General features: G+C 60.0%; 50 protein-coding genes and 1 pseudogene (1 of these 51 running past the window's edge). 35 read left to right on the top strand and 16 right to left on the bottom strand.

Annotation, left to right across the window (positions count from 1 at the left end):
- Positions 1-874, top strand: the final stretch of a protein-coding gene (locus tag WH299_RS20265) for an efflux RND transporter permease subunit (protein ID WP_126569950.1). It extends 2192 nt beyond the left edge of the window; 874 of the gene's 3066 nt are visible here — the last part of the coding sequence; the start codon falls outside the window, past its left edge; its stop codon occupies positions 872-874.
- A gap of 566 nt (positions 875-1440) precedes the next feature.
- Here the strand turns inward: WH299_RS20265 and WH299_RS20260 are convergent.
- The 3 genes from WH299_RS20260 to plsB are packed head-to-tail and all read right to left on the bottom strand — an operon-like array spanning position 1441 to position 5143.
- Entirely contained in the window at positions 1441-2130 is a 690-nt protein-coding gene (locus WH299_RS20260; protein WP_028619137.1) for a DUF4197 domain-containing protein, read from the bottom strand.
- A gap of 40 nt (positions 2131-2170) precedes the next feature.
- Positions 2171-2572: a YbaY family lipoprotein gene (locus WH299_RS20255; RefSeq protein ID WP_339551130.1), complete on the bottom strand. Its 402-nt coding sequence runs from the start codon at positions 2570-2572 to the stop codon at positions 2171-2173.
- 51 nt (positions 2573-2623) lie between these two features.
- Positions 2624-5143 carry a glycerol-3-phosphate 1-O-acyltransferase PlsB gene (plsB, locus tag WH299_RS20250; RefSeq protein ID WP_323623849.1) on the bottom strand — a complete coding sequence of 840 codons (2520 nt, stop codon included), beginning with the start codon at positions 5141-5143 and terminating at the stop codon, positions 2624-2626.
- Positions 5144-5325: 182 nt separating this feature from the next.
- Here plsB and WH299_RS20245 point away from each other — a divergent pair, with 182 nt between their 5' ends.
- Positions 5326-5535 carry a cold-shock protein gene (locus tag WH299_RS20245; RefSeq protein ID WP_003219353.1) on the top strand — a complete coding sequence of 70 codons (210 nt, stop codon included), beginning with the start codon at positions 5326-5328 and terminating at the stop codon, positions 5533-5535.
- A 137-nt stretch (positions 5536-5672) separates the two neighbouring features.
- Here WH299_RS20245 and WH299_RS20240 read toward each other — a convergent pair whose 3' ends face one another.
- From WH299_RS20240 to WH299_RS20225, 4 genes are all read right to left on the bottom strand, one after another.
- Positions 5673-6050: a hypothetical protein gene (locus WH299_RS20240; RefSeq protein ID WP_016975830.1), complete on the bottom strand. Its 378-nt coding sequence runs from the start codon at positions 6048-6050 to the stop codon at positions 5673-5675.
- A 54-nt stretch (positions 6051-6104) separates the two neighbouring features.
- Positions 6105-6914, bottom strand: a complete 810-nt coding sequence (locus tag WH299_RS20235; protein ID WP_339551129.1) for a putative RNA methyltransferase — start codon at positions 6912-6914, stop codon at positions 6105-6107.
- A complete protein-coding gene (dapE, locus tag WH299_RS20230; protein ID WP_028619141.1) occupies positions 6914-8065 on the bottom strand; it encodes a succinyl-diaminopimelate desuccinylase in 1152 nt (383 codons plus the stop codon). The genes WH299_RS20235 and dapE overlap by 1 nt, the downstream gene beginning before the upstream one ends.
- 246 nt (positions 8066-8311) lie before the next feature.
- Entirely contained in the window at positions 8312-10903 is a 2592-nt protein-coding gene (locus tag WH299_RS20225; protein ID WP_126569951.1) for a glycosyltransferase, read from the bottom strand.
- A 217-nt stretch (positions 10904-11120) separates the two neighbouring features.
- Between WH299_RS20225 and tcdA the strand changes: the two genes are divergently transcribed.
- Entirely contained in the window at positions 11121-11930 is an 810-nt protein-coding gene (tcdA, locus tag WH299_RS20220) for a tRNA cyclic N6-threonylcarbamoyladenosine(37) synthase TcdA (protein WP_164393649.1), read from the top strand.
- Between the two features lie 116 nt (positions 11931-12046).
- On the opposite strand, the gene WH299_RS20215 is transcribed toward tcdA, so the two are convergent.
- The 4 genes from WH299_RS20215 to WH299_RS20200 form a co-directional block, all read right to left on the bottom strand.
- A complete protein-coding gene (locus WH299_RS20215; protein ID WP_339551128.1) occupies positions 12047-12460 on the bottom strand; it encodes a SufE family protein in 414 nt (137 codons plus the stop codon).
- A complete protein-coding gene (locus WH299_RS20210) occupies positions 12457-13662 on the bottom strand; it encodes an aminotransferase class V-fold PLP-dependent enzyme (protein ID WP_028619145.1) in 1206 nt (401 codons plus the stop codon). Before WH299_RS20210 ends, WH299_RS20215 begins: the two co-directional genes overlap by 4 nt.
- A 64-nt stretch (positions 13663-13726) precedes the next feature.
- The gene (dapD, locus tag WH299_RS20205) at positions 13727-14761 is read right to left on the bottom strand and encodes a 2,3,4,5-tetrahydropyridine-2,6-dicarboxylate N-succinyltransferase (RefSeq protein ID WP_028619146.1); all 1035 of its coding nucleotides are present in this window, start codon (positions 14759-14761) and stop codon (positions 13727-13729) included.
- Positions 14762-14794: 33 nt separating this feature from the next.
- The gene (locus tag WH299_RS20200) at positions 14795-15103 is read right to left on the bottom strand and encodes an arsenate reductase (protein ID WP_236318523.1); all 309 of its coding nucleotides are present in this window, start codon (positions 15101-15103) and stop codon (positions 14795-14797) included.
- Between the two features lie 255 nt (positions 15104-15358).
- On the opposite strand from WH299_RS20200, the gene WH299_RS20195 reads away from it, so the two are divergent.
- The gene (locus WH299_RS20195; protein WP_339551127.1) at positions 15359-17002 is read left to right on the top strand and encodes a Na+/H+ antiporter; all 1644 of its coding nucleotides are present in this window, start codon (positions 15359-15361) and stop codon (positions 17000-17002) included.
- A gap of 121 nt (positions 17003-17123) precedes the next feature.
- Here the strand turns inward: WH299_RS20195 and WH299_RS29720 are convergent.
- The 4 genes and pseudogenes from WH299_RS29720 to map form a co-directional block, all read right to left on the bottom strand.
- Positions 17124-17546: pseudogene (locus tag WH299_RS29720) on the bottom strand (M12 family metallopeptidase); the annotation flags it as partial.
- A gap of 302 nt (positions 17547-17848) precedes the next feature.
- Positions 17849-19045 carry a succinyldiaminopimelate transaminase gene (dapC, locus tag WH299_RS20190; RefSeq protein WP_339551126.1) on the bottom strand — a complete coding sequence of 399 codons (1197 nt, stop codon included), beginning with the start codon at positions 19043-19045 and terminating at the stop codon, positions 17849-17851.
- Positions 19046-19188: 143 nt separating this feature from the next.
- Positions 19189-21891 (bottom strand): [protein-PII] uridylyltransferase, encoded by a 2703-nt coding sequence (locus WH299_RS20185; protein ID WP_122724639.1) that lies wholly within the window; start codon positions 21889-21891, stop codon positions 19189-19191.
- A 64-nt stretch (positions 21892-21955) separates the two neighbouring features.
- Positions 21956-22738: a type I methionyl aminopeptidase gene (gene map, locus WH299_RS20180; protein ID WP_016975842.1), complete on the bottom strand. Its 783-nt coding sequence runs from the start codon at positions 22736-22738 to the stop codon at positions 21956-21958.
- A gap of 387 nt (positions 22739-23125) precedes the next feature.
- Between map and rpsB the strand changes: the two genes are divergently transcribed.
- From rpsB to ispD, 23 genes are all read left to right on the top strand, one after another.
- Positions 23126-23863, top strand: coding sequence for a 30S ribosomal protein S2 (gene rpsB / locus WH299_RS20175; RefSeq protein WP_003189158.1), 738 nt, complete (start codon positions 23126-23128; stop codon positions 23861-23863).
- 192 nt (positions 23864-24055) lie between these two features.
- Positions 24056-24919, top strand: coding sequence for a translation elongation factor Ts (gene tsf / locus WH299_RS20170; RefSeq protein ID WP_028619201.1), 864 nt, complete (start codon positions 24056-24058; stop codon positions 24917-24919).
- A gap of 212 nt (positions 24920-25131) precedes the next feature.
- On the top strand, positions 25132-25875 hold the full coding sequence (pyrH, locus tag WH299_RS20165; RefSeq protein WP_003172271.1) for a UMP kinase: 744 nt from the start codon (positions 25132-25134) through the stop codon (positions 25873-25875).
- A complete protein-coding gene (gene frr / locus WH299_RS20160) occupies positions 25872-26429 on the top strand; it encodes a ribosome recycling factor (RefSeq protein WP_012722596.1) in 558 nt (185 codons plus the stop codon). The genes pyrH and frr overlap by 4 nt, the downstream gene beginning before the upstream one ends.
- 17 nt (positions 26430-26446) lie before the next feature.
- Entirely contained in the window at positions 26447-27202 is a 756-nt protein-coding gene (gene uppS / locus WH299_RS20155) for a polyprenyl diphosphate synthase (protein WP_016974405.1), read from the top strand.
- Positions 27203-28009, top strand: coding sequence for a phosphatidate cytidylyltransferase (locus tag WH299_RS20150; protein WP_028619203.1), 807 nt, complete (start codon positions 27203-27205; stop codon positions 28007-28009). It begins immediately after the preceding gene.
- Positions 28006-29196, top strand: a complete 1191-nt coding sequence (gene ispC / locus WH299_RS20145) for a 1-deoxy-D-xylulose-5-phosphate reductoisomerase (RefSeq protein WP_126569955.1) — start codon at positions 28006-28008, stop codon at positions 29194-29196. Before WH299_RS20150 ends, ispC begins: the two co-directional genes overlap by 4 nt.
- Positions 29197-29236: 40 nt before the next feature.
- Positions 29237-30589 (top strand): sigma E protease regulator RseP, encoded by a 1353-nt coding sequence (gene rseP, locus WH299_RS20140; RefSeq protein WP_339551125.1) that lies wholly within the window; start codon positions 29237-29239, stop codon positions 30587-30589.
- A 74-nt stretch (positions 30590-30663) separates the two neighbouring features.
- The gene (bamA, locus tag WH299_RS20135) at positions 30664-33051 is read left to right on the top strand and encodes an outer membrane protein assembly factor BamA (RefSeq protein ID WP_028619206.1); all 2388 of its coding nucleotides are present in this window, start codon (positions 30664-30666) and stop codon (positions 33049-33051) included.
- 45 nt (positions 33052-33096) lie between these two features.
- Positions 33097-33600, top strand: coding sequence for an OmpH family outer membrane protein (locus WH299_RS20130; protein ID WP_003219314.1), 504 nt, complete (start codon positions 33097-33099; stop codon positions 33598-33600).
- A gap of 3 nt (positions 33601-33603) precedes the next feature.
- Positions 33604-34659 (top strand): UDP-3-O-(3-hydroxymyristoyl)glucosamine N-acyltransferase, encoded by a 1056-nt coding sequence (lpxD, locus tag WH299_RS20125; RefSeq protein ID WP_122724646.1) that lies wholly within the window; start codon positions 33604-33606, stop codon positions 34657-34659.
- Between the two features lie 111 nt (positions 34660-34770).
- Entirely contained in the window at positions 34771-35211 is a 441-nt protein-coding gene (gene fabZ / locus WH299_RS20120; protein WP_016976866.1) for a 3-hydroxyacyl-ACP dehydratase FabZ, read from the top strand.
- Positions 35208-35984, top strand: a complete 777-nt coding sequence (gene lpxA, locus WH299_RS20115) for an acyl-ACP--UDP-N-acetylglucosamine O-acyltransferase (RefSeq protein ID WP_016976867.1) — start codon at positions 35208-35210, stop codon at positions 35982-35984. Before fabZ ends, lpxA begins: the two co-directional genes overlap by 4 nt.
- Before the next feature lie 2 nt (positions 35985-35986).
- Positions 35987-37126 (top strand): lipid-A-disaccharide synthase, encoded by a 1140-nt coding sequence (gene lpxB, locus WH299_RS20110; protein WP_339551124.1) that lies wholly within the window; start codon positions 35987-35989, stop codon positions 37124-37126.
- Positions 37123-37755, top strand: a complete 633-nt coding sequence (gene rnhB, locus WH299_RS20105) for a ribonuclease HII (protein WP_339551123.1) — start codon at positions 37123-37125, stop codon at positions 37753-37755. The genes lpxB and rnhB overlap by 4 nt, the downstream gene beginning before the upstream one ends.
- Positions 37756-37828: 73 nt before the next feature.
- Positions 37829-41350, top strand: coding sequence for a DNA polymerase III subunit alpha (gene dnaE / locus WH299_RS20100; protein WP_122724655.1), 3522 nt, complete (start codon positions 37829-37831; stop codon positions 41348-41350).
- Positions 41351-41478: 128 nt separating this feature from the next.
- Positions 41479-42426, top strand: a complete 948-nt coding sequence (locus tag WH299_RS20095; protein WP_016976871.1) for an acetyl-CoA carboxylase carboxyltransferase subunit alpha — start codon at positions 41479-41481, stop codon at positions 42424-42426.
- Between the two features lie 139 nt (positions 42427-42565).
- Positions 42566-43894, top strand: a complete 1329-nt coding sequence (gene tilS / locus WH299_RS20090) for a tRNA lysidine(34) synthetase TilS (RefSeq protein WP_339551121.1) — start codon at positions 42566-42568, stop codon at positions 43892-43894.
- 273 nt (positions 43895-44167) lie between these two features.
- Positions 44168-45799 (top strand): CTP synthase, encoded by a 1632-nt coding sequence (locus tag WH299_RS20085; RefSeq protein WP_010212443.1) that lies wholly within the window; start codon positions 44168-44170, stop codon positions 45797-45799.
- Positions 45800-45804: 5 nt separating this feature from the next.
- Positions 45805-46650: a 3-deoxy-8-phosphooctulonate synthase gene (gene kdsA, locus WH299_RS20080; protein WP_010212442.1), complete on the top strand. Its 846-nt coding sequence runs from the start codon at positions 45805-45807 to the stop codon at positions 46648-46650.
- Between the two features lie 157 nt (positions 46651-46807).
- Positions 46808-48097 (top strand): phosphopyruvate hydratase, encoded by a 1290-nt coding sequence (gene eno / locus WH299_RS20075; RefSeq protein ID WP_122724661.1) that lies wholly within the window; start codon positions 46808-46810, stop codon positions 48095-48097.
- A gap of 171 nt (positions 48098-48268) precedes the next feature.
- On the top strand, positions 48269-48547 hold the full coding sequence (gene ftsB / locus WH299_RS20070) for a cell division protein FtsB (protein WP_003231201.1): 279 nt from the start codon (positions 48269-48271) through the stop codon (positions 48545-48547).
- Positions 48544-49251 (top strand): 2-C-methyl-D-erythritol 4-phosphate cytidylyltransferase, encoded by a 708-nt coding sequence (gene ispD, locus WH299_RS20065; RefSeq protein ID WP_122724663.1) that lies wholly within the window; start codon positions 48544-48546, stop codon positions 49249-49251. Before ftsB ends, ispD begins: the two co-directional genes overlap by 4 nt.
- A gap of 129 nt (positions 49252-49380) precedes the next feature.
- On the opposite strand, the gene WH299_RS20060 is transcribed toward ispD, so the two are convergent.
- A complete protein-coding gene (locus WH299_RS20060) occupies positions 49381-50277 on the bottom strand; it encodes a LysR substrate-binding domain-containing protein (protein ID WP_122724666.1) in 897 nt (298 codons plus the stop codon).
- A gap of 108 nt (positions 50278-50385) precedes the next feature.
- Between WH299_RS20060 and WH299_RS20055 the strand changes: the two genes are divergently transcribed.
- The 8 genes from WH299_RS20055 to rpoS all read left to right on the top strand — a co-directional run bounded on the left by WH299_RS20055 (position 50386) and on the right by rpoS (position 57506).
- Positions 50386-51498: an S-(hydroxymethyl)glutathione dehydrogenase/class III alcohol dehydrogenase gene (locus tag WH299_RS20055; protein ID WP_010212435.1), complete on the top strand. Its 1113-nt coding sequence runs from the start codon at positions 50386-50388 to the stop codon at positions 51496-51498.
- Between the two features lie 8 nt (positions 51499-51506).
- Complete coding sequence (gene fghA, locus WH299_RS20050; RefSeq protein WP_122724668.1) at positions 51507-52352, top strand: S-formylglutathione hydrolase; 846 nt, start codon at positions 51507-51509, stop codon at positions 52350-52352.
- Between the two features lie 54 nt (positions 52353-52406).
- Positions 52407-52880, top strand: a complete 474-nt coding sequence (ispF, locus tag WH299_RS20045) for a 2-C-methyl-D-erythritol 2,4-cyclodiphosphate synthase (RefSeq protein ID WP_122724671.1) — start codon at positions 52407-52409, stop codon at positions 52878-52880.
- Positions 52877-53935 carry a tRNA pseudouridine(13) synthase TruD gene (gene truD / locus WH299_RS20040; RefSeq protein ID WP_028619216.1) on the top strand — a complete coding sequence of 353 codons (1059 nt, stop codon included), beginning with the start codon at positions 52877-52879 and terminating at the stop codon, positions 53933-53935. Before ispF ends, truD begins: the two co-directional genes overlap by 4 nt.
- Entirely contained in the window at positions 53923-54672 is a 750-nt protein-coding gene (gene surE / locus WH299_RS20035) for a 5'/3'-nucleotidase SurE (protein ID WP_123476525.1), read from the top strand. Before truD ends, surE begins: the two co-directional genes overlap by 13 nt.
- 41 nt (positions 54673-54713) lie before the next feature.
- A complete protein-coding gene (locus tag WH299_RS20030) occupies positions 54714-55349 on the top strand; it encodes a protein-L-isoaspartate(D-aspartate) O-methyltransferase (RefSeq protein WP_010212427.1) in 636 nt (211 codons plus the stop codon).
- Between the two features lie 209 nt (positions 55350-55558).
- Entirely contained in the window at positions 55559-56395 is an 837-nt protein-coding gene (locus tag WH299_RS20025) for a peptidoglycan DD-metalloendopeptidase family protein (protein ID WP_126569960.1), read from the top strand.
- Between the two features lie 106 nt (positions 56396-56501).
- Complete coding sequence (gene rpoS, locus WH299_RS20020) at positions 56502-57506, top strand: RNA polymerase sigma factor RpoS (RefSeq protein WP_016976882.1); 1005 nt, start codon at positions 56502-56504, stop codon at positions 57504-57506.
- The last annotated feature ends 165 nt before the right edge of the window (positions 57507-57671 follow it).

Below are 57671 nucleotides of genomic sequence, written 5' to 3'. Positions count from 1 at the left end.
TCTGTCGAAATTCCTGCAGAGCTCGTTGACCGGTTCCAGCGTCAGCCAGTACCGCGAGGACAACGAGTTGATCGAAATCCTCCTGCGCGGCACCGTGCATGAACGCACCGAGCTGTCGTTGCTGCCAAGCCTGGCGGTGCCTACCGACAACGGCAAAAGCGTGGCGCTGTCGCAGATCGCCACCCTGGAGTACGGCTTCGAAGAAGGCATCATCTGGCACCGCAACCGCCTGCCAACGGTGACCGTGCGCGCCGATATCTACGGCAAGGAACAACCGGCGACCCTGGTCCAGCAAATCCTGCCGACCCTGGAAGGCGTACGCGCCGAGCTGCCGGATGGTTACTTGCTGGACGTCGGCGGCACGGTCGAAGACTCCGCCCGTGGGCAGAACTCGGTAAAAGCCGGCGTGCCGTTGTTCATCGTGGTGGTGCTGACGTTGCTGATGCTGCAACTGCGCAGCTTCTCACGCACGGCGATGGTGTTTCTGACGGCGCCGCTGGGCCTGATCGGCGTGACGCTGTTCCTGCTGGTATTCCGCCAGCCCTTCGGGTTTGTGGCCATGCTCGGCACCATCGCCTTGTCGGGGATGATCATGCGCAACTCGGTAATCCTGGTGGACCAGATCGAACAGGACATCAAGGCGGGTCTTGCGCCATGGCAGGCGATTATCGAAGCCACCGTCCGACGCTTCCGCCCGATTGTGCTGACAGCCCTCGCGGCGGTGCTGGCGATGATCCCGCTGTCGCGCAGTGTGTTCTTCGGGCCGATGGCGGTGGCGATCATGGGCGGGTTGATTGTGGCGACGGCGTTGACGTTGTTGTTCCTGCCGGCACTTTATGCTGCGTGGTTCCGGGTGAAGAAGGACGTTGTCTGATCACGCTGGCTGCCCGGCCAGGCAGCGCCCCGCGTTGAACTGGCCGGCTATGTCGGTCATGTACTGGTTCCGCCGGCGTCGGATTTACATACCGATGCAATCTCCATCGATGCCGGCGGAACGCTCCTGACTTTCACCCCACTCAGAAATGCCTGATGGACAGGCACACACGTTCGTACTCTGCCCGTGGGCAAACGAGCGTTTTCTATGAGTTAAGGGAGTGTCCTATGTCGATTCTTACTGCTTTGGTTAATTTCAAATTGTCGCTATTGGAAGCGTTGGTGGGTACCCAGTCATCTCGACCAGGTATTGAGTCCGCGAAGCCGCAAAAGCCGGCTTGTGGCAACTGGGGTCAGCACCACCGTCCCCATACAAACCGCTACCCGGGATACAACCATTCTCAACCCGCCAAATCGGTTCGCAGAAAGCCACACCCGCACGACGTCGCTGAGCATCAACTGCCCAGCAGGCCTGTGTTTTCGTTGTTTTCCTTGAATCGTTGAGAACGTAAGACCGCTGCGCCCAGGCCAATGATTGGCGACCTGGGCGCAGTGCAATGGGAGGCGTTACAGCGCGCCAAATACCTTTTTCGCCAAACTGGTGGCTGCCGCCGCCGGGTTCTCACGAATGGTTTCTTCCTGCTTCGCAATCATCTTGAACAACCCGTCCAGCGCCTGCTCGGTCACGTAGTTCTCGACGTTGGCGCTCTTGGCGTCCACAGCGCCAAAGGCCGCGGCCTTGCCGGCCAGGGCGTTGTATTGCTGGGCGACGCCGACCTTGTCGGTCGCCGCTTTGACGATCGGCAGGAACTTGGCGCGGATTTGCTCGCGGCTGCTTTTGTTCAGGTACTGGGTGGCCGAGTCCTGGCCACCACTGAGGATGCCCTTGGCGTCAGTCACGCTCATGTTCTTCACGGCGTTGACCAGGATCGGCTGGGCCTGGGTCACGGCGGTTTCGGCGGCCTTGTTCATGCTGGTTTCCAACTGAGTCACCTGGTCACCCATGCCGAACATTTTCAGTTTGTCGGCGACTTTGCCCAACTTGCCAGGCAGACCGATCTTCACTTCCGGGTTGTTGCTGAAACCACCCGGTACGCCCAGTTGCTTCACGGCGATCTGCGCGCCTTGGGTCAGGGCGTCCTTGAGGCCGCCACTGGCGTCGCCCTGCGACAGGCTGCTCAAGTCCAGGGCCATGGCGTTGGCACCGAACAGCAGGCCGGCACACAGGGCAGTAAAACGAAGGGAGTTACGGAGCATGGGCGCTTCCTTTTTAATCTGGCTTAAGTTCTGGAGACTATCAGTGGGTAACAGCATCAACCCGCAGGCGCAGGGGTTGCGTGTCTTGGCCATTGAGCTGCACAGCGTGCCGTTCGGTGGTGATAAACAGTAGCTTGCCATCCACTTCGATGCGAGCGCTCACCGAATAAGTGTGGCCAGGTTTGATTTGCGCCGGGTCATAGCTCAGGTGAAACGGCAGCGGCACCTGGCCTTTGACCGGACCTTTCTGCTCAGCCAGGGTCACGGCCGGAGCATCCATCAGCGACACGTCTTGCAGGCTGACGCTCAAGGTCGCGGTGGGCGGCAGGGCGATGCGTTGCAGGTAGAACACTTCGCCGTCGAGGCTGGCTTTGGGGGCAGGGCTCATGGATTGGCAAGCTCCGAGCAGAGCGCTCAGGCCCAGGAGGATGATCTTTTTCATGGTGTTGCTCCTTTTCAACGGCGCCGGAATCCATCCGGCGCCTCTTTAAATCTAGCGGGTTTGTTCAGGTGCAGTGGCGTCGGGTTCGACAGGTGCTTCGGCGGCGTCATCCACGCGATGCAACGCCACTTGGCGGATCGACAGGCGAATCTCCGCCGGCAGCACGCGTTTCGCCGCGCCTTCGGCCAGTTCCCCGAGCAGGTCGTGATAACTCAGTTTGCCGGCCTCGTCGCGACGCAGCACATCTTGCTCCAGCAAGGTCTGGATGAAATGTCGGAAAAGGCTCTTGTCGAAGAATTCCGGGGCGTTGAGGCCATGCAGGATCGACAGGCGCTGGGCCATGATCGTGCACAGGTCTTCCAGTTCTTCGGCACTGATGCTGTTCTGGCCGCTGTTGAGCAGCAGCGAAATCGCCATGTAGAAGCGTTGCAGGGTCTGGGCAATGCTCTTGGACAGCAAGGTCAACAGCACAAAGTGCCGCGAACTCGGCGCCGGACGCAGGTAGACATTGTTTTCGAAACGCAGTAGGCCCTGTTCGACAAAGGCCTCCAGCCATTGGTCGATTACCGTGTCCAGCTCTTCCAGCGACCAACGAATGAACAGTTCCGATTGCAGGTACGGGTACAGCGCGTGGGTGTAACGCAGGATCTGGTCGCGGCTCATCCGTGAACTGCTCTGGAAGAAGCTCGCCAGCAGCGCCGGCAGGGCAAAGATATGCAAAACGTTGTTGCGGTAATAGGTCATCAGGACGGCGTTCTGCTCGTCCAGGTACAGAATCTTGCCCAGGGCATCACTCTGCTCCGACAGCAGGTCCATGTCCTTCACATGCTTGATCAGCGCCAGGCCATCGCCTTCGGGCAAGGTGGTGTGAGGCGAGTAGGGCACGCGGCGCAGCAACGCCAGGTACAGGTCCAACTGGCGCGCCATGGCTTGTTCGTCCAAGGCCAGGCGGGTGGTGGACAGCAATGCCAGGGCCACGAGGTTTACCGGGTTGACCGCAGCGGCTTCGTTCAAGTGGCGTGCCACCTGTTCGCCGAGGCGGTTGGTGGTTTCGTTGAGCCAGGCCGGCTTGTAGTTCGGACCCAGTTCCTGGGCACGCCAGTCCGGTTGCTCGCTGTCGAGGAATTCGGCCAGTTTGATCGGCTCACCGAAGTTGACCGCGACCTGGCCAAAGCGCTGCTTGAGCGCGCCGACCACTTTGAAAATATCGAAGATCGACTCTTTCTTCTTGCTCGCGCCGCGCAACTCGCCTAGGTAGGTGCGGCCTTCGAGTACGCGCTCATAGCCGATATACACCGGCACAAACACGATCGGCATGCGTGAGGAGCGCAAGAAGCTGCGTAGGGTGATCGCCAGCATCCCGGTCTTCGGCTGCAACATGCGTCCGGTACGCGAACGTCCGCCTTCGACGAAGTACTCCACCGGAAAGCCCTTGGTGAACAAGGTGTGCAGGTATTCGTTGAACACTGAGGTGTACAGCGGGTTGCCCTTGAAGGTGCGGCGCATGAAAAACGCACCGCCACGGCGCAGCAGGCTGCCAATCACCGGCATGTTCAGGTTGATTCCGGCGGCGATGTGCGGCGGGGTCAGGCCATTCTTGAACAACAGGTAGGACAGCAACAGGTAGTCGATGTGGCTGCGGTGACAAGGCACGTAGATCACCTCGTAACCCTGGGCAACCTTTTGCACACCTTCGATGTTATTGACCTTGATGCCGTCGTAGATCTTGTTCCAGAACCAGCTCAGTACCACTTCGAGGAAGCGGATCGCCGTGTAGGTGTAGTCCGAGGCGATCTCGTTGCCGTAGCGCAGGGCCTGGGCCTTGGCTTTCTCCGGGCTGATCTTCTCCCGTTCGGCCTCATCGGCAATGGCCTGGCGCACCAGCGGCATGTTGACCAGGCCCTTCACCAGGTTGCGGCGGTGGGACAAATCGGGACCGATCACCGCCGTCTTCAGGTTACGAAAGTGCACGCGCAGGATGCGTTGAGCCATGCGCACGGTACGTTCGTGGCCTTTATTGTGCTCGATCAATTCACGCAGGTTGATAGGCGCAGAGAATTGCACCCGGGTCTTGCGACCGAGGATCAGAATGCTCAACAGCCGGCGCAGACGCCCGGTGACGGCCCAACTGTCGGCAAACAATAGCTTCCACGGGCTGGATTCGCTCTCGGGGGACTGGCCCCAGAACACGCTGACCGGAATGATTTGTGCATTCTCTTCGGCGTGTTCGGTGAGGGTGTTGACCAGACGGGTCAGTGTGGGCGGCGCGCCGCGCTTGTCCTGGCGGCCGAGCCAGTCCGGTTCCGGTGTGAGGTAGAAGAACGCCGCCGGTTCCATCAAGGGGCCTACCGATACCGGCAGCACCGGGCGCGGCAGGCCAGCTTTGGTGCACTCGGCGTCGACCACGGCCAATTCGGTGAGGGAGGGCGATTGCAGGACGTAGAACACCGGCCGGCTGCGGTCCAGGTTAAGGGTCAGGGACGACTGGTTGATCGTCTCCGAGCGGACCCAGAGGTACAACAGTCGGCGCAAGGTGCCGAACACTAGACGGCGGAACGGGGAACGGGTCATAGGCGTGCTGCTTCAAGTGGAAAAAACCGAGCAGGCGCTCGGGCGGGTAGTGTGCCGTATTCGCCGAAAATCGGCAAAAAAGCAGCGATGTAAACTTGAGTTGATCGTTTTTGAGCCTGTCTTATACTCGGCAGTTCAATGCGAGCGACTCAACAATAAAAATGCATGTGGGAGTAAGACAGATGGCAACGCGTGAAACCGGCAATGTGAAGTGGTTCAACGATGCAAAGGGTTATGGCTTTATCCAGCGCGAAGACGGCAAGGATGTGTTTGTGCACTACCGTGCCATTCGCGGTGAGGGCCACCGCTCTCTGGCTGAGGGCCAGCAAGTGGAATACGCCGTGGTGACCGGCGAGAAGGGGTTGCAGGCGGAGGATGTGGTGGGTCTATAAAGACCCAGGCTTGGCAACCCAATCAACTGTGGGAGCTGGCTTGCCTGCGATAGCATCACTGTGGTCTTACTGATAGACCGAGGTGTCTGCATCGCGGGCAAGCCAGCGCCCACATTGATTGGGTTTGCAGGTTTAGCTCAGGCGGTTTTCCAGGTGATCTGCTCTTCACCGTCTTCGCTGATCCGAATCCAGGTGTCAGCGCTTTCCTCACCTTCTTCCTCAACCCAAGTCCCCGGCGCGCAACGCACTTCCACGTTCAGCGCAGCAAACGCAGCGCGGGCGCAGGCGATGTCGTCGTCCCATGGGGTCTGGTCGCTTTCCAGGTACAGGCTGTTCCATTTGCCGACGGCTTTGGGCAGCCAAGTGATGGGCACATTGCCGGCTTTGCATTTGTAGGTCTGGCCTTTCTGGACCCAGTCGGAGCACGGGCCCAGGGCGGCGCCCAGCCAGGCGGCGATGGCCTTGTGGTCGACGTCGGCGTCCTTCAGGTAAATCTCGATATCGGGTTGGCGCATGGATGTTCCTCGTTGCGGGATTCGAAAATCCATTCGCGGATACTGGAAAGTCAGTTATTGAAGCACGAAATAGTCGTAGCGCATCGACACAGTGACCACCAGCGGCTCAGCCGCCTCAATCACCTGTGCGCGACGCTCGGCGCTGGCACGCCAGCCATGTGGGGTCATGGCCAGCAGGTTGGCGCGGTCCTGGGGCTCGGCGAGGCTCAGGGTGAATTCCAGCGTCTCGCTGTGCGCCAGGCTCATGCCATCTGGCACCAGGGCCAGGTGCTTGTCGTCGGTGTACTCACGCACTTCGTCGTACAGGCGTTCGCGCAGTTCCATCAGGTGACCGCTGGTCGGGCCGACCTTCATTAACCCACCGCCGGGGCTGAGCAGGCGCTTGGCCTCTTCCCAGTCCAATGGGCTGAACACGCTGGCGAGAAACTGGCAACTGCCTGACGACAACGGCACACGGGCCATGCTCGCGATCAGCCAGGTCAGCGCCGGGGTGCGCTTGCAGGCACGCTTGACTGCTTCCTTGGAGATATCCAGCGCGTAGCCATCGGCGTGGGGCAGGGCGTCGGCGATCTGCGCGGTGTAGTAACCCTCGCCACAGCCGATGTCGACCCAGTGCGCCGGGGCACGTTCTGCGGCCAATTCGGCCAGGCGCTTGGCCACTGGGGCGTAGTGCCCGGCGTTGAGGAAGTCGCGGCGCGCTTGCACCATCGCCAGGTTATCGCCCGGGTCGCGGCTGTTCTTGTGCTGCACTGGCAACAGGTTCAAGTAACCCTGGCGTGCGCGGTCGAAACGGTGTCCGGCCGGGCACTCCACGCCATTGTCCACCGCGTTGAGCGGGGCGCTGCAAAGAGGGCACGCGAGCATCAGGCGAGCAACTTGATCAGGGTCTGGTAGTAGATTTCGGTCAGCACATCGAGGTCACTGGCGAGGATGCGCTCGTTGACCTGGTGGATTGTCGCGTTGACCGGGCCCAACTCGACCACTTGCGTACCCAATGTGGCGATGAAACGCCCATCAGAAGTACCGCCGCTGGTGGACGCCTGAGTTTCGCGACCGGTGATCGCCTTGATGCTGGCTGAGACCGCATCCAGCAACGCGCCCGGTTCGGTGAGGAACGGCAGGCCCGACAGCGCCCACTCCACGTGCCAGTCCAGACCGTGTTTGTCGAGGATCGCCGCAACGCGCTGCTGCAGGCCTTCGACGGTGGACTCGGTGGAGAAGCGGAAGTTGAACACTGCCGTCAGGTCACCCGGAATCACGTTGGTCGCGCCGGTACCGGAGTTGAGGTTGGAGATTTGGAAACTGGTGGGCGGGAAGAAGGTGTTGCCGTCGTCCCAGTGCTCAGCGGCTAATTCGGCCAGGGCCGGCGCAGCCAAGTGGATCGGATTCTTCGCCAGGTGCGGGTAGGCCACGTGGCCTTGTACGCCGCGCACGGTCAGGGTGGCGCCGAGGGAACCGCGACGGCCGTTCTTGACCACATCGCCCACCAGCGTAGTGCTCGATGGTTCGCCGACGATGCACCAGTCCAGGCGCTCCTTGCGTGCGGCCAGGCGTTCGATCACGGCTTTGGTGCCATGGTGCGCCGGGCCTTCTTCATCGCTGGTGATCAGGAAGGCCACCGAGCCCTTGTGGTCCGGGTAGTCGGCGACAAAACGCTCCGACGCCACCAGCATCGCGGCCAGGCTGCCTTTCATGTCTGCTGCGCCACGCCCGCAAAGCATGCCGTTTTCATCGATCAACGCGTCGAACGGGTCGTTTTGCCAGGCCTGCACCGGGCCGGTCGGCACCACGTCGGTATGACCGGCGAAGCACAGCACCGGGCCTTCGTGCTTGCCATGGGTGGCCCAGAAGTTGTCCACGTCTTCGATGCGCATCGGCTCAAGCGCAAAACCGGCGTCGCCCAGACGCTGCATCATCAGCTTCTGGCAGTCGGCATCGATTGGCGTGACCGACGGGCGACGGATCAGGTCGATGGCGAGTTGAAGGGTCGGCGAAAGGTCGGCGTGGGCCGTCATGGGGGAACTCCGGAAAGCATGTAATGGGCGCAGGGCGAATGTGGACTTGAAACGGCGCAGATTCAGTGTGGGAGCTGGCTTGCCCGCGATAGCATCGCCGCGGTGTACCAGCCAGACCGCGGCGCCTGTATCGCAGGCAAGCCAGCTCCCACATTAGAGCAGGGCTGGGCCAATACTCACAAAACGGCCGTTATCTTATAGCAAAACGGCGGCCAGAGGCCGCCGTTTAGTGCATTGCGCAAGTTTTTACGCCGCTGGCACGGGTTCCGGCGCCGCCGCAGGTTTCGGCAGCGAAGACAGGAACGCCATGATCAGTGCCGCCACATACGGCAGCGACTGCACCAACAACATCACCACCCAGAAGCGGATGTCATTGCTCGGCAGGCCCTGCACCAGGTAAATCCCCAGCGCCGCGCCCCACAACAGCAGCATGATGAACATTTCTTCGCGGGCTTCGGAAATCGCCACCCAGAAGCCGTGGTTATCCGCGTTTTTCGGTGTGCGGAAGAACGGAATGCTGGTGGTGAAGAAGCCATACAACACCGCCTTGGCGATGGTGTGCGACAACGCCAGGCCGGCCAGGGCCGCGCAGAACGCATCCTTCAAGTTCACGCCTACCGCGCGACGGTAGAGGAAGATGATCTTGCCCACCTTGAACACAAACAACGCCAACGGCGGGATGGCGAAAATCAGCAGCGGCGGGTCAACCCGCGTCGGCACGATGATCATCGCCGCCGACCACAACAACGCGCCGACGGTGAAGAAGATGTTCATGCCATCCGCCACCCACGGCAACCAGCCCGCGAGGAAGTGGTAACGCTGGCCACGGGTCAACTCGGTGTCCTTGCCGCGCAAGAGGCTTGCGGTGTGACGCTTGATGATCTGGATCGCGCCGTAAGCCCAGCGGAAACGCTGTTTCTTGAAGTCGATAAACGTATCCGGCATCAAGCCCTTGCCGTAACTGTCGTGGTAATACGCCGCCGACAGGCCTTTCTCGAATACGCGTAGGCCCAGTTCGGCGTCTTCACAGATGCACCAGTCGGCCCAGCCCAGTTCTTCAAGCACCGAGCGTCGGGTCATGGTCATGGTGCCGTGCTGGATAATCGCGTCACGGTCGTTGCGGGTGACCATGCCGATATGGAAGAAGCCCTTGTATTCCGCGTAGCAGAGCTTCTTGAAGGTGCTTTCGTTCTGGTCGCGGTAATCCTGCGGCGACTGCACTACGGCGATTTTCGGGTCGGCGAAGTGCGGGACCATGTGCTTGAGCCAGTTCGGCGATACGCAGTAGTCGGAGTCGATCACCGCGATCACTTCGGCGTCCTTGGCGGTGTGCGGGATCAGGTAGTTCAGCGCACCCCCCTTGAAACCGGCCAGGGGCGCGACATGGAAGAACTTGAAGCGCGGGCCGAGGGTTTCGCAGTAGTCGCGCACCGGCTCCCACACCGCTGGGTCCTTGGTGTTGTTGTCGATGATCAGGACTTCGTAGTCCGGGTAATCGAGGGCGGCCAGGGCGTCGAGGGTCTGTTTGACCATCTCCGGCGGCTCGTTGTAGCACGGCACGTGGATCGACACTTTCGGGCGGTAGTCCGAATCCCCCTCGACCGGCAGGAATTCACGCCGACGCTTGTGGGTCCACACCGCTTCCGCCAGTTCGTGGGCTTCGGTCAGCAACACGATAAACACGCCCAGGGCGCCGAGGGCGAGAAGGATGCCCACGGTGACACTGAACCAAGTGCTGTATTGCTGGCTGTAGTCGTAGCCGATCCACACCAGTACCGAACCGCAGAGGAACGCGATAAAGGTCAGGAAGGTACGACCACGCTGGCGCAGGGCCGAGCCGTCGATCATCAGCAGGGTAAGGGACAGCAGCGCGAGCACCACCGAACCGATGGCCAGCACGCGCCATTGCGGGATCGCGACAACCGGCCCTTCAAAGTTGAATTTCTGCTGGCGTGCGGCGTTGTACACGCCCCAGTAAGCGCCCGCCGAGCCTTCGTCGCTGACTTTCCACGGCTGATCGAAGGCCTCGATCACGAAGTAGTTGAAGCCCTGGCGATTCAGCTTGTTCACCAGCGTCCGAAGGTAGATCGCCTGGTCGGCCGGGGAGGTTTCATTGCCCCCGCGCATGCGGCCGTTGCTCGGCCAGCCCACTTCCGACAGCAACAGCGGTTTTTTCGGGAACAGTTTCTTCAGGTCGCGGGCGCGGTCGAGTACGTACTGGCCGGCCTTGTCCATCGGGATGTATTCCCAGAACGGCAGGATGTGCGCGGCGATCAGGTCGACGTGCTTGGCCAACTGCGGGTTCTTTTCCCAGATATGCCATTGCTCGGACGTGGTCACCGGTACCTTCACGGCGGCGCGCACCCGGTCCAGCAGCACGATCAGCGCTTCAGGGGTGATTTCTTCACGGAACAGCGCTTCGTTACCGACCACAACCCGCACGACACTGCGCGAGCTGTTGGCTATTTCGATGGCGCGCTGGATTTCTCGCTCGTTGCGCTCAAGGTCCGGGCTGATCCAGATCCCCAGGGTCACACGCAGGCCGAACTCTTCCGCCAGCTTGGGGATATCCCCCAGGGTGCCGTCGACCGAGTAGGTACGGATGTTGTCCGTCAGCTTGCTCATGATCTCGAGGTCGCGACGCATCTGGTCGTCGGTCGGGTACTGGTCTTTCTGCGGGTACTGGCCTTGCTGGAACGGCGAGTAGGAAAAACCGGAGATCTGTTCAGGCCAGTTGGGGGTGGTGACGGGGCGGTTGATCAGCGCCCAGAAACCGGTGAACAGCGCGGCGATTGCCAGCACGATCACCAGGTTGAGTCCAAATTTACGCGATGCCATGGCTATTTCGGGTTCCAAAGGGTGTGGAACGAAAAGAGGTGTCGGCCTACGCCGAACGGCGCGCATCCTACACCGGCCCTTCCCTGACCGTACAGCAAGCAGAGAAAAACCGGACATTAGTCCGCGAAAGACCATCTAAGTTCTTTACTTGTAGCTTGTCGCTTCGAACTTGTCGCTGCGTAGTCCATAATGCGCGCCGGTTTTTGGGGTAATGGTCATGAGTACAGAAGATCCGCGGTTTGCAGGCGTCGCCCGCTTGTATGGCATTGAAGGCCTGGAACGCTTGAAAGCGGCCCATGTGGCGATCGTCGGCGTCGGCGGCGTAGGCTCCTGGGCGGCGGAAGCCGTGGCCCGTTGCGGGGTGGGCGAGATTTCGCTGTTTGACCTGGACGATGTCTGCGTCAGCAACAGCAACCGCCAGTTGCACGCGCTGGACAGCACCGTGGGCAAGCCCAAGGTCGAGGTGATGGCTGAGCGCCTGCGCGGCATCAACCCGGATTGCACGGTGCATGCGGTGGCGGACTTCGTGACCCGTGACACCATGGCCGAATACATCACGCCGGACATCGACTGCGTGATTGACTGCATCGACGCGGTGAATGCCAAGGCCGCGCTGATTGCCTGGTGCAAGCGCCGCAAGATCCAGATCATCACCACCGGCGGCGCTGGTGGGCAGATTGACCCGACGTTGATCCAGGTCTGCGACTTGAACCGCACCTTCAATGACCCGTTGGCGTCGAAAGTGCGCTCGACCCTGCGCCGCGACTACAACTTCTCCCGCACCGTGACCCGTCATTACAGCGTGCCGTGTGTGTTTTCCACCGAACAGCTGCGCTATCCCAAGCCGGACGGCAGCATTTGTTTGCAGAAGAGTTTTGTCGGGGATGGCGTGAAGCTGGACTGCGCGGGCGGCTTTGGTGCGGTGATGATGGTGACGGCCACCTTTGGCATGGTCGCGGCGACCAAGGCGGTGGACAAGATTGTGGCCGGGGTGCGCAGGCCTTCCGAGCGGGTCAAACCCGCCTAGATCTCACTGCTGAACATAGATCCAAATGTGGGAGCGGGCTTGCTCGCGAATGCGGTGATTCAGTCAATGATGTATCTACTGACACTGCGCTTTCGCGAGCAAGCCCGCTCCCACATTTAGTTTTGTGTAGGGCTTAATGCCCGCATACGCTGCAGCACAGCGTTCAGGCCATTGCTGCGCGACGGTGACAGTTGGCGGGAAAGCCCCAGTTGCGCGAACCAATCCGACAAGTCCACCGTCTGCAACTCAGCCGTCGACAACCCATTGACCCGCGCCAGCAGTAACGCCACCAACCCTCGAATCATCCGTGCATCGCTGCTCGCAACAAACTGCCAGTGGCCATCCTCCAAACGCCCCACCAGCCACACCAGGCTTTCACAGCCCTGCACCAGGTTGGCGTCGACCTTGTCCTCATCCGCCAATGGCGGCAGACGCTCGCCCCATTGCATCAGCATCCGCGCGCGCTGCTCCCAACTGCCGACGGCCTGGAAGGCGTCAAGCGCGGCAACGGCCTCTACCGGCAAGCTCATCGCAGCATATCCAGGGACTGGTCCAGCGCTTCGAAGAAGCGTTCCAGGTCATCGGAATCGTTATACAGCGCCAGGGACACGCGAATGGCTCCCGACAGGTGCATCGCCTTGAGCAGGGGCATCGCGCAGTGATGGCCGGCGCGCACGGCAATACCTTGCTCGGTGAGCAAGTGCGCAAGGTCGGCGTTATGCACGCCCTCCACGACAAAACTCACCAGAGCGACCTGCGGTGATCCGAGTACGCGCACGCCATTGCGCGCGTTGAGTCCGCGCAACAAGTAGTCATGCAGCGCCGCTTCGTGGGCAACGACGGCCTGCTGGTCCAGCGAACTCAGGTAATCCAGGCTGGCGCCCAGGCCAATCACGCTGGCAATCGGCGGTGTACCGGCCTCAAAACCCAGCGGCGCAGGGCGGAAGCTGGCGCTGTGGTAGTCGGCCTGCTGCACCATCTCGCCGCCAAACTGCCAGTGGCGCAGGTGGTGCAGGGCTTCGTTGCGACCAAACAGCACGCCAACGCCATCCGGGCCATACAGCTTGTGGCTGGAAAACACATAGAAGTCGCAACCCAGGGCCTGCACGTCATGACGACCATGGACGATACCCTGGGCGCCGTCGATCACGGTCAACGCGCCGTGTGGCTGAGCGAGTGCCAGCAAGGCTTCCAGCGGCTGCCAGGCGCCGAGCACGTTGGACAGCTGGCTCACTGCCAATAACCGTGTACGCGGACCGATCAGCTCGGCAGCGGCAGCCAGGTCGATCACGCCGTCATCGCCCAGTGGCAGTACCACCAGGTTCAGCGCGCGGCGCTTGGCCAATTGCTGCCAGGGCAGCAGGTTGGCGTGGTGTTCCAGGGCGCTGATGACAATCTCATCGCCCGCATTGAATAAGTGCTCAAGGCCATAGGCCAGGAGGTTCAGCGCTGAAGTTGCGCCGTGGGTGAACACGATCTGCCCGCTGTCGCCTGCATTCAACCACTGCGCGACCTTGCTGCGGCTGTCTTCAAACGCCTGGGTCGCATGGGCGCCTGGCAAATGCTGGGCCCGGTGCACATTGGCTGCGCCGTTGGCGTAGTAATGGCTGATGGCATCCAACAAAGCCTGGGGTTTTTGCGTGGTGGCGGCGTTGTCCAGGTAGGTCTGGTCTTGCCGTTGCAGGGTGGCGATGGCCGGAAAGTCGGCGCGCCAGGGGGAGGGCACTAGCATGGTGTTCAAGACTCGTATAAGCGAGCCCCAGGGTCGGGGCCCGCTAGTGGCATCGAGTGGCTGCTTAGTTGTGAGCGTGCAGCGCTTCGTTCAGTTCGATGGCCGATTTGTGGGTTTTGCACTCCACGGCACCGGTCTCGGAGTTACGGCGGAACAGCAGGTCCGGCTGGCCGGCCAGCTCACGCGCCTTGACCACCTTGACCAACTGGTTCTGCTCGTCCAGCAACGCAACCTTGGTGCCGGCGGTGACGTACAGTCCCGACTCCACAGTGTTGCGGTCGCCCAACGGGATACCGATACCGGCGTTGGCGCCGATCAGGCAGCCTTCGCCGACCTTGATCACGATGTTGCCGCCGCCCGACAGGGTGCCCATGGTGGAGCAACCGCCGCCCAGGTCCGAGCCCTTGCCGACGAATACGCCCGCCGATACACGGCCTTCGATCATGCCCGGGCCTTCGGTGCCGGCGTTGAAGTTGACGAAGCCTTCGTGCATCACAGTGGTGCCTTCGCCCACGTAGGCGCCCAGGCGGATGCGTGCTGCGTCAGCGATACGCACGCCGCTCGGCACCACGTAGTCGGTCATTTTCGGGAACTTGTCCACCGAGAACACTTCCAGCAGCTCGCCACGCAGGCGGGCTTCCAGTTGGCGCTCGGCCAGTTCGTTGATGTCGATCGCGCCCTGGCTGGTCCAGGCCACGTTTGGCAGCTGCGGGAATACACCGGCCAGGCTCAGGCCGTGGGGCTTGACCAGGCGGTGGGACAGCAGGTGCAGCTTGAGGTACGCCTCAGGCGTGGAGGTCAGTGCGGCGTCTTCGGCCAGCAGGGTGGCGACCAGCGGTGTGTGGCTTTCGGCCAGGCGGTTGAGCAGCGCGGCTTGGGTGGCGTCGACATTCTTGAGCGCATCAGCCAGTTGCAGCGCTTGGCTGATGGTGAAGGTGATCGCCTGGTTGCCTTCGGTGTAGCCGAGGATCGGCGCGATGGCGTTGATGATTTCTGCCGACGGGTTGAGCAGCGGTTGTGCGTAAAACACTTCCAGCCAAGCACCTTGGCGGTTCTGAGTGCCGACGCCGAAGCCCAGGCTGAACAGGGAATTGGACATGCTGTTACCTCTACAAAAATGGAAAGGGCTGGCCTACTTGAGGGCCGCCGAATAACTATCTGGCTTGAAGCCAATCAGGGTTCTGTCACCGAGATCCAGCACCGGGCGCTTGATCATCGAAGGTTGTGCGAGCATCAATTCAATGGCTTTCGACTGATCGAGATCGGCTTTGCGTTCGTCTTCGAGTTTGCGAAAGGTGGTGCCCGCACGGTTCAAAACCACCTGCCAACCGTGCTCGTCGCACCATTGGGTCAAGTGTTCGCGGTCGATACCGGCCGTTTTGTAGTCGTGAAACTCATAGTTGACGCCGTGCTCATCGAGCCAGGTGCGCGCCTTTTTCATGGTGTCGCAGGCTTTGATGCCGAAAAGGTGCAACGTTTTGCTTGAAGCGGTCAAGGAATTGCCCCCCTTTGGACCAAGTAGAAACGAAAGGTCACGGATTATGCCACGACCAGCGCGTTTGGGTGCCGCTCGTCAGCGCTGTGCGACTTTTGTGCAAAAGCCAGCGAATAACATAGCCGGGTAATATGGCACTTCAACGGCCAGTTGTTGCCTGATGTGTGTCGTTGCAAGTCGATTGTCCGGGAAAACCGCGTTATGCAAACCGCCTACACCGTTCTTATCCTGCTGATGCTGGTCAGCGTTTCGCGTCTGGTCGGGCGTGTCATTCCTCTGCCGTTGCCCTTGGTACAGATTGCCGCCGGTGCCTTGCTGGCCTGGCCGACGCTGGGGCTGCATGTGGCGCTGGACCCGGAGTTGTTCCTGTTTCTGTTCTTGCCGCCGTTGCTGTTCTCCGATGGCTGGCGTATGCCCAAGCGAGAGTTGTGGCGCCTGCGCGGGCCGATCCTGACACTGGCCGTGGGCTTGGTGCTGTTTACCGTGGTGGTCGCCGGTTACTTCATCCATTGGATTTTGCCGACGATCCCGCTGCCGGTGGCCTTCGCCCTGGCGGCCGTGTTGTCGCCGACGGATGCCGTGGCGGTGTCGGCCATTTCCCAGAATCGCTTGCCCACGCCGCTGATGCACATGCTCCAGGGCGAGGCCTTGATGAATGATGCCTCGGGCCTGGTGACCTTCAAGTTCGCCCTGGCGGCGGCGTTGACCGGGGTGTTTTCCCTGGCGGATGCCAGCCTCACATTCGTCTTGGTGGCTGTCGGTGGTCTGGCGGTCGGCGTGGCCCTGAGTTGGCTGGTCGGCCGGTTGCGCGCGTGGATGATCGCTCGGGGCTGGGACGACCCGGCAACTCACGTGGTGTTCATGTTGCTGCTGCCGTTTGCGGCCTATGTGCTGGCCGAACGGCTGGGGGCTTCGGGCATTTTGTCGGCGGTGGCGGCGGGCATGATGCAGAGCTGGCTCGACCTGCTGCCGCGCCAGACCAGCACGCGGCTGCTCAATCGCAGCGTGTGGTCGTTGCTGGAGTTCGCTTTCAATGGGTTGATCTTCCTACTGCTGGGCCTGCAACTGCCGGACATCATCAAGGCGGTGGTCAGCCATGAGCCGACTCTGTGGCCGACCCTGTTTTATCGCTGCCTGGATGTGGTCGCGATCTTCCTGGTGCTGGTGGTGCTGCGCTTTATCTGGGTGCAGAGCATCTGGCGGCTGTCGGGATTGTTGCGCAGGCTACGTGGGAAAAGCGAACTGACGCTGGTACCGACCGCCCGGTCCTGCTGGCTGTTGACGGTCGGTGGGGTGCGTGGTGCGGTGACGCTGGCGGGTGTGATGTCGGTGCCGTTGCTGCTGGCGCCAGGGCAGGATTTTCCCGAACGTGACTTGCTGATCTTCATCGCGGCGGGCGTGATTCTGTTGTCGCTGATTGCCGCCTGTATCGCCTTGCCGCTGTTGTTGCGCGGTATCGAAAAGAGTCCCGACGAAAAGCGCCACAACGAGGTGCGCGAAGCCTGGAAGAAAACCGCCGTGGCCGCGATCCATGCCCTGGAAACCGAAGAGCCCGGTGAGGCCGGGACCCAGGATGCCGCCCAGTCGGCATTGGCCGCTGAGCTCAAGGCACGATTGATGTCGGAATATCGCCATCAATTGGAGGTGTTCAACGACTCGACCGAAGCCCAAATGCTGGCGCAGCAGTTGGACCAGTTGGAGCGCAAGCTTCGGCTCAAAGCCCTGCGTGCGCAACGCCTTGAGTTGTACAGTCTGAGTCGGCATCACGAAATCGCGGACGATGTATTGCGGGAGGTATTGGCGGAGCTTGATATGAGTGAGGCGAACCTGGGATTGAAAAAGTAGCGTTTTCGCCCTTATTGGGTCTGGGGTAGGTTTTTTTTGCCCAGGCAATGTCCCCCGCACTGAGTGTCGAGCCTCTTGAGTGAAACTCGTTGCTAGTGGTCAAGGCGGGGTTGATGGAGTAATGCATGATCGAGTCTGGATCGTAGGGCAAAAAATCGTAGGACCCGCTGCGCGGTAGCGGTAGAAAGTTGGTTTGCTGATAGGTTTGTGGGTAGTTCATGTCAAGAACTGACTGATTCCATTGGATATTGGCATCGGGATGTTGATGCGCGTGGTGTGCGCCCAGCATGTGCCCGAACTCATGCAGCACGGTTTGGTTGAATGACGGCAACGTATGATCTATCGGCAGGCTCATCGTTGGGGCTCCATACAAAGCACGTTGAGCGTCGTTACCTATCCGTGAGGAGCCGCCCGTGTCGCCTACTATGTTCTGCGTAATTCTAACGTCGCCCTCGTCGCCCGATACGAACTCGAATGTGAGGTTGATATGGGTTGACCACTCGCTGGCGGCGTTTTTGACTGCCAGCACATAGGGGTCATCCATCGGGTAATCGTACATCGCGATCTTGATGGTGCTGTTTTGCGGCCAGTATTTAGCGGGTTCACCCACATTGCGTCGACGTCTGGAAAGGCGTTCGGGTTGATCGACGCCGTCGTTCGAGCGATCAGTGGGGGGAGGGGAGCAGGGGGTAAAAACGGTGGCTGAGATCATGGCGTTTTCCCGTTGGAGTCAGTGACGAAACTGTCATTTGATTCGTCCTGAACGTAGGGAAAGTTCCAGCATTGAGTGTAGGCGATTGTTACCTTGGCCCGTGATATCTGTCAGATACCACGGGCTTTAGCGTTTTAGCGGCGGCTAATGAACGCCCGGATCCGCTCAGCCGCTTCCACACACTCCGCCAACGGCGCAACCAACGCCATGCGCACACGGCCGGCGCCAGGGTTGAAGCCATCCACCTCCCGCGACAGGTACGAACCCGGCACGACGGTCACATGTTCTTCCACGAACAGGTCGCGGCAGAACGCAGCGTCGTCGCCGTTCACATTCGGCCACAAATAGAAGCCGCCATCTGGGCTCTCTACGTCCAGTACCGGCTTGAGAATCGCCAGTACTGCGTCGAATTTCTCGCGATACAAGTCACGATTGGCCAGCACGTGGGCTTCGTCCTGCCAGGCCGCAATGCTGGCCAGTTGTGTTTGTACCGGCATCGCGCAGCCATGGTAGGTGCGGTACAGCAGGAAGGCCTTGAGGATGTCCGCGTCGCCGGACACAAAACCAGAACGCAGGCCCGGCAGGTTGGAGCGCTTGGACAGGCTGTGGAACACCACGCAGCGCTTGAAGTCCTGGCGGCCCAGGTCGACGCACGCGCTCAACAGGCCAGGCGGCGGGGTGTGTTCGTCGAAGTACAGTTCGCTGTAGCACTCGTCGGCGGCGATGACGAAGTCGTATTCGTCGGCCAGGGCGATGAGTTTTTTCAGGGTGTCGACCGGGATCAGCGCGCCGGTTGGGTTGCCGGGCGAGCACAGGAACAGGATCTGGCAGCGCTTCCAGATGTCCGGCGTCACGGCGTCGAAGTCCGGGTTGAAGCCATTGGCGTCCAGGCATGGCAGATAGTGCGGCTTGGCCCCGGCCAGGAACGCGGCGCCTTCGTAGATCTGGTAGAACGGGTTCGGGCTGACCACCAGTGCGTCGTCGCCACGGTTGACTACGGTCTGGGTGAAGGCGAACAGCGCTTCACGGGTGCCGTTGACCGGCAAGATGTTGCGCGCCGGGTCGAGCCAGCCCTTGGGCACGTTGAAGCGACGCTCGCACCAGGCACCGATGGCTTCGCGCAGGGCCGGAATGCCCAGGGTGGTCGGGTACACGGCCATCTGGTCGAGGTTGTTGCTCAATGCTTCAGCCACGAAGGTAGGCGATTTATGTTTCGGTTCGCCGATGGACAGCGCGATCGGGCGCTTGTCCGGGTTAGGCGTGACGCTGCCCAGCAGGGCGCGCAGTTTCTCGAACGGGTAGGGCTGGAGCTGGTTCAGGGCGTTGTTCATGTAAGCCTCAGTCACGGTGTACACAGACCCTGTGGGAGCTGGCTTGCCTGCGATGGCATCGCCGCGGTGTACCTGCCGGGCCGTGGTGCCCGCATCGCAGGCAAGCCAGCTCCCACAGGGGTTGTGTTTACACAGTTAAATAATCAAATGGTCAGGCGCGTGAGTTCGACGCCGGGTTCCTGGGTGACGCTTAGCTGCTGGACGATGGCTTCCTGCAGGCGCAGGCACAGTTCCGGGTCGGACAACGGTTGGTTGTAGGCATCGGTAATGAAGAACACGTCTTCCACGCGTTCGCCGAGGGTCGCAATCTTGGCGTTCTGCAATGACAGGTCGAACTCCAGGAAAATCCCGCCGATGCGTGCCAGCAGGCCCGGACGATCCGGAGCGCTGAGTTCCAGCACGGTCACCGGGCGCTGGGCGTCATTGGAAATGGTCACCTGGGGCGCAAACGCAAAGTGCTTGAGTTGGCGCGGTACCCGACGCTGGATGATGGTCGGGTAGTCGTCAGGGTTGCGCAGGGCCTCGGTCAGGCCTTCGCGGATCTTTTTCACCCGTGCCGGGTTGTCGCCAATCGAGTCGCCATCGGTGTCGAGCACGATATAGGTGTCGAGGGTGAACTGGCTGCTGGAGGTGATGACGCGGGCGTCATGGATGTTCAGGTTGAGCTGGTCCATGGCCGCCACGGTCACGGCGAAGAAGTCGTGCTGGTCCGGCGCGTAGATGAAGATCTGCGTGCCGCCTTCGAATTCGCGCTGGGTGGTTTCCTTGATCAGCACCAGCGGGCCGCCATCGGCGGGCTGTTGCAGGATTGCGTCAGTGTGCCAGGCGACATCGCCGGCGGTGTGGCGCAGGAAGTAATCGTCACCCAGCTGCGACCACAACTGTTCCACGTCGTCCGGATCGTTGCCGCCGCGCACCAGAATGTCCAAGGCCGCGCTTTGGGTGCGGCGGATCTGCTCTTCGCGGTCCACCGGGTTCTCCAGGCCGCGGCGCAAGGCGCGCTTGGTCTCGGTGTAGAGCTGGCGCAACAGGCTGGCGCGCCAGGAGTTCCACAGTGTCGGGTTGGTAGCGTTGATGTCGGAGACGGTCAGCACGTACAGATAGTCGAGGCGGGTTTCATCGCTGACGATCTGCGCAAAGTCGTGGATCACCTGCGGGTCGGACAAGTCCTTGCGTTGGGCGGTGGTCGACATCACCAGATGGTTCTGCACCAGCCAGACGATCAGGCGGCTGTCCCAAACGGGCAACTGATGACGCTGGCAGAAGGCTTCGGCGTCAACCGCACCGACCTCGGAGTGGTCGCCATGCCGGCCCTTGCCGATGTCGTGGTACAGGCCGGCCAGGTAGATCAGCTCGGGCTTGGGCAGTTTGGCCATGAGTTTGCTGGCCAGCGGGAATTTCTCTGACACTTGCGTGTACTGAAGCTTACGCAGGTGCTTGATCAGGTTCAGGGTGTGCGCGTCCACGGTATAGATGTGGAACAGGTCGTGTTGCATCTGACCGACGATAAAGCCGAACTCCGGCAGATAGCGCCCGAGGATGCCGTAACGGTTCATGCGCCGCAGGTTGCGGTGGATGCCGATCTTGCACTTGAACAGCTCGATGAACAGGCTGGTGTTGCGGATATCGTTGCGGAAATCGTCGTCGATCAGGTGACGGTTCTCCCGCAGCAGGCGGATGGTGTCGGCGCGCACGCCTTTGATTTCCGGCTGCTGGGCCATCAGCACGAAGATTTCCAGCATGGCGAACGGCGTGCGGCGGAATACGTTGTCGTTGCGCGCCTCGATATAGCCGTCATGCAACTGGAAGCGCGCGTTGATCGGCTGCGGCGGCGCTTCGTCTTCGGGGGCCAGGATCACCTCTTCGAAATGCTGGATGATCAGGTCGCTGAGCTGGGCAATGCTCATGACCACCCGGTAGTACTGCTGCATGAAGCTTTCGATGCTGGTCTTCGCGTCCTCGCCTTCAAAACCCAGCAGGGTGGCGATGGAGCGTTGGTGGTCGAACAGCAGGCGGTCTTCGGAGCGCCCGGCGAGCATGTGCAGGGCGTAGCGCACTTTCCACAGGAATTCCTGGGACGAGGCCAGCAAGGCGTTTTCGCTCTCCACCAGGAAACCCTCGCCGGCCAGGGCGCGCAGGTTCAGGGTGCCGTACTGGCGACGGGCAACCCACAAAATCGTCTGGATGTCCCGCAGCCCGCCGGGCGAGCCTTTGACGTTGGGTTCCAGGTTGTATTCGGTGTCGTTGTACTTGTGGTGCCGGGCCTTTTGCTCGGCACGCTTGGCCAGGAAGAAGTCCTTGCTCGGCCACATGTGCGCGGTGCTGGTGACTTCGAGCATGCGCTGGCGCAGGCGCTCGGGGCCAGCGATGGTGCGGCTTTCCATCAGGTTGGTGATGACGGTGAGGTCGGCGCGGGCCTCTTCGGCGCATTCGTCGACCGAGCGCACGCTTTGGCCGACTTCCAGGCCGATGTCCCACAGCAGCGTCAGAAAACGCTCGATGGAATCGCGAAAGATCTCATGATCTGCACTGTCCAGCAGGATCAGCAGGTCGATGTCGGAATAGGGGTGCAACTCGCCACGCCCGTAGCCGCCGACCGCCACCAGGGCAATGTCGGCGTCTTCGCTCCAACTGAACTGTTCCCAGGCCTTTTGCAGGATGTTATCGACGAACCAGGCGCGGTCCTCGATCAGCCGGCGGATGTCCCGGCCACTGCGAAAGCGCTCGTCGAGCACCTCACGGGCCTGGCGGATAGCCTTCTTGAACGCGGCAATTGGGCTCGCTTTCAGGGCCAGTTCGGCCTGGAACTGGCCACGGTCGAAGAGTTCGGGATCCACCTGGGGCATCGATCGGCTTTCCTTTCTATCTAACAGTCAGTCACAACACAGTGGGGGAAAACCTGGGTGATCCTTACGCGGAAACGCGGGGGATCGTGTCGTCCGCACGCAGGGTGAAGATCTCGTAGCCGGTTTCGGTGACCAGCAGGGTGTGCTCCCACTGGGCCGAGAGCTTGCGATCCTTGGTGATAGCGGTCCAGCCGTCGCCCAGCACCTTGGTGTCGGCCTTGCCCTGGTTGATCATCGGCTCGATGGTGAAGGTCATGCCCGCCTTGAGTTCCATGCCGGTGCCTGCGCGGCCGTAGTGCAGGATCTGCGGCTCTTCGTGGAATACGGTACCGATACCGTGGCCGCAGAATTCGCGCACCACCGAGAAACCATTCTTTTCAGCGTGCTTCTGGATCACTTCACCGATGTCGCCCAGGCGGCAGCCGGGTTTCACGATCTCGATGGCCTTGTACATGCATTCCTGGGTGACTTGGGACAGGCGCTCGGCCCAGACCGGCACATTGCCGACGTGGAACATGCGGCTGGTGTCGCCGAAGTAGCGGTCCTTGATCACGGTAACGTCGATGTTCAGGGTGTCGCCGTCCTTCAACGGTTTGTCACCTGGAATCCCGTGGCAGACCACGTGGTTGACCGAAGTGCAGATCGACTTGGGGAAGCCCTTGTAGTTCAGCGGGGCAGGGATGGCACCTTGCACATTGACTATATAGTCGTGGCAGATCTGGTTCAGGGTTTCGGTGGTGACGCCGGGCTTGACGTGTTCGGCAATCATTTCCAGCACGTCGGCAGCCAGTTTGCCGGCGATGCGCATGCCAGCGATGTCTTCGGCGGTTTTCAAGCTAACGGTCATACAGGCTCTCTCTAGCGCGATGCGCTGAAATCAATACGGTTTACGGGCGTGCGACAAAAGGTTGCAAAATTCGCACAAGCCACAGAAAACGCGATTCTAACAGACGATGGCCTCAAATCATGAGCCTCTGATGATCGCTTCTCTCTATAAGGTAGGGCTATATCAGGTCTATTCAAGGGGTTACACGAAAGCGCGCTGCGGCAAGTGTGATTGCGTATTCCGTTTTTGCCGATGCTGTGGTATAAAATGCGCCGCTTTCCGGGGATGCCCCGCAGAGCTTAAATCCACACACGTGTCGACACGATGACCTGGGTGCCGGAGGCCTTGATGCCGCTGGTTGGTCATTGGGATACGTGGAGGCCAAACCCGACTTATTAAGGAACTATCATGTCCCAAGTCAATATGCGCGATATGCTGAAGGCCGGTGTGCACTTCGGTCACCAGACCCGTTACTGGAACCCGAAAATGGGTAAATACATTTTCGGCGCGCGTAACAAGATCCACATCATCAACCTTGAAAAAACCCTGCCAATGTTCAACGAAGCTCTGACTTTCGTAGAGCGCCTGGCCCAGGGCAAAAACAAGATTCTGTTCGTCGGCACCAAGCGTTCCGCTGGCAAGATCGTTGCTGAAGAAGCAGCACGTTGCGGTTCGCCGTACGTCGATCACCGCTGGTTGGGCGGCATGCTGACCAACTTCAAAACCATCCGTGCTTCCATCAAGCGTCTGCGTGACCTTGAAGTACAAGCCGAAGACGGTACTTTCGCCAAGCTGACCAAGAAAGAAGCGCTGATGCGCTCCCGTGACCTGGAAAAGCTCGATCGTTCCCTGGGTGGTATCAAGGACATGGGCGGTCTGCCTGACGCACTGTTCGTTATCGACGTTGATCACGAGCGCATCGCGATCACCGAAGCCAACAAGCTGGGCATCCCGGTTATCGGCGTAGTCGATACCAACAGCAGCCCGGAAGGCGTTGACTACATCATCCCAGGCAACGATGACGCAATCCGCGCTATCCAGCTGTACATGGGTTCGATGGCTGACGCTGTAATCCGTGGTCGCAACCACGTTGCTGGTGGTACCGAGCAGTTCGTTGAAGAAGCTCCGGTAGCTGCCGCTGAGTAATTGACGCCCTGGCGTTGACTCAGTAAGCAAAAAGGGGGCTTGGCCCCCTTTTTGCCACCTCGAAAACCGTTTGTCGGCAGCGTAGCTACATCTATTTGTAACGTGCAGCGGCCTACAACGGAAATTCGGGAAGAATTGATCGCCCGTTTGATCGGGTGGAATGGTTGAAAACCTATCCAAGAGGATTTTGAAATGGCAGAGATTACTGCAGCGTTGGTTAAAGAACTGCGTGAGCGTACTGGCGAAGGCATGATGGATTGCAAAAAGGCCTTGACCAAGGCCGGCGGCGACATCGAAAAAGCCATCGACGACATGCGTGCCTCGGGCGCCATCAAGGCCGCCAAGAAAGCCGGCAACGTCGCTGCTGAAGGCGCTATCGCTCTGGTTGAAGACGGTAAAGCTGCCGTTCTGCTGGAAGTGAACTCGCAGACCGACTTCCTGGCCCTGCAAGACGACTTCAAGGCATTCGTTGCTGCCAGCGTCAAGAAAGCATTCGACGAGAAGCTGACTACCGTTGAGCCTCTGATCGAAGCGCAAGAAGCTGATCGCCTGGTACTGGTCGGCAAGGTTGGCGAAAACGTCAACATCCGTCGCCTGACTCGCGTTGAAGGTGATGTGGTTGGTGGTTACCTGCACGGCAACAAGATCGGTGTAGCGGTTGTTCTGAAAGGCGGCGACGTTGAGCTGGCCAAAGACATCGCTATGCACGTTGCTGCAAGCAACCCTGAATTCCTGCTGCCTTCGGAAGTTTCCGAAGAAGCCATCGAGCGCGAAAAAGCTGTGTTCCTGAGCCTGAACGCCGACAAGATCGCCGGCAAGCCAGAAAACATCGTTGAAAACATGATCAAAGGCCGTATCAGCAAGTTCCTGGCTGAAGCGAGCCTGGTTGAGCAGGCGTTCGTCAAGAACCCTGAAGTCAAGGTTGGCGAACTGGCCAAGAAAGCCGGTGCTGAAATCGTTTCCTTCACTTACTACAAAGTAGGCGAAGGCATCGAGAAGCCGGTCGACAACTTCGCTGAAGAAGTTGCTGCCCAGCTGGCTGCCGCCAAGCAATAAGACAGTTTTCAACTGTCGCCCAAAAGAGGCTGCCCGCTCACGCGCGCAGCCTCTTTTCAAATGGGAAGGCCGATTTTAATTGGCTTCCTTTCGGAACTGGCTTACAAAGCCGTGTTCCGATGGCGCTGTAGCAGCGTCCAGCTAGAGTGAACGCAAGCCGTAAAACGGCTCGCCAAGATTTTTTAAAAAATACGCCGCAGGAGAGATTCGCAATGGCTCAGCAGGGCAGTGGTTATCAGGCTCGCTATAAACGCATTCTACTCAAGCTTAGCGGCGAGGCCCTGATGGGCTCGGAAGAGTTCGGGATCGATCCCAAAGTACTCGACCGCATGGCGCTGGAAGTCGGCCAACTGGTCGGCATCGGCGTACAGGTCGGCCTGGTAATCGGTGGCGGCAACCTGTTCCGCGGTGCGGCGCTGAGTGCTGCTGGTATGGATCGTGTTACCGGCGACCACATGGGCATGCTGGCCACTGTGATGAATGCTCTGGCAATGCGTGACGCCCTGGAACGTGCCAACATCTCGGCTATCGTGATGTCGGCTATTTCCATGGTTGGCGTGACCGATCACTATGACCGCCGCAAAGCCATGCGCCACCTGAACGCCAAGGAAGTGGTGATCTTCGCCGCCGGCACGGGCAACCCGTTCTTCACCACCGACTCCGCAGCCTGCCTGCGCGCCATCGAAATCGATGCTGACGTTGTGCTGAAGGCAACCAAGGTGGATGGTGTATACACTGCCGATCCATTCAAAGACCCGCATGCCGAGAAGTTCGATCATCTGACCTACGATGAAGTGCTGGATCGCAAGCTGGGCGTGATGGACCTGACGGCTATTTGCCTGTGCCGCGACCACAAGATGCCGCTGCGCGTATTTAACATGAACAAGCCCGGCGCCCTGCTGAATATCGTACACGGCGGCGCAGAAGGGACTCTGATCGAGGAAGGCCAACAATGATCAACGAAATCAAGAAAGACGCCCAGGCGCGTATGCAGAAATCCCTGGAATCTCTGAGCCACGCATTCGGCCAGATCCGTACCGGCAAGGCGCACCCAAGCATCCTGGGCAGCGTGATGGTGCCTTACTACGGTTCCGATACTCCGATCAGCAGCGTCGCCAATATCACTGTTAAAGACTCGCGCACCCTGCAAGTCGTTGCGTTCGAGCGCAACATGCTGGGTGCTGTCGACAAGGCCATCCAGAGCGCCGGTTTGAACCTCAACCCGACCAATCTGGGTGAGTTGCTGCTGATCTCCATGCCGGCCCTGACCGAAGAAACCCGCAAGGGCTTCACCAAGCAGGCGCGCAGCGCAGCCGAAGACGCCCGTGTTGCTGTGCGCAACATCCGTCGTGATGCCTTGGGTGACTTGAAGAAACTGGTCAAGGACAAGGAAATCAGCGAAGACGAAGAGCGTCGTGCCACCGCTGATATCGACAAGCTGACCAAGGATGCCGAGGCCCAAATCACCAAGGCCACCGAAGAAAAAGAAAAGGACCTGATGGCCGTATAAGGGGTCAGGACGCCTTCATGGAAAAGACCAAGCAGACTGTACCCTCTGTGGTGCCGCGCCATGTCGCGATCATCATGGATGGGAATAATCGCTGGGCGAAGAAGCGCTTTATGCCGGGTGTTGCCGGGCATAAAGCGGGTGTCGATGCGGTTCGGGCTGTGATCGAGGTGTGCGCCGAGGCCAAGGTCGAGGTGTTGACCTTGTTCGCCTTCTCCAGTGAGAACTGGCAGCGGCCCGCCGAAGAAGTCAGCGCCTTGATGGACCTGTTCTTCAAGGCCTTGCGTCGTGAAGCCAAGCGCCTCAACGACAACAACATCAGCCTGCGCATCATTGGCGATCGCTCGCGCTTTCATCCCGAACTGCAAGCCGCCATGCGCGAAGCCGAGGCCATTACGGCCGGGGCCAATCGATTTGTGCTGCAGATCGCTGCCAACTACGGTGGCCAGTGGGATATCGCCCAGGCTGCACAGCGTCTGGCGCGTGAAGTGCAGGCCGGTCATCTTCGGCCCGACGACATCACCCCTGAACTGTTGCAAACCTGCCTGGTGACCGGCGACCTGCCGCTGCCGGACTTGTGCATCCGTACCGGTGGTGAGCACCGCATCAGCAATTTCTTGCTGTGGCAGCTGGCGTACACCGAGCTGTACTTCTCCGACCTGTTCTGGCCGGACTTCAAACACGATGCCATGCGTAACGCGCTGGCCGATTTCGCTTCCCGTCAGCGTCGCTTCGGTAAAACGAGCGAGCAGATCGAAGCTGGAGCCCGGGTTTAAATGCTTAAACAACGAATCATCACAGCACTGATCCTGTTGCCGATCGCCTTGTGTGGGTTTTTCCTGCTCGACGGTTCCGCCTTTGCGCTGTTTATCGGCCTGGTGGTCACCCTGGGTGCCTGGGAATGGGCGCGCCTGGCGGGTTTCAGCGCGCAATTGCCGCGCGTTGTGTATGCCGCTGTCGTAGCTGCCTTGGCGTTCCTCCTGTACATCCTGCCGGACATAGCGCCCTGGGTGTTGGGGGCGGCGGTGCTGTGGTGGGCGCTGGCGACATTCCTGGTTTTGACCTATCCGGGCACCAGCAGCAAGTGGTCCAGTGTGGCCTGCAAGCTGGTGATCGGTTTGTTGATCCTGCTACCGGCCTGGCAAGGGCTGGTGGAGATCAAGCGTTATCCAATGGGTAACTGGCTGATCCTGGCGGTTATGGTGCTGGTCTGGGGCGCGGATATCGGCGCCTACTTTTCCGGTCGGGCCTTCGGCAAGCGCAAGCTGGCGCCGGCGGTCAGTCCAGGCAAGAGCTGGGAAGGCGTGTATGGCGGCCTGGCGTTGACCCTGGTGATCACGCTGGTCGTCGGTGTAGTGCGTGACTGGTCGGTGAAGGAAATTTTCCTGGCACTGCTGGCCACCGCCATTGTCGTGTTCATCTCGGTTGTAGGTGATCTCACTGAAAGCATGTTCAAACGTCAGGCCGGGATCAAGGACAGCAGCAACCTGCTGCCGGGTCATGGCGGTGTGCTGGACCGTATCGACAGCCTGACCGCAGCCATCCCGATCTTCGCCGTACTGTTGTGGATGACCGCTTCGTGAGCCGCCTGCAGCAAGTCACCGTGCTCGGTGCAACCGGCTCGGTGGGGTTGAGCTCCCTGGACGTGATAGCTCGTCATCCAGATCGCTACCAGGTCTTTGCCCTGACCGGTTTTACCCGCCTGAGCGAACTGCTGGCCTTGTGCGTGCGTCACGCGCCGCGCTTCGCCGTGGTGCCTGAGGCCGCTGCTGCTCGGGGCCTGCAGGATGATCTGCAGGCCGCCGGGCTTGCCACTCAAGTGCTGGTGGGGGAGGAGGGGCTGTGCCAGGTCTCGGCCGATGCTGAAGTGGATACCGTGGTCGCCGCTATCGTCGGCGCTGCGGGCCTGCGTCCAACTTTGGCTGCCGTGGATGCTGGCAAGAAGATCCTGCTGGCCAATAAAGAAGCATTGGTCATGTCTGGTGCGCTCTTCATGCAGGCGGTACGCAAAAGCGGGGCCGTGCTGCTGCCACTCGATAGCGAGCACAACGCAATCTTCCAGTGCATGCCTGGCGACTATGCTCGCGGCTTGAGCCAGGTGGGCGTACGCCGGATCCTGCTGACCGCCTCTGGTGGTCCGTTCCGACAAACCCCGCTGGCTGAGTTGGAGCATGTGTCGCCCGACCAGGCGTGCGCTCATCCGAACTGGTCCATGGGGCGCAAGATCTCCGTGGATTCGGCGAGCATGATGAACAAAGGCCTGGAGCTGATCGAAGCGTGCTGGTTGTTCGATGCGCGCCCGGATCAGGTCGAGGTGGTGATTCACCCACAAAGTGTGATTCATTCTCTCGTTGATTACGTGGACGGCTCGGTCCTGGCGCAGTTGGGCAACCCTGATATGCGCACGCCGATTGCCAATGCCCTGGCCTGGCCAGAGCGGATCGACTCGGGCGTAGCGCCTTTGGACCTGTTTGCCGTGGCCCGTCTGGACTTCGAGGCGCCGGACGAGGAGCGCTTCCCCTGCCTGCGACTGGCGCGGCAAGCGGCTGAAGCGGGTAACAGTGCACCGGCAATGCTGAATGCGGCCAACGAAGTGGCTGTGGCAGCGTTTCTCGAACGGCGCATCCGCTTTCCGCAGATCGCGAGTATTATCGAGGACGTCCTGGCGCTTGAGCCTATCGTGGCGGTGAATGATCTGGCGGCAGTGTTCGAGGCGGATACCAAGGCCCGAGCCTTGGCAGAACAATGGTTGAGCCGCAACGCGCGTTAGCCTGATCTTCAGGCACTGGATTGGAATGCGGAGAAATTAGATGAGTGCGCTTTACATGATTGTCGGCACCCTGGTTGCTCTGGGTGTGCTGGTTACCTTCCACGAATTCGGCCACTTCTGGGTGGCGCGTCGTTGCGGCGTCAAGGTACTGCGTTTTTCTGTCGGTTTCGGCATGCCGCTGGTGCGCTGGCACGACCGTCGTGGCACCGAGTTCGTGATTGCGGCCATCCCGCTGGGTGGCTACGTCAAGATGCTCGACGAGCGCGAAGGTGAAGTGCCTGCAGATCAGTTGGACCAATCTTTCAACCGCAAGACCGTTCGTCAGCGCATTGCTATCGTCGCCGCCGGCCCGATCGCCAACTTCCTCTTGGCGATGGTGTTCTTCTGGGTCTTGGCCATGCTGGGCAGCCAGCAGGTGCGTCCGGTCATCGGTGCGGTCGAGTCAGACAGTATTGCCGCCAAGGCTGGATTGGTTGCCGGGCAGGAAATTGTATCTATTGATGGCGAACCCACCACGGGATGGGGTGCGGTCAATTTGCAGTTGGTGCGTCGCCTCGGTGAAAGCGGCATCGTCAATGTGGTGGTGCGCGAGCAGGATTCCACCAGCGAAACTCCGCGTGAGCTGGCCCTTGACCACTGGCTCAAGGGCGCTGATGAGCCTGATCCGATCAAGTCCTTGGGCATACGTCCGTGGCGCCCGGCCTTGCCGCCGGTCCTCGCTGAGCTCGACCCGAAAGGTCCGGCCCAGGCTGCCGGCCTGAAGACCGGTGATCGCCTGTTGGCCCTTGATGGGCAGGCGCTGGGCGACTGGCAGCAGGTGGTCGATCTGGTTCGTGTACGTCCTGATACTAAGATTGTGCTGAAAGTTGAGCGCGACGGTGCTCAAATCGACGTCCCGGTGACCTTGTCGGTCCGTGGGGAAGCCAAGGCCGCTGGGGGTTACCTCGGTGCCGGGGTCAAGGCTGTCGACTGGCCACCATTGATGGTGCGCGAGGTGAGCTACGGGCCTTTGGCTGCGATTGGCGAAGGTGCAAAACGCACTTGGACCATGAGTGTGCTGACCCTCGAATCCCTCAAGAAAATGTTGTTCGGCGAGCTCTCGGTAAAAAACTTGAGTGGACCGATAACCATTGCTAAAGTGGCGGGCGCTTCTGCCCAGTCGGGTGTCGCGGATTTCCTGAATTTCCTGGCTTATCTGAGTATTAGCCTGGGTGTTCTGAATTTGTTGCCCATTCCTGTATTGGATGGGGGGCATCTGTTGTTTTATCTGGTCGAGTGGGTGCGTGGTCGCCCCTTGTCGGATCGGGTGCAGGGTTGGGGGATACAGATCGGTATCAGTTTGGTGGTCGGGGTGATGTTATTAGCCCTGGTCAACGATCTGGGTCGACTGTAACGCTTCGCTGAATTGCGAATCTGCCGCATTTTGCGGCAGTTTGTTTATTGCCAGTTGGAATAAGAAAGGACTTCATGAAACGTCTGCTGCTAACTGCGGTTCTCACCGTATTGATGATCGCCGAAGTTCACGCCGAGTCCTTCACCATCTCCGATATTCGCGTCAATGGCCTCCAGCGGGTTTCCGCGGGTAGCGTCTTTGGTGCCTTACCGTTGAACGTCGGTGAACAGGCTGATGACCGTCGCCTGGTGGAATCCACTCGTGCGCTGTTCAAAACCGGTTTCTTTCAAGACATCCAACTGGGTCGCGAAGGCAACGTCCTGGTCATCACCGTGGTCGAGCGACCTTCCGTCGCCAGTATCGAGATCGAAGGCAACAAGGCGATCTCTACTGAAGACCTGATGAAAGGTCTGAAACAATCCGGTCTGGCCGAAGGCGAGATCTTCCAGCGCGCCACCCTTGAAGGTGTGCGTAACGAACTGCAACGCCAGTACGTTGCCCAGGGTCGCTACTCCGCCACCGTGGAAACGGAAGTGGTGCCGCAACCGCGTAACCGTGTCGGCCTCAAGGTCAACATCAACGAAGGCACCGTGGCGGCGATTCAGCACATCAACGTGGTGGGTAACACCAAGTTCGCTGATGAAGACCTGATCGACCTGTTCGAACTCAAGACCACCAACTGGTTGTCGTTCTTCAAGAACGATGACAAGTATGCCCGTGAAAAGCTGTCCGGTGACCTGGAGCGCCTGCGTTCCTATTATCTGGACCGTGGCTATATCAACATGGATATCGCTTCGACCCAGGTGTCCATCACCCCGGACAAGAAGCACGTCTACATCACCGTCAACGTCAACGAAGGCGAGAAGTACAAGGTTCGTGACGTAAAACTGAGCGGCGACCTGAAAGTACCTGAAGACCAGGTCAAGGCGCTGCTGCTGGTGCAGAAGGACCAAGTGTTCTCGCGCAAGCTGATGACCACTACTTCCGAACTGATCACCCGTCGCCTGGGTAACGAAGGCTACACCTTCGCCAACGTCAACGGCGTGCCGACGCCCCATGATGATGACCACACCGTGGACATCACCTTCGTGGTCGATCCAGGCAAGCGTGCTTACGTAAACCGTATCAACTTCCGCGGCAACACCAAGTCTGCGGACGAAGTGCTGCGTCGCGAAATGCGTCAGATGGAAGGTGGCTGGGCGTCGACTTACCTGATCGACCAGTCCAAGACCCGTCTCGAGCGCCTGGGCTTCTTCAAGGAAGTCAACGTCGAAACCCCGGCCGTACCGGGTGTGGATGACCAGGTTGACGTGAACTACGCCGTGGAAGAACAAGCGTCGGGCTCGATCACCGCCAGCGTCGGCTTCGCACAGAGTGCCGGTTTGATCCTCGGTGGTTCGATTACCCAGAACAACTTCCTGGGTACCGGTAACCGTGTATCTATTGGCCTGACCCGAAGCGAATACCAGAGCCGATACAACTTCGGTTACACCGACCCCTACTGGACTGCTGATGGTGTGAGCCTGGGCTACAACGCCTTCTACCGCACCACCGACTACAAAGACCTCGACGTTGACGTTGCAAGCTATGCGATCGACAGCCTCGGCGCCGGTGTGAACATCGGTTACCCGATCAGCGAGACTTCGCGTCTGACGTTCGGCCTGACTGCACAACAGGATGAGATCAAGACCGGTGTGTACACCGTGGATGAGATCTTCGACTTTACCCGTCGCGAAGGTGACAAGTTCCTGAACTTCAAGGCGTCTGCCGGCTGGTCCGAGTCGACCCTGAACAAAGGTGTACTGGCAACCCGTGGTCATTCCCAGAGCCTGACCCTGGAAACCACCACGCCGGGCAGCGACCTGTCGTTCTTCAAGCTCGACTACCGTGGCCAGTTGTTCACGCCGTTGAGCGATAACTACACCATGCGCCTGCACACTGAACTGGGTTATGGCGATGGTTATGGTTCCACCAATGGTCTACCGTTCTACGAGAACTACTATGCGGGTGGCTTCAACTCCGTACGTGGTTTCAAAGACAGCACCTTGGGCCCGCGTGGTACGCCAAGCCGTGGTGTCGGCATCACCGGTAACCAGGGCACTGTGGCGGATTCGGACAACGACCCGCTGCCGTTCGGTGGTAACGTGTTGATCCAAGGTGGTGCGGAGATCCTGTTCCCACTGCCGTTCGTGAAAGATCAGCGTTCCCTGCGGACTTCGGTCTTCTGGGACGTGGGTAACGTGTTCGACTCCAAGTGCGAGCAGATCCGTAACCCGAGCGGTGTGAAGTCCAACACCCAGTGCAACGATGTGAGCCTGAGCAACCTGGCAAGCTCCGTGGGTGTGGGTGTGACCTGGGTGACTGCGCTTGGCCCATTGAGCTTTGCTCTGGCCATGCCGATCAAGAAACCGGATAACGCTGAAACCCAGATTTTCCAATTCTCCCTCGGCCAGACGTTCTAAGCGTCTGACCCAAGATAACGACAACGGATTCTGTAGGAGTGCATCGTGCGTAAGTTGACTCAATTGGTGCTGCTGGCAACCGTGCTGGTAGCGACCCCGGCCTTCGCCGAAATGAAAATCGCCGTCCTGAACTATCAGATGGCCCTGCTGGAATCCGATGCGGCCAAGAAGTACGCCGTGGATGCCGAGAAGAAGTTCGGTCCGCAACTGACCAAGCTCAAGACCCTGGAAAGCAGCGCCAAGGGCATCCAGGATCGCCTGGTAGCCGGTGGTGACAAGATGCAGCAAGGTGAGCGCGAGCGCCTGGAGCTTGAATTCAAGCAAAAGGCCCGTGATTACCAGTTCCAGTCCAAGGAGCTGAACGAAGCCAAGGCTGTAGCTGACCGTGAAATGCTGAAGCAACTGAAGCCGAAACTCGACAGCGCTGTGGAAGAAGTCATCAAGAAAGGTGCCTTTGACCTGGTGTTCGAGCGTGGCGCTGTGATCGACGTCAAGCCTCAATACGACATCACCCGTCAGGTGATCGAGCGCATGAACCAGCTGAAGTAAGCCATGACCGCGACTATCAAACTCGGCGAGTTGGCCGAGTTCCTGGGGGCCACCTTGCGTGGCTCCCCGGAGAAAGAAATCACTGGGCTAGCCACCTTGCAGGAGGCTGGCCCAGCTCAGTTGAGCTTCCTCGCAAACCCCCAATACCGTAAATACCTGGTCGACAGCCAAGCTGCAGCCGTGTTGCTGAAAGCCGCTGACGCCGAAGGGTTTGCCGGGGATGCGCTGGTGGTGCCTGACCCGTACCTCGCTTATGCGCGGGTGTCGCATCTGTTTGATCCGAAACCCAAGGCCGCTGCCGGTATTCATCCGTCTGCAGTCATTGCCGATGATGCCCAGGTTGATCCTGCGGCCAGTATCGGCGCCTTTGCGGTGATCGAGAGCGGTGCACGCATCGCGGCCGGTGTCACAGTCGGTGCCCACTGCTTTATCGGCGCACGCTGTGAAATCGGCGCCGGCGGTTGGCTGGCACCTCGCGTGACCCTTTACCACGATGTGCGTATCGGTCAGCGCGTGGTCATCCAGTCGGGTGCCGTGATTGGCGGTGAAGGCTTCGGCTTTGCCAACGCCAAGGGCATCTGGAACAAGATCGCCCAGGTCGGCGGCGTACTGATCGGCGACGACGTGGAAATTGGCGTGAACACGGCTGTTGATCGCGGGGCCCTGGCCGATACGGTGATCGGCAACGGTGTGAAACTCGACAACCAGATCCAGATCGCCCACAACGTGCAGATTGGTGATCACACCGCCATGGCGGCCTGCGTGGGTATCTCCGGCAGCACCAAGATCGGCAAGCATTGCATGCTAGCCGGTGGCGTAGGGCTGGTGGGGCATATCGATATTTGCGACAACGTCTTCATTACCGGCATGACCATGGTCACCCACTCGATCACCGAGCCAGGCGCCTATTCTTCCGGTACCGCCATGCAGCCTGCGGCTGAATGGCGCAAGAGTGCAGCACGGTTGAGGCAGCTCGACGACATGGCTCGACGTCTCAAACAGCTGGAAAAGCGTGTTGGGGACGTGACCCCTGGCGGTAATGCTTCATCAGAAGGCTGATACCATTTCCATATCAAGTGTGCACAGCCGCTAGACTGCCTCCTTGATTTGCTAGCGGGGCGTGCTTTTAGTTCGCCCGCCCCCAATCTTTATTACAGGCTTCCCCCCGAAATGATGGACATCAACGAGATTCGCGAATACCTGCCTCACCGTTACCCGTTCCTGTTGGTGGACCGCGTAGTGGACCTCAACATCGAGGAAAAGCGCATTCGTGCCTACAAGAATGTCAGCATCAACGAACCGTTCTTCAACGGTCACTTTCCTGCGCATCCAATCATGCCGGGCGTGTTGATCATCGAAGCGATGGCCCAGGCTGCCGGTATCCTTGGTTTCAAAATGCTCGACCTCAAGCCTGCCGACGGCACGCTTTACTATTTCGTGGGCTCCGACAAGTTGCGTTTCCGCAACCCGGTTACCCCGGGTGACCAGTTGATCCTGGAAGCCAAGTTCATCAGCTGCAAGCGCCAGATCTGGAAGTTCGAATGCCAGGCCTCGGTGGACGGCAAGCCGGTGTGCTCCGCCGAGATCATCTGTGCGGAACGCAAACTATGAGTTTGATTGACCCTCGCGCAATCATCGATCCGTCGGCCGTTCTGGCCGCCGACGTTGAGGTCGGCCCCTGGTCGATCATCGGCGCAGGTGTGGAAATCGGCGAGGGGACTGTCATCGGGCCGCACGTGATCCTCAAAGGTCCGACCCGCATTGGCAAACACAATCGCATCTACCAGTTTTCCTCGGTAGGTGAAGACACCCCGGACATGAAGTACAAGGGTGAAGAGACTCGTCTGGTAATCGGTGATCACAACATCATCCGAGAAGGCGTGACCATTCACCGTGGCACCGTGCAGGATCGTGCCGAGACCACCCTGGGTGATCACAACCTGGTCATGGCTTACGCGCACATCGGCCACGACAGTGTCATCGGCAACCACTGCATCCTGGTCAACAACACTGCATTGGCCGGACATGTGCACGTTGATGATTGGGCGATCCTGTCCGGCTTCACGCTGGTGCATCAGTACTGCCATATCGGTGCCCACAGCTTTTCCGGCATGGGCACTGCCATTGGCAAAGATGTTCCAGCGTTCGTCACGGTATTCGGCAACCCGGCGGAAGCGCGCAGCATGAACTTCGAAGGCATGCGCCGTCGCGGTTTCAGCGAAGACGCCATCCATGCCCTGCGCCGTGCCTACAAGGTGGTTTACCGCCAAGGGCTCACGGTTGACCAGGCATTGACCCAACTGGCCGAGCCGGCAGCGCTGTTCCCGGAAGTCGCGGTGTTCCGTGACTCGATCCAGGCGTCGACTCGCGGCATCACCCGCTAATCATGGCTAATCTGCGTATCGCGCTGGTGGCCGGGGAAGCTTCCGGCGACATTCTGGGCGCAGGTCTCATGCGGGCCCTCAAGGTCCAGCATCCAGCGGTTGAGTTCATCGGTGTCGGCGGTCCGCTGATGCAGGCTGAAGGGCTCACGTCCTACTTCCCCATGGAGCGTCTGTCGGTCATGGGGCTGGTCGAGGTGCTGGGTCGCCTGCGCGAGCTGTTGGCCCGCCGCAAGCTGCTGATCCAGACTCTGATCGAAGAAAAGCCCGACGTATTTATTGGTATCGACGCGCCGGACTTCACCCTCAATATCGAACTCAAGTTGCGTCAGGCCGGCATCAAGACCGTGCATTACGTCAGCCCGTCTGTGTGGGCGTGGCGGCAGAAGCGCGTGCTGAAGATCCGTGAAGGCTGCGATCTGATGCTGACACTGCTGCCGTTCGAGGCCAGGTTCTACGAAGAGAAGGGCGTGCCGGTGCGGTTTGTCGGGCATACCCTGGCCGACGCGATTCCGTTGCAGGCTGACCGCACGGCCGCGCGTGCCGAATTGGGCTTGCCTGACGGCCCGTTGGTCGCGCTGATGCCCGGTAGTCGTGGCGGCGAAGTCGGTCGCCTGGCCTCTGTATTCTTTGACGCTGCCGAGCGTCTGCAAGCCTTGAAGCCAGGCGTACGTTTCGTACTGCCTTGTGCCAGTCCGCAACGTCGGGCACAAATCGAAACACTGCTGGAAGGCCGCAACCTGCCGTTGACCTTGCTCGACGGCCAATCGCACCTGGCCCTGGCGGCCTGTGATGCGGTGCTGATCGCCTCGGGCACCGCGACCCTGGAGGCCTTGCTGTACAAGCGCCCGATGGTGGTGGCCTACCGTTTGGCGCCGTTGACCTTCTGGATTCTCAAGCGCATGGTCAAAAGCCCTTACATCTCCCTGCCCAATCTGCTGGCTCAACGCCTGCTGGTACCGGAGTTGTTGCAGGACGATGCGACGCCTGAGGCCCTTGCGCAAACTCTATTACCCTTGATCGACGGCGGCGAAGAACAGACCCGCGGTTTCGACGACATCCATCGCATATTGCGTCGTGATGCCTCGAACCAGGCGGCAGACGCCGTGTTGACCTTGATCGGCCAGAAACAGGAAGCCTTATGACGACGCAAATGGGCCTGGATTTCAGCCTGGTTGCCGAAGCCCACGAACTGGTCGCCGGTGTCGACGAAGTCGGGCGTGGACCTTTGTGCGGTGCCGTGGTCACGGCGGCGGTGATCCTCGATCCGAACCGCCCGATCCTCGGCCTCAATGACTCGAAGAAACTCACCGAGGCGCGCCGCGAAAAGCTCTACGACGAGATCATCAAAAAAGCCCTGAGCTGGTCTATCGCCCGGGCTGAAGTCGAAGAAATCGACAAACTGAACATTCTCCACGCCACCATGCTCGCGATGCAGCGTGCGGTTGAAGGCCTGCACATCACCCCTAAAATGGCGATGATCGACGGTAACCGTTGCCCCAAGCTGGCCATGCCTTCTGAGGCGGTGGTGAAGGGTGATAGCAAGGTGCCTGCCATCGCAGCCGCCTCGATCCTCGCCAAAGTCAGTCGTGATCGTGAAATGGCCGCGTTCGAATTGATCTATCCCGGCTATGGCATTGGCGGGCATAAAGGTTATCCGACGCCCGTTCATCTGGAAGCCCTGGCTCGGCTTGGCCCGACGCCGATCCACCGCCGCTCCTTCGCCCCGGTTCGCCAGGCTTACGAGTTGCGCGAGAGCCTCAACGAGGCGTAGTCGCAAGGCTGATGTTTTGCTCAAGGCCCGGTACAATCCGGGCCTTGTTGTTTTCCACGTATAAGAGATCACTATGCCGGCTTCATTCGTTCACCTACGCCTGCACACTGAATACTCCCTGGTCGACGGCCTGGTACGGATCAAACCGCTGGTCAAAACCCTGGTGGGCATGAACATGCCTGCGGTTGCGGTGACCGATCAGAACAACATGTGTTCCCTGGTCAAGTTCTACAAGAACGCCATGGGCGCCGGCATCAAGCCGATCTGCGGTGCCGACCTGTGGCTGTCCAACAAAGACCCGGATAACCCCCTGAGCCGCATCAGCCTGTTGGCGATGAACGGCGTGGGTTATCGCAACCTCACCGAATTGATTTCCCGTGGTTTCATCGACGGCCAGCGTAATGGCTCGATCATCATCGAGCGCGAATGGGTCGCCGAGGCCAGCGAAGGCCTGATCATGCTGTCGGCCGCCAAAGAGGGCGAGATCGGTATCGCGCTGCTGGGTGGCAATCCTCAAGAAGCTGAAGTACTGGCCAAGGAGTGGATGCAGGTCTTCCCGGATCGTTTCTACCTGGAAGTCCAGCGTACCAACCGCCCCAACGATGAAGAACACCTGCACGCCGCCGTGGCTCTGGCCGATAAGCTGGGCGCGCCGTTGGTGGCTACCAACGATGTGCGCTTCATCAAGAAGGAAGACTTCGAAGCCCACGAAACCCGCGTGTGCATCGGCGAAGGCCGTGCCCTGGATGACCCGCGTCGCTCGAAGAACTACAGCGAAGAGCAGTACCTCAAAAGCGCCGACGAAATGGCCGAGTTGTTCAGCGACCTGCCCGAGGCCCTGGAAAACTCCGTCGAAATCGCCAAGCGCTGCAATATCGAAGTGAAGCTGGGCAAGCACTTCCTGCCCAACTTCCCGATTCCCGATGGCATGACCATCGATGAATATTTCCGCAAGGTGTCCTTCGACGGGCTGGAAGAGCGCCTCAGCGTTCTGCTGCCCAAGGACACCACCGAAGATTACGATGCCAAACGCCAGGTCTACGTCGATCGGCTGAATTTCGAGCTGGATATCATCATCCAGATGGGGTTCCCCGGTTACTTCCTGATCGTAATGGACTTTATCCAGTGGGCCAAAAGCAACGGCGTGCCGGTAGGTCCAGGCCGGGGGTCGGGTGCCGGCTCGCTGGTGGCCTATGTGCAGAAGATTACCGACCTCGACCCGCTGGAATATGACCTGCTGTTCGAACGGTTCCTGAACCCGGAACGGGTTTCCATGCCCGACTTCGACGTCGACTTCTGCATGGACGGCCGTGACCGCGTGATCGAATACGTGGCCGAGAAATATGGCCGCAACGCGGTGAGCCAGATCATCACCTTCGGTTCCATGGCGGCGAAGGCTGTAATCCGTGACGTGGCCCGGGTGCAGGGCAAGTCCTACGGCCTGGCGGACCGTCTGTCGAAGATGATCCCGTTCGAAGTCGGCATGACCCTGGAAAAAGCCTACGAGCAGGAAGAAATCCTGCGCGACTTCATCAAGGTCGATGAAGAAGCCGCCGAAATCTGGGACATGGCCCGCAAACTCGAAGGCGTGGTGCGTAACGTCGGTAAGCACGCCGGTGGTGTGGTTATTGCTCCTACAAAACTCACCGACTTTTCGCCGATCTACTGCGACGAAGAAGGCGACGGCCTGGTAACCCAGTTCGACAAGGACGACGTGGAGGCTGCCGGCCTGGTGAAGTTCGACTTCCTCGGGCTGCGAACCCTGACGATCATCGACTGGGCGCTCAAGACCATCAACCGCGACCGCGCCAAGGTCAACGAAGCGCCGTTGGATATCGCGTTTATCCCGCTGGACGACAAACCGACTTACACCTTGTTGCAAAAAGCCGAAACCACGGCGGTGTTCCAGCTTGAGTCGCGCGGCATGAAAGAGCTGATCAAAAAGCTCAAGCCCGACTGCCTGGAAGACTTGATCGCACTGGTGGCCCTGTTCCGTCCGGGCCCGCTGCAATCGGGCATGGTGGACGACTTCATCAACCGTAAGCACGGCCGCGCCGAGCTGGCGTACCCGCACTCCGACTACCAGTACGAAGGCCTCAAACCAGTACTGGCGCCGACCTATGGCATCATCCTGTATCAGGAACAGGTGATGCAGATCGCCCAGGTGATGGCCGGCTACACCCTCGGCGGCGCGGACATGCTGCGTCGCGCCATGGGTAAGAAAAAGCCCGAAGAAATGGCCAAGCAGCGTGGCGGTTTCATTGAAGGTTGCGCCACCAACAATATCGACGCGGACCTGGCCGGTAACATCTTCGACCTGGTGGAAAAGTTCGCCGGTTATGGTTTCAACAAATCCCACTCGGCCGCCTACGGCCTGGTGTCGTACCAGACTGCCTGGCTGAAAGCCCACTACCCGGCGCCGTTCATGGCCGCGGTACTCTCGGCAGATATGCACAACACCGACAAGGTCGTGACCTTGATCGAGGAAGTGCGCACCATGAAGCTGCGCCTTGACGCGCCGGACGTGAACGCCTCGGAGTTCAAGTTCACGGTGAACGACGAAGGCCGCATCATTTATGGCCTGGGCGCGATCAAAGGCGTAGGCGAAAGCCCGGTGGAAGCTATCGTCGAAGCGCGTCAGAGTGGGCCGTTCGCCGACCTGTTCGACTTCTGTGCGCGGGTTGACCTCAAACGCATTAACAAGCGTACCCTCGATGGCCTGATCCGCAGCGGCGCACTCGACCGTCTCGGCCCGTATTTCCATGATGAGCCCAAGGCTTACCAGGCGAATATCGACCGCAACCGTGCGGTGCTGCTCACCGCCATGGAAGAAGCGATCAAGGCCGCCGAACAGACCGCCCGCACCCATGACAGCGGCCATGCCGACCTGTTTGGCGGGTTGTTCGTCGAAGAAGATGCGGATGTGTACGCCAACCACCGCAAGGCCAAGGAGCTGACCCTCAAGGAACGTCTCAAGGGTGAGAAAGACACCTTGGGCCTGTACCTTACCGGTCACCCGATTGACGAATACGAAGGTGAAATCCGCCGTTTCGCCCGTCAGCGCATCATCGACCTGAAGCCTGCGCGGGATACCCAGACCGTCGCCGGCATGATCATCGCCTTGCGGGTGATGAAGAATAAAAAGGGCGACAAGATGGGCTTCATCACCCTTGACGACCGTTCAGGGCGCATCGAAGCCTCACTGTTTGCCGACGCCTTCCACTCCGCACAGTCGCTGTTGCAGACCGATGCCATGGTGGTGGTGGAAGGGGAGGTCAGCAACGATGACTTCTCCGGTGGCCTGCGCCTGCGGATCAAGCGGGTGATGAGCATGGAAGACGCGCGCACCAATCTGGCCGAAAGCCTGCGCTTGAAGGTAAAAACCGAAGCGCTCAAGGGCGATCAGCTACGCTGGTTGGGTGATTTGCTCAAGCGCCACCGCGGCGCATGCCCGGTGACCATGGAGTACACCGGCAGTGACGCCAAGGCCATGTTGCAGTTTGGCGAGACTTGGCGGATTGATCCGGCTGATGGCTTGATTCAAGCTTTGCGTGACCAGTTCGGGCGAGACAACGTCTTCCTCCAATACCGTTGACGGTCAGGGCACCTGATCTCGACTGAACATTTAATCTCGACCTAAACGCGCCTCTCCCTTAAGGTAGGGCGCGAATAGACAACCGGCTGGCCAGGCACTCCCTGGCCGTCGACCCAAGACGGACGCTTATGAACCCGAATTTTCTTGATTTCGAACAGCCGATCGCTGACCTGCAAGCCAAGATCGAAGAACTGCGCCTGGTCGGCAATGACAATTCGCTGAATATCGGCGATGAAATCGCTCGCCTGCAAGACAAGAGCAGCACGCTCACCGAAGACATCTTCGGCAAGCTGACCAGCTGGCAGATCGCGCGCCTGGCCCGCCACCCGCGCCGTCCGTATACCCTGGACTACATTCAGCACATTTTCACCGAGTTCGACGAGTTGCATGGTGATCGCCACTTCTCCGACGACGCGGCCATCGTGGGCGGTATCGCTCGCCTGGACGACCAGCCGGTGATGGTGATCGGTCACCAGAAAGGCCGTGAAGTGCGCGAGAAAGTCCGTCGCAACTTCGGCATGCCGCGTCCAGAGGGCTACCGCAAGGCGTGCCGCCTGATGGAAATGGCCGAACGCTTCAAGATGCCGATCCTGACCTTCATCGACACCCCGGGCGCCTACCCAGGTATCGACGCTGAAGAGCGCAACCAGAGCGAGGCTATCGCCTGGAACCTGCGCGTCATGGCCCGCCTGAAAACCCCGATCATCGCCACCGTGATTGGTGAAGGTGGTTCCGGCGGCGCACTGGCTATTGGTGTCTGCGACCAGTTGAACATGCTGCAGTATTCGACCTACGCGGTGATTTCGCCGGAAGGTTGCGCCTCGATCCTGTGGAAAACCGCCGAAAAGGCGCCGGACGCTGCCGAAGCCATGGGCATTACCGCCGATCGCCTCAAAGGCCTGGGTATCGTGGACAAAGTCATCGCCGAGCCGCTGGGCGGCGCCCACCGCGACCCGGCTGCTGCTGCCGCGACTATCCGCGCTGAACTGGGTTCGCAACTGGCGATGCTCAAGAAGCTGGACAACGAAGCGCTGCTGGCCCGTCGTTATGAGCGCTTGATGAGCTACGGTCTCTAAGTACGACGCAATACCTGGCTTTTGTGGGAGCTGGCTTGCCTGCGATAGCATCAACGCGGTATCACTGATATACCGAGTTGCTTGCATCGCCGGCAAGCCGGCTCCTACAAAGGTGTGATTCGGTTCGGACGGTAATGCAATGAAACCTTTCAAACCGAATCTGCCTGCCAAGCTGCTGCATACCCTGGCTCCCTGGCGCAATGCCCCAGCCTGGCACATCGCATTCTCGGGTGGGCTTGATTCCACCGTCCTGCTGCATCTCCTGGCCAACCTGGCCAATATCGACACCCTGCCGCCCCTCAGCGTTGTCCATGTTCATCATGGCCTGCAAGCCGCCGCCGACGCCTGGCCGGCCCATTGCCAATCGATTTGCGACCACCTGGGGGTCCCCCTGCGCGTGATGCGCGTCCAGGTACACCCCGGTGCCAGCCTCGAGCGTGCCGCCCGTGAAGCGCGTTACCAAGCATTCATCCAAGTGACCGGGGCAGGGGAGGTGCTGCTGACAGGCCAGCATCGCGATGATCAGGCTGAAACCTTGTTATTCCGACTCTTGCGCGGGGCTGGTGTGCGCGGGCTGGCGGCAATGCCAGTACAGCGCCCGCTGGCGGCTGGCTGCCTTGTGCGGCCCTTGTTGGATGTCTCGCGTGCAGAGCTGGAAGCCTATGCCGAGGCGCATCAGCTCAAATGGATCGAAGATCCTTCCAATGCGGACTCGCGATTCTCCCGTAATTACCTGCGCCATCGCGTGCTTCCTGTCCTGACGGAACGTTGGCCGCAGGCTACCGCAAACCTGGCGCGCACCGCCGAGCACCTGAGTGAAGCCCAGGACTTGCTGGATGAGCTGGCGCAGATGGACCTGCGAGCCGCCAATCAATCTTCGCCGTTTTCATGGCTGCATTTACCGTCCTTGGCCCTTGCACCTTTGCGCGAGCTTACCGACGCTCGCCAGCGCAACGCCCTACGCCACTGGCTAACCCCTCTGACCCGTCTACCCGACAGCGACCACTGGGCCAGTTGGCATTCCCTACGTGACGCCAAGGGCGACGCGCAGCCCCTGTGGCGCCTGGCGGACGGTGATCTGCACCGCAGCGGCGAGCGTATCTGGTGGCTGCCCTCCACTTGGTCGGATTTTTCCGACGCGTCGGTGAGCTGGCCCGATCCGCAAAACCCACTAGAGTTACCCGGCAATGGTCAGGTGCAGCTGACGGGCAGGGTGCCTGGAGGTCCATTGACGATCCGCTACCGCCAAGGCGGCGAAATCCTCGCAGTGCCAGGCCGCGGTCGGCGTGACTTGAAGCGCCTGCTTAACGAAAGTGGCTTGCCGGGCTTCGTCCGTGGCAGATTGCCGCTGCTGTACCAAGGCGAGCAATTGCTGGGCGCGCCCAGCCTTGTGGGACTCTGGCCGGCACCGAGCGATGAGTGGCAATTACATTGGATGCCACAGACCTGCGATCAAGGTTTGAGCTGATAGCGCCTTTCCGGTAGACTACGCTCCCTTCTTGATACAACTTCTGTGGATTCTCTTGAATTGCAGCAGTTGCCGATTACCAAGCAGTCTTTGCTGGGCGATTCCAAAAAATGTGTAGCGATCAACGTACCGGTGTTTCATTGCTGGTCTGTCACCACGCGGCGGTTTTTTTGAAAGGTGCACTGTGATTAATGCAGGTGATCGGGGGCTTCGGCCTTCCTTCGCTTTCCCCGGCGGCTCGGACCGCTTTAACGCAGACTTCTAGGGTTTTTCATGACGCGCTACATATTCGTCACGGGCGGTGTTGTTTCTTCATTGGGGAAAGGCATCGCATCGGCTTCATTGGCGGCCATCCTGGAGGCGCGGGGACTTAAGGTCACCATGCTCAAGCTGGACCCGTACATCAACGTTGACCCGGGCACCATGAGCCCGTTCCAGCACGGTGAAGTGTTCGTCACCCACGATGGCGCCGAGACCGACCTGGACCTGGGCCACTACGAGCGGTTCATCCGCACGACCATGACCCAGAACAACAACTTCACCACCGGCCGTGTCTACGAGCACGTGCTGCGCAAGGAGCGCCGTGGTGACTACCTGGGTGCAACCATCCAGGTGATCCCGCACATCACCGACGAAATCAAGCGCCGCATCATCAAGGGTGCAGGCGATGCCGACGTGGCAATGGTCGAGATCGGCGGCACCGTCGGTGACATCGAGTCCCAACCGTTCCTCGAAGCCATCCGCCAGCTGCGTTTCGAAGTCGGCGCCAAGCGCGCGATGCTGATGCACCTGACCTTGGTGCCGTACATCGCCACCGCCGGCGAGACCAAAACCAAGCCTACCCAGCACTCGGTCAAGGAACTGCGTTCCATCGGCCTGCAGCCGGACGTACTGGTTTGCCGCTCCGATCACCCGATCGACATTTCCTCGCGTCGCAAGATCGCGCAATTCACCAACGTTGAAGAACGTGCGGTGATCGCGCTGGAAGACGCCGACACCATCTACAAGATCCCGGGCATCCTGCACTCGCAAGGCCTGGACGATTTTGTGGTCGAGCGTTTCGGCCTGCAATGCAACGGCGCGGACCTGTCCGAGTGGGAAGCCGTGGTCGACGCCAAGCTCAACCCTGAGCACGAAGTCACCATCGCCATGGTCGGCAAGTACATGGAACTGCTGGACGCGTACAAGTCGCTGATCGAAGCGATGAGCCACGCCGGTATCAGCAACCGCACCAAGGTCAACCTGCGCTACATCGATTCCGAAGACATTGAGAACCAAGGCACTGCCTTGCTCGAAGGTGTGGACGCGATCCTCGTTCCCGGCGGTTTCGGCCTGCGTGGCGTGGAAGGCAAGATCACGGCAGTTCAATATGCTCGCGAGAACAAGGTGCCGTACCTGGGTATCTGCCTGGGCATGCAAGTGGCCGTCATCGAGTTCGCCCGTAACGTGCTGGGCTGGAAAGACGCCAACTCCACCGAGTTCGACAGCAAGAGCGGTCACCCGGTCGTGGGCCTGATCACCGAGTGGGAAGATGCCACTGGCGCGGTCGAAACCCGTACCGAAGCGTCCGACCTGGGCGGCACCATGCGCCTCGGCGCGCAGGACTGCCTGCTGGAACCGGGCTCGCTGGTTCACGACTGCTACGGCAAGGACGTGATCGTCGAGCGTCACCGTCACCGCTACGAAGTGAACAACAACCTGCTGCCGCAAATCAAAGAAGCTGGCCTGAAAATCTCCGGTCGCTCCGGTGATGGCGCGCTGGTTGAAGTGGTCGAGGCGCCGGATCATCCGTGGTTCGTGGCGTGCCAGTTCCACCCTGAGTTCACCTCGACACCGCGTGACGGTCACCCGTTGTTCAGCGGTTTCGTCAAGGCCGCACTGACGCAACACCAGAAGAAGGCGTAACCCTGATGGCCCAGAAGATCATTCGCGTCGGCGACATCGAGATTGCCAACGACAAGCCCATGGTGCTGTTCGGCGGCATGAACGTGCTGGAAAGCCGCGACATGGCGATGCAGGTCTGTGAAGAGTACGTCAAGGTCACCGAGAAACTCGGTATCCCTTACGTGTTCAAGGCCAGCTTCGACAAGGCCAACCGTTCGTCCGTGACCTCCTATCGCGGCCCGGGCCTTGAGGAAGGCATGCGGATCTTCCAGGACATCAAGCAAGCCTTCGGCGTGCCGATCATCACCGACGTCCACGAGCCTGAACAGGCCGCCGTGGTCGCCGAGGTGTGCGACATCATCCAGTTGCCGGCCTTCCTGTCGCGCCAGACCGACCTGGTCGTCGCGATGGCCAAGACCGGCGCTGTGATCAATATCAAGAAAGCCCAGTTCCTCGCGCCCCAGGAGATGAAACACATCCTGAACAAGTGCGTGGAAGCGGGTAACGACCAGTTGATCCTCTGCGAGCGCGGTTCTAGCTTCGGCTACAACAACCTCGTGGTGGACATGCTCGGTTTCGGCATCATGAAACAGTTCGAATACCCGGTGTTCTTCGACGTGACCCACGCGCTGCAAATGCCTGGTGGTCGCGCCGATTCCGCTGGCGGGCGTCGTGCCCAGGTGCTGGACCTGGCCAAGGCCGGCATCAGCCAGTCCCTGGCGGGCCTGTTCCTGGAAGCCCACCCGGATCCGGACAACGCCAAGTGCGACGGCCCATGCGCCCTGCGCCTGGACAAGCTGGAGCCATTCCTGGCCCAGCTCAAGCAGTTGGACGAACTGGTCAAGAGTTTTCCGACGGTAGAGACCGCGTAAGCTTCGTTTCTCCGGTAGAATTTCCCACGCTTTACGCTCAGGCCTTTGGGCCTGAGCCTTGTCGTCTGCAAGCCTGCCTCGTTGTTCCACCCTTGCGGTCGGTCAAAAGATTTCCTTCAGCTGCGTCGTTTTCGTCAACTTTGGAGTGTTTACAACAATGGCAAAAATCGTCGACATCAAAGGTCGTGAAGTTCTCGACTCCCGTGGCAACCCCACCGTCGAAGCCGACGTGCTTCTCGATAACGGCATCATCGGCAGCGCATGCGCGCCGTCCGGTGCTTCTACCGGTTCGCGCGAAGCGCTGGAACTGCGTGATGGCGACAAGAGCCGTTACCTGGGCAAGGGTGTACTCAAGGCGGTAGCCAACATCAACGGCCCGATCCGTGACCTGTTGCTGGGCAAGGACCCGCTGGACCAGAAAGCCCTGGACCACGCGATGATCAAGCTCGACGGCACCGAAAACAAAGGCAGCCTGGGCGCCAACGCCATCCTCGCCGTGTCCCTGGCCGCTGCCAAGGCTGCTGCCCAGGACCAGGACCTGCCGCTGTACGCGCACATTGCCAACCTGAACGGCACGCCGGGTGTTTACTCGATGCCGGTGCCGATGATGAACATCATCAACGGTGGCGAGCATGCCGATAACAACGTCGACATCCAGGAATTCATGGTGCAGCCGGTGGGCGCCAAGTCCTTCTCCGAAGGCCTGCGCATGGGCACCGAGATTTTCCATCACCTCAAAGCGGTACTGAAGGCCCGTGGCCTGAGCACTGCGGTGGGTGACGAAGGTGGTTTCGCACCGAACCTGGCGTCCAACGAAGATGCACTGAAAGTGATCTCCGAAGCTGTGGCCAACGCTGGCTACAAGCTCGGCACCGACGTGACCCTGGCCCTGGACTGTGCGGCCAGCGAGTTCTACGAAGACGGTAAATACAACCTGTCCGGCGAAGGCCAGGTGTTCAACTCCGAAGGTTTTGCTGACTACCTGAAGGGCCTGACCCAGCGCTACCCGATCATCTCGATCGAAGACGGCCTGGACGAGTCCGACTGGGATGGCTGGAAAATCCTCACCGACAAGATCGGCGAGAAAGTCCAGCTGGTGGGCGACGACTTGTTCGTGACCAACACCAAGATCCTGAAAGAAGGTATCGATAAAAAGATCGCCAACTCGATCCTGATCAAGTTCAACCAGATCGGCACCCTGACCGAAACCCTGGAAGCCATCCAGATGGCCAAGGCTGCGGGCTACACCGCCGTGATCTCCCACCGCTCCGGCGAAACCGAAGATTCGACCATTGCCGACCTGGCCGTGGGCACCTCGGCGGGCCAGATCAAGACCGGTTCCCTGTGCCGTTCCGACCGCGTTTCCAAGTACAACCAATTGCTGCGTATCGAAGAGCAACTGGCGGGCAAGGCCAAGTACAACGGTCGCGGCGAGTTTCGCGGCTGATCAGTAAGTGATAAAAAGTCAGCGGATTGCGTCGGAAAACTCACGACAGTGTGGATTTCGACGCTAATCTTATGGCTATCAAGCACAAGCCTGGTTCTTCCAGGCTTCGTGCTATCAGTTGCTTCAAAAGTTTTGCATGGCTGTCTTTTTTCACTGGATACCCGATATTCGATGCGCAGTCCCAATTGGTTGTTCCTCGTCTTGCTCTTGTTGCTGGCTGGCCTGCAGTACCGCCTATGGGTGGGTAATGGCAGCTTTGCGCAGGTAAAAGACCTGACCGAGCAAATTGCTGCACAGCACGCCGAAAACGAGATCTTGCTGGAGCGCAATCGCGTCCTCGACGCCGAAGTGCTTGAGCTGAAAAAAGGTACGGAGACCGTGGAAGAGCGGGCTCGTCATGAACTGGGCATGGTCAAGGAGGGCGAAACCCTCTACCAGTTGGCCCAATGAACCACCGGTTGCCGGCCTTCTGGGCCGTGATTCCTGCCGCGGGCGTCGGTGCCCGTATGGCCGCGGACCGTCCCAAGCAATATTTGCAACTGGGCGGGCGCACTATTCTCGAGCACAGCCTTGGCTGTTTTCTCGACCATCCATCGCTCAAGGGCTTGGTGGTCAGCCTTGCTCCTGATGATCCTTATTGGCCGACGCTGGCGTGTGCGAATGACCCGCGTATCCAGCGTGCGGACGGCGATTCGGAGCGCTCGGGCTCGGTGCTCAACGCGCTGTTGCACCTGAATGCCCTGGGCGCCGGCGATGAGGATTGGGTGTTGGTACACGATGCGGCGCGGCCGAACCTGAGCCGCGATGACCTCGACAAACTGCTGGCTGAGCTGGCTGACGACCCGGTCGGCGGCCTGCTGGCCGTGCCGGCCCGCGATACGCTCAAGCGCGTCGACAAACACGGCCGTGTGGTAGAGACCGTCGACCGCAGCCTGATCTGGCAAGCCTACACGCCGCAGATGTTCCGCCTCGGAGCCCTGCACCGCGCGTTGGCCGACAGCTTGGTGGCGGATGCGGTGATTACCGATGAAGCCTCTGCGATGGAATGGTCGGGTCAGGCGCCGCGCCTGATTGAAGGGCGCTCGGACAATATCAAAGTCACCCGGGCGGAAGATCTCGAGTGGTTGCGGTTGCGGTGGGTTAACCGACAGTAGTCAGTTGCACCGAGTCGACCCCTTCGCAGGCAAGCCAGCTCCCACATTTGACCGCGTTTATCCTGTAGGAACGCGATCAAATGTGGGAGCTGGCTTGCCTGCGAAGAGGCCGGGACAAACAGCCATTAATTACCGGCTGTACTCCGGCCGCTCAGCCAACCCTTCCTTCAAAAAATCCACCAACTTGCGCACCTTCGGCGACAAATGCCGCTGCTGCGGATACAACGCCCACACCGCCGTATTCGGTGGCTGATGCGCCTCGAGCAACGACACCAACGCGCCACTGTGCAGGTGCTCCAGCACGTAATAGTCCGGCAACTGGCACAACCCCACACCTTGCAACGCTGCGTCCAGCACCGCTTGCCCACTATTGCAGCGCCAGTTTCCCTGCACCCGCTGGGAAAATTCCCGCCCGTCCTGGGCCAATTGCCAGATATCAGAGCTGCCGATCAAGCAGTTGTGCCGACTCAACTCCGACAAGCTATGTGGCCGACCATACCGCGCCAGGTAGGACGGTGACGCGCACAAGTACATGCGCCTCGGTGCCAGTCGGCTGGCGACCATGCGCGAATCCTGCAAGCGCCCCAGGCGAATCGCCAGGTCGAGGCCCTCGTGCACCAGGTCTAACTGGCGGTTGCTCAGCTCAATATCCACGCGCAACTGCGGATAGAGCGCCATGAAGCGGGTGACCAGCGGCACGATAAAGCGCTCGCCGTACGCCACCGCGCAGGTCATGCGCAACATGCCCTTGGGTTCGCTGGTGAGGTCGCCCACTGCGCGCAAGGCTTCTTCGCGACCGTCCTGCAGGCGTTGGCAATGTTGCAGGAAGGTCTGGCCCGCTTCGGTCAGGGTCACCTTGCGCGTACTGCGGTACAGCAGCCGTGTTTGCAGGCGTTCTTCCAGGCGCGCCACTTGGCGGCTGATGTGGGACGACGACACTCCCAGGCGTTCCGCCGCTGCCGTGAACTGGCTGCATTCGGCGACCGCGACAAACTCGTCGATGCCTTCCCAGCGGTTTTCCAGCATGTGATTATCCCTGTACAGCAATAAAGTTTTGCTTTTGCCAGGATTATTCATCAGTCAGCCATGTTTTACACTCACCGTCTCAATTTTTAACCGCCTGGAGAAACCCGGATGATCAAGTCCCGCGCTGCCGTAGCTTTCGAAGCCAAAAAGCCCCTTGAGATCGTCGAAGTGGATGTCGCCATGCCGAAGGCTGGCGAAGTGCTGTTGCGGGTGGTCGCCTCCGGTGTCTGCCATACCGACGCCTACACCCTGTCGGGCGCTGACCCGGAAGGCATCTTCCCGTCGATCCTCGGTCATGAAGGTGGTGCGGTGGTTGAGGCGATTGGCGAGGGCGTGACGTCGGTAGCGGTGGGTGATCACGTGATCCCGCTGTACACCCCGGAATGCGGCAAGTGTAAATTCTGCCTGTCGGGCAAGACCAACTTGTGCCAAGCCATCCGTTCCACCCAGGGTAAAGGCCTGATGCCAGATGGCACCACGCGTTTCTCCTACAAAGGCCAGCCGATTTTCCACTACATGGGCACCTCGACTTTTTCCGAGTACACCGTGCTGCCGGAAATTTCCGTGGCCAAGATTCCTAAAGAAGCCCCGCTGGAAAAAGTCTGCCTGCTGGGCTGTGGCGTCACCACCGGCATCGGTGCGGTGATCAATACTGCCAAGGTCAAGCCGGGCGACACCGTGGCGATTTTCGGCCTCGGCGGTATCGGCCTGTCGGCGGTGATCGGTGCGGTCAAGGCTAAGGCCGGGCGTATCATTGCCATCGATATCAACCCGGCCAAGTTCGAAATCGCCAAGCAACTGGGCGCCACCGACTGCATCAACCCGAAAGACTACGATCGCCCGATCCAGGACGTGATCGTCGACCTCACCGATGGCGGCGTGGACTTCTCCTTCGAATGCATCGGCAACGTGCAACTGATGCGCGCCGCCCTTGAGTGCTGCCACAAAGGTTGGGGCGAGTCGGTGATCATCGGCGTTGCCGGTGCCGGCCAGGAAATAGCCACCCGTCCGTTCCAGTTGGTGACCGGTCGCGTCTGGCGTGGTTCGGCCTTCGGCGGCGTGCGCGGCCGCAGCGAATTGCCAAGCTATGTGGAAATGGCCCAGACCGGGGAGATCCCGCTGGACACCTTCATCACCCACACCATGGGCCTGGAAGACATCAACAAAGCGTTTGACCTGATGCATGAAGGCAAGAGCATTCGTACCGTCATCCACTTCTGAGGTCGACCATGAGTCTGGAAAACCTGTCGTGCCAGAAAAGCTTCGGCGGCTGGCATAAACGCTACAAGCATCATTCCGATGTGCTCGGTTGCGACATGACGTTCGCCGTCTACCTGCCGCCGCAAGCGGAAGAGGGCGGCAAGTTGCCGGTGCTGTACTGGCTGTCCGGCCTGACCTGCACCGACGAGAACTTCATGCAGAAGGCCGGCGCCCAGCGCATGGCTGCCGAGCTGGGCTTGATCATCGTCGCGCCGGACACCAGCCCGCGTGGGCCGGGTGTGCCGGGCGATCCAGACAACGCCTGGGATTTCGGCCTCGGCGCCGGCTTCTACCTGAATGCCACCCAGGAACCCTGGGCCAAGCACTATCGGATGCATGACTACGTGGTGCAGGAATTGCCGGCATTGGTTGAAGCGCATTTCCCGGCTTCGGACAAACGCGGCATCAGCGGCCACTCCATGGGCGGCCACGGGGCGCTGGTGTGTGCCTTGCGCAACCCCGGGCGATACCTGTCGGTGTCGGCGTTTTCGCCGATCAACAATCCGATGGATTGCCCGTGGGGCCAGAAAGCCTTCTCGCGTTATTTGGGTGAAGAGCGCTCGAAATGGCGCGAATGGGATGCCTGCGTGTTGATCAGCGAGGCCTCGCAAAAGCTGCCGCTGCTGGTGGACCAGGGCGATCGCGACGATTTCCTCGCTGTGCAACTCAAGCCCGAAGCCCTGCAGCAAGCGGCCAAGGCGGCCAACCATCCGTTGGAACTGCGCCTGCAACCCGGCTACGACCACAGCTACTTCTTTATCGCCAGCTTCATCGAAGACCATTTGCGACACCATGGCCGTGCTTTGCTCGGTTAATGTGAGGCAAAAGTAGGTAGAATCACGCCCTGAATTAAATCGGGGCGTTTTTTTATGCGTATTGGCCACGGCTACGATGTGCACCGTTTCGCCGAAGGCGATTTCATCACCCTGGGCGGGGTGCGCATTGCACACCACCATGGGTTGCTAGCTCATTCCGACGGCGACGTCGTGTTGCATGCCTTGAGCGATGCCTTGCTCGGCGCGGCGGCGTTGGGCGATATCGGCAAGCACTTTCCGGACACCGACCCGACCTTCAAGGGCGCGGACAGCCGTGTACTGCTGCGCCATGTGGTTGGCCTGATCCACGCCAAAGGCTGGAAGGTCGGCAACGTCGACAACACCATCGTGGCCCAGGCGCCGAAGATGTCCCCCCATATCGAGTCGATGCGCGCGCTGATTGCCGCGGATCTGCAAATTGAACTGGATCAAGTGAACGTGAAAGCCACTACTACCGAAAAGCTCGGCTTTACCGGTCGTGAAGAGGGCATCGCCGTGCACTCCGTCGCCTTGTTGCTGCGCGCATGAATGACGTGCAACTGTTGGGTCCACGGGCCTATGGCGAAGCTCTGGGCAGCGCGGTACTGAAAGCGACGGCCGAAGACTTCCAGGTTGATGAAGTGCTGGATATCCCTCTGACCGGCGAGGGTGAGCACCTGTGGTTGTGGGTTGAGAAGCGCGGCCTCAATACAGAAGAAGCCGCGCGGCGCATCGCCAAGGCGGCGGGCGTGCCACTGCGCACGGTCAGCTACGCCGGGCTCAAGGATCGCCAGGCGTTGACCCGCCAATGGTTCAGCGTGCAACTGCCCGGCAAGGCCGATCCGGACATGAGCGCGGCGGAGAACGACACGCTCAAGGTCCTCAAGACCGCCCGCCACAAGCGCAAGCTGCAACGCGGTGCGCACTCAGCCAATGGTTTCACCTTGCGCCTGACCCAGTTGGCCGGTGACACCGCCGCCATCGACGCGCGGTTGCAACTGATTGCACAACACGGCATTCCCAACTACTTCGGCGCGCAGCGTTTTGGCCACAACGGCGGCAACGTGGTCGACGCCCGTGAGTGGGCCGCTCGCAAGGCGTTGCCGGAACAGCGCAACGTGCGATCGCGGTTGCTGTCCACGGCGCGCAGCTTCCTGTTCAACAAAGTGTTGGCGGCGCGTGTGGCCGACGGTTCATGGCAGCGCGCCCAGGTTGGCGACTTGCTGGCCTTTACCGACAGCCGCAGTTTTTTCCCGGCGGGGGAGGCTGAATGCAGCGACCCACGCTTGGCGATCCTGGACCTGCACCCGACCGGACCACAGTGGGGCGAAGGTGATTCGCCTGCCACGGGGGCAACTTTTGAGCTTGAACAGGCGGTCGCCGCCGGTGAAGCCGACTTGCGTGATTGGCTGGTGAATGCCGGCATGAGCCAGGAACGTCGCATTCTGCGACTGCCCATTGGCGGTTTGACGTGGCATTATCCCTCGCTGGACATTCTGCAATTGGAATTCGTCCTGCCGGCCGGATGCTTCGCCACTGTCTTGGTGCGCGAGCTTGTTGATCTGGTGCCGGTGGGGCAGACGGACAACCCATGCGTATTCTGATATCAAACGATGACGGTGCCACCGCACCCGGTCTTGCCGCGCTCTATGCTGCGCTGGAAGATTACGCCGAGTGCGTGGTGGTTGCCCCCGACCAGGACAAGAGCGGCGCCAGCAGTTCGCTGACGCTCGACCGTCCGCTGCACCCGCAAGTCCTGGCCAATGGCTTTATCAGCGTGAACGGCACCCCCACCGACTGCGTCCACCTGGCGATCAACAGCCTGCTGGATCATGAGCCGGACCTGGTTGTGTCGGGTATCAACCTCGGCGCCAACCTGGGCGACGACGTGCTGTATTCCGGCACCGTGGCCGCGGCGCTTGAAGGTCGCTTCCTGGGGCGTACGGCGTTCGCCTTTTCGTTTGCTTCGCGCCAGCTGGATAACTTGCCGACTGCTGCGTATTTCGCGCGCAAGCTGGTCGAGGCCCATGGTTCCCTGAGCCTGCCGCCGCGCACGGTGCTCAACGTCAATATTCCCAACTTGCCCCTCGACCATATTCGCGGCATCCAACTGACGCGCCTGGGGCATCGTGCCCGCGCGGCGGCGCCGTTGAAGGTGGTCGACCCGCGTGGCAAGGCAGGCTATTGGATTGCGGCAGCGGGTGATGCGGAAGATGGCGGTGAGGGCACGGACTTTCATGCCGTGATGCAAGGCTATGTGTCGATTACCCCGTTGCAATTTGATCGCACCTTCAGTGATGCCTTCAGTGGTCTCGATGGCTGGCTGGAGGGGCTGCGCTGATGGGCCGTGAACAAGACGACTTGCTGCGCCGGGGGATCGGGATGACGTCCCAGCGTACCCGCGAACGCTTGATCCAGCGCTTGTACGAAGAGGGGTTGTCCAACGCTCAGGTGCTGGAAGTGATCCGGCGCACGCCTCGGCATCTGTTTGTCGATGAAGCCCTGGCCCACCGAGCCTACGAAGACACCGCGCTGCCCATCGGCCACAACCAGACCATCTCCCAGCCGTATATGGTGGCGCGCATGAGCGAGCTGCTGCTGGCGGCGGGGCCTTTGGACAAAGTGCTGGAGATCGGCACCGGCTCCGGCTACCAGACCGCCGTGCTGGCGCAACTGGTGGAGCGGGTGTTCTCGGTCGAGCGCATCAAGGTGCTGCAAGACCGTGCCAAGGAACGCCTGGTCGAATTGAACCTGCGCAACGTGGTGTTTCGCTGGGGCGATGGCTGGGAAGGCTGGCCGGCGCTGGCGCCTTACAACGGCATTATCGTCACCGCCGTGGCCACCGATGTGCCCCAGGCGTTGCTCGATCAACTTGCTCCAGGCGGACGGCTGGTCATCCCGGTGGGCTCCGGTGAAGTGCAACAATTGATGCTCATTATCCGTGAGGAAGAAGGGTTTTCCCGGCATGTACTGGGCGCTGTGCGCTTCGTGCCGCTGCTCAATGGGCCGCTGGCCTGAGCATTTGTTTGCAGGCAGTGAATTCTGTTGGCGGGGATGTGTCTTACGGCGGGGTCCATCGAGTCAACATGATCGGGCGTCGGCATTAAACGCGATGAATTTTTCGTTTCAGTCGTGTGCCGGTAAAAAGCCAATGCCCAGTTATACTTGCGTCATATTTCAAGCCTGATACAGGCATTCATGTTCAGCCACCATAAAGGGAGCGGCGGGTGAGTCTCACAGGTCTTGCGCAGCGTATGAGTAAAACAAGCTTTCATCGACTGGTGCTTGGCCTCGTCTTCAGTTCCGTGTTGGTAGGATGCTCCAGCTCGCCAAGCAGCGGCGCGCGGGTGGTTGACCGTAATAATGCGGTCCCGCAGAAACCGACGGTGACCACCGGGCAATACGTGGTGCGCAAGGGCGACACGATGTTCTCGATCGCCTTCCGTTATGGTTGGGATTACAAGGCACTTGCAGCTCGTAACAATATTCCCGTGCCCTACACGATACATCCGGGTCAGACGATTCGCTTCGACGGGCGCACCGGTTCAACGCCTACGGCAGTTGTGACAAACACCGGATCTTCGCCGTCGTCTTCGAGCAAAACCACCATCATCACCCGGCCTGCAGGCACCGCCACGCCGACCCCTGCGGCCAAGCCGGCACCCGCGCCGTTGCCACCTGCCGGGCCTGCGCCGACCGGTTGGGGATGGCCCTCAAACGGGGTGTTAATTGGAAAATTCTCTTCAAACGGTAGTTTGAATAAAGGCATTGATATCGCCGGAGATTTGGGACAGCCTGTTTTAGCTGCGTCTGATGGGACAGTGGTGTACGCCGGGAGTGGTTTACGGGGCTACGGCGAGCTGGTCATCATCAAACACAGCGATACCTACGTCAGTGCTTACGGCCATAACCGTAGGCTGTTGGTTCGGGAGGGGCAGCAGGTCAAGGTCGGACAGACAATTGCCGAAATGGGGTCAACTGGTACAGACCGGGTGAAACTGCACTTTGAGATTCGCCGCCAAGGGAAGCCTGTAGATCCACTGCAATTCCTACCCCGTCGTTGATGTGTTGCACAGCCTGTTCCCTCACGTAGAAGGAACAGGCTCCAGCGTTGCCAAGGATAAAGGCGCCGCTTGAGCTTGAGGTCGAACTCACCAAAGGACTATAACAATGGCTCTCAGTAAAGAAGCGCCGGAGTTTGACATCGACGATGAGGTTCTCCTTATGGAGACCGGTATCGATACGGAATCGATGTCGAATGAGGGACCTGCTGTACCTTCAGTTCGCACCAAGTCCAAGAACTCCACCGCGTTAAAGCAACACAAGTACATTGACTACACGCGGGCGCTCGATGCGACCCAGCTGTACCTCAATGAAATCGGCTTTTCCCCTCTGCTGACCCCCGAAGAAGAAGTCCATTTTGCGCGTTTGTCGCAAAAGGGCGATCCGGCTGGGCGTAAGCGCATGATTGAAAGCAACCTGCGCCTGGTGGTGAAAATCGCCCGACGCTACGTCAATCGTGGGCTGTCCCTGTTGGACCTGATCGAGGAAGGCAACCTGGGCCTGATCCGGGCTGTGGAGAAGTTCGACCCCGAGCGGGGCTTCCGCTTTTCGACCTATGCCACCTGGTGGATTCGCCAGACCATCGAACGGGCGATCATGAATCAGACCCGCACGATCCGGTTGCCGATCCATGTGGTCAAGGAGCTCAACGTCTACCTGCGGGCAGCGCGTGAGCTTACCCAAAAACTCGATCATGAACCTTCGCCCGAAGAAATCGCCAACCTGCTGGAAAAACCGGTAGGAGAGGTCAAGCGCATGCTCGGTCTCAATGAGCGCGTGTCTTCGGTCGATGTCTCGCTGGGTCCTGATTCGGATAAAACCCTGCTGGACACCCTGACGGATGATCGTCCTACCGATCCTTGCGAGCTGTTGCAGGACGATGATCTTTCCCAAAGCATTGACCAGTGGTTGTCGGAGCTCACGGACAAGCAGCGTGAGGTGGTGATTCGCCGCTTCGGCCTGCGCGGCCATGAGAGCAGCACCCTGGAAGACGTAGGCCTGGAGATCGGCCTGACCCGTGAGCGGGTGCGGCAGATCCAGGTGGAAGGGCTCAAGCGCTTGCGTGAGATCCTGGAGAAGAATGGCTTGTCGAGTGAGTCGTTGTTTCAGTAACGATTGATTAGGCCGCTATGACAAAACGCCCGGTGCATGGGAATGCACCGGGCGTTTTGCTGTGCGCTGATCATTCGTTACCAACACTTCCCCTGTAGGAGCCCGGCTTGCCGGCGATGAGGCCCTCAGGACCGCCATCGCCGGCAATCCGGCTCCTACAGTTAG

Origin of the sequence: Pseudomonas sp. MYb541 (genome assembly GCF_037479595.1) — a bacterium.
GTDB lineage: Bacteria > Pseudomonadota > Gammaproteobacteria > Pseudomonadales > Pseudomonadaceae > Aquipseudomonas > Aquipseudomonas canadensis.
The sequence above is the reverse complement of the archived record's forward strand: the minus strand, read 5'-3'. Positions and strand labels throughout refer to the sequence as shown.

Coding starts and splice junctions, on each gene's coding strand:
- WH299_RS20260 (WP_028619137.1), bottom strand. CDS start 2,130: ATGCTCCGTAACTCCCTTCGTTTTACTGCCCTGTGTGCCGGCCTGCTG.
- WH299_RS20255 (WP_339551130.1), bottom strand. CDS start 2,572: ATGAAAAAGATCATCCTCCTGGGCCTGAGCGCTCTGCTCGGAGCTTGC.
- plsB (WP_323623849.1), bottom strand. CDS start 5,143: ATGACCCGTTCCCCGTTCCGCCGTCTAGTGTTCGGCACCTTGCGCCGA.
- WH299_RS20245 (WP_003219353.1), top strand. CDS start 5,326: ATGGCAACGCGTGAAACCGGCAATGTGAAGTGGTTCAACGATGCAAAG.
- WH299_RS20240 (WP_016975830.1), bottom strand. CDS start 6,050: ATGCGCCAACCCGATATCGAGATTTACCTGAAGGACGCCGACGTCGAC.
- WH299_RS20235 (WP_339551129.1), bottom strand. CDS start 6,914: ATGCTCGCGTGCCCTCTTTGCAGCGCCCCGCTCAACGCGGTGGACAAT.
- dapE (WP_028619141.1), bottom strand. CDS start 8,065: ATGACGGCCCACGCCGACCTTTCGCCGACCCTTCAACTCGCCATCGAC.
- WH299_RS20225 (WP_126569951.1), bottom strand. CDS start 10,903: ATGGCATCGCGTAAATTTGGACTCAACCTGGTGATCGTGCTGGCAATC.
- tcdA (WP_164393649.1), top strand. CDS start 11,121: ATGAGTACAGAAGATCCGCGGTTTGCAGGCGTCGCCCGCTTGTATGGC.
- WH299_RS20215 (WP_339551128.1), bottom strand. CDS start 12,460: ATGAGCTTGCCGGTAGAGGCCGTTGCCGCGCTTGACGCCTTCCAGGCC.
- WH299_RS20210 (WP_028619145.1), bottom strand. CDS start 13,662: ATGCTAGTGCCCTCCCCCTGGCGCGCCGACTTTCCGGCCATCGCCACC.
- dapD (WP_028619146.1), bottom strand. CDS start 14,761: ATGTCCAATTCCCTGTTCAGCCTGGGCTTCGGCGTCGGCACTCAGAAC.
- WH299_RS20200 (WP_236318523.1), bottom strand. CDS start 15,103: ATGAAAAAGGCGCGCACCTGGCTCGATGAGCACGGCGTCAACTATGAG.
- WH299_RS20195 (WP_339551127.1), top strand. CDS start 15,359: ATGCAAACCGCCTACACCGTTCTTATCCTGCTGATGCTGGTCAGCGTT.
- dapC (WP_339551126.1), bottom strand. CDS start 19,045: ATGAACAACGCCCTGAACCAGCTCCAGCCCTACCCGTTCGAGAAACTG.
- WH299_RS20185 (WP_122724639.1), bottom strand. CDS start 21,891: ATGCCCCAGGTGGATCCCGAACTCTTCGACCGTGGCCAGTTCCAGGCC.
- map (WP_016975842.1), bottom strand. CDS start 22,738: ATGACCGTTAGCTTGAAAACCGCCGAAGACATCGCTGGCATGCGCATC.
- rpsB (WP_003189158.1), top strand. CDS start 23,126: ATGTCCCAAGTCAATATGCGCGATATGCTGAAGGCCGGTGTGCACTTC.
- tsf (WP_028619201.1), top strand. CDS start 24,056: ATGGCAGAGATTACTGCAGCGTTGGTTAAAGAACTGCGTGAGCGTACT.
- pyrH (WP_003172271.1), top strand. CDS start 25,132: ATGGCTCAGCAGGGCAGTGGTTATCAGGCTCGCTATAAACGCATTCTA.
- frr (WP_012722596.1), top strand. CDS start 25,872: ATGATCAACGAAATCAAGAAAGACGCCCAGGCGCGTATGCAGAAATCC.
- uppS (WP_016974405.1), top strand. CDS start 26,447: ATGGAAAAGACCAAGCAGACTGTACCCTCTGTGGTGCCGCGCCATGTC.
- WH299_RS20150 (WP_028619203.1), top strand. CDS start 27,203: ATGCTTAAACAACGAATCATCACAGCACTGATCCTGTTGCCGATCGCC.
- rseP (WP_339551125.1), top strand. CDS start 29,237: ATGAGTGCGCTTTACATGATTGTCGGCACCCTGGTTGCTCTGGGTGTG.
- bamA (WP_028619206.1), top strand. CDS start 30,664: ATGAAACGTCTGCTGCTAACTGCGGTTCTCACCGTATTGATGATCGCC.
- lpxD (WP_122724646.1), top strand. CDS start 33,604: ATGACCGCGACTATCAAACTCGGCGAGTTGGCCGAGTTCCTGGGGGCC.
- fabZ (WP_016976866.1), top strand. CDS start 34,771: ATGATGGACATCAACGAGATTCGCGAATACCTGCCTCACCGTTACCCG.
- lpxA (WP_016976867.1), top strand. CDS start 35,208: ATGAGTTTGATTGACCCTCGCGCAATCATCGATCCGTCGGCCGTTCTG.
- lpxB (WP_339551124.1), top strand. CDS start 35,987: ATGGCTAATCTGCGTATCGCGCTGGTGGCCGGGGAAGCTTCCGGCGAC.
- rnhB (WP_339551123.1), top strand. CDS start 37,123: ATGACGACGCAAATGGGCCTGGATTTCAGCCTGGTTGCCGAAGCCCAC.
- dnaE (WP_122724655.1), top strand. CDS start 37,829: ATGCCGGCTTCATTCGTTCACCTACGCCTGCACACTGAATACTCCCTG.
- WH299_RS20095 (WP_016976871.1), top strand. CDS start 41,479: ATGAACCCGAATTTTCTTGATTTCGAACAGCCGATCGCTGACCTGCAA.
- tilS (WP_339551121.1), top strand. CDS start 42,566: ATGAAACCTTTCAAACCGAATCTGCCTGCCAAGCTGCTGCATACCCTG.
- WH299_RS20085 (WP_010212443.1), top strand. CDS start 44,168: ATGACGCGCTACATATTCGTCACGGGCGGTGTTGTTTCTTCATTGGGG.
- kdsA (WP_010212442.1), top strand. CDS start 45,805: ATGGCCCAGAAGATCATTCGCGTCGGCGACATCGAGATTGCCAACGAC.
- eno (WP_122724661.1), top strand. CDS start 46,808: ATGGCAAAAATCGTCGACATCAAAGGTCGTGAAGTTCTCGACTCCCGT.
- ftsB (WP_003231201.1), top strand. CDS start 48,269: ATGCGCAGTCCCAATTGGTTGTTCCTCGTCTTGCTCTTGTTGCTGGCT.
- ispD (WP_122724663.1), top strand. CDS start 48,544: ATGAACCACCGGTTGCCGGCCTTCTGGGCCGTGATTCCTGCCGCGGGC.
- WH299_RS20060 (WP_122724666.1), bottom strand. CDS start 50,277: ATGCTGGAAAACCGCTGGGAAGGCATCGACGAGTTTGTCGCGGTCGCC.
- WH299_RS20055 (WP_010212435.1), top strand. CDS start 50,386: ATGATCAAGTCCCGCGCTGCCGTAGCTTTCGAAGCCAAAAAGCCCCTT.
- fghA (WP_122724668.1), top strand. CDS start 51,507: ATGAGTCTGGAAAACCTGTCGTGCCAGAAAAGCTTCGGCGGCTGGCAT.
- ispF (WP_122724671.1), top strand. CDS start 52,407: ATGCGTATTGGCCACGGCTACGATGTGCACCGTTTCGCCGAAGGCGAT.
- truD (WP_028619216.1), top strand. CDS start 52,877: ATGAATGACGTGCAACTGTTGGGTCCACGGGCCTATGGCGAAGCTCTG.
- surE (WP_123476525.1), top strand. CDS start 53,923: ATGCGTATTCTGATATCAAACGATGACGGTGCCACCGCACCCGGTCTT.
- WH299_RS20030 (WP_010212427.1), top strand. CDS start 54,714: ATGACGTCCCAGCGTACCCGCGAACGCTTGATCCAGCGCTTGTACGAA.
- rpoS (WP_016976882.1), top strand. CDS start 56,502: ATGGCTCTCAGTAAAGAAGCGCCGGAGTTTGACATCGACGATGAGGTT.